Origin of the sequence: Caballeronia udeis (genome assembly GCF_001544555.2) — a bacterium.
GTDB classification, from domain to species: Bacteria; Pseudomonadota; Gammaproteobacteria; order Burkholderiales; family Burkholderiaceae; genus Caballeronia; species Caballeronia udeis.
Window position 1 is genome coordinate 56951 of the sequence record NZ_FCOK02000031.1, and the last position, 41117, is coordinate 98067.

Sequence of the window (41117 nt, forward strand, 5' to 3'; positions counted from 1 at the left end):
CCGCCGCTGCGGGATTTATCGAAGAGCAGGGTGCCCAGCGCGTCTTCCAGCGCCCGCACGCGACGGGCGACGGTCGTGTAGTCGACCCCCAGGCGCTTCGCCGCACCGCTTGCACGCTGGGTTCGCGCGACTTCCAGGAAGTACCGGAGATCGTCCCAGTTCAGGTTGTTGACGCCAGGAACCGTGCTTTTTTGCATATTGGATGGGTATTTGTATCGATACTTCGTGGAGATTTGCATAACTATACTGAACCTTGTGGACTCGCTTTGCACGCGCTTCGTACCTTTGCGTAATGACCGGGCCGACAACAATCAAATATTCCGGAGACGACATTTCCCCATGGCGACCTGTGCGGCATCCGCGCGCGTCCGCGTCTCTCTCATTGCGTTCCGGCCAGGAACGTTCTCGTTTTCAAGGAGCCTCTCTCATGAATACTGCTGCTGACCGTCCGGCGCTCGCCGAACAATCCAACGCCGGTGTGCGCACGGCCAAATTGCTGATCGACGGCAAGTTTGTGGAATCGACGACGCAGGAGTGGCGCGACATCGTCAACCCCGCGACCCAGGAGGTGGTGGGCCGGGTGCCGTTTGCGACAAAACAGGAAGTCGATGCCGCCGTGTCGGCGGCCGCAAAAGCGTTCCAGACGTGGCGTCTGACGCCGCTCGGCACGCGTATGCGCCTGATGCTCCGGTTCCAGGACCTGGTGCGCCAGAACATGAAGCGGATCGCGCAGACGCTGACGGCCGAGCAGGGCAAGACGCTGCCCGACGCCGAAGGCGATATTTTCCGCGGCCTTGAAGTGATCGAACACGCGTGTTCGATCGGCACGCTGCAGCAGGGCGAATTCTCGGAGAACGTCGCGGGCGGCGTGGACACCTACACGCTGCGCCAGCCGATAGGCGTGTGCGCCGGCATCACGCCGTTCAATTTCCCCGCGATGATCCCGCTATGGATGTTCCCCATGGCGATTGTCTGCGGCAATACGTTCGTACTGAAGCCGTCGGAGCAGGATCCGTTGTCCACCATGGAACTGGTCGAACTGGCGCTGGAGGCCGGCATTCCGGCGGGCGTGCTGAACGTGGTGCACGGCGGCAAGGAGGTGGTCGACGCCATCTGTACGCACCCCGACATCAAGGCGATTTCGTTCGTCGGGTCGACGCATGTGGGCACGCACGTGTACAACCTCGGCAGCCAGCACGGCAAACGCGTGCAGGCCATGATGGGCGCGAAGAATCACGCGGTCGTGCTGCCCGATGCAAACCGCGAGCAGACGCTGAATGCGCTCGCCGGAGCGGGTTTTGGCGCGGCGGGGCAACGTTGCATGGCGACTTCAGTGGTGGTGTTCGTGGGGGCGTCGAAGGACTGGTTGCCGGAGCTGGTCGAGCGGGCCCGCGGCTTGTCCGTGAACGGCGGCACGGAAGCGAATACCGACGTTGGCCCGGTTGTTTCGCGGGCAGCCAAGGAACGCATCCTCGGTCTGATCGAAACAGGTGTGAAGGAAGGCGCAACGCTGTCGCTGGATGGTCGCGATGTGAAGGTGACGGGGTATGAGAAGGGCAATTTCATCGGCCCGACGGTATTCTCAGGCGTCACCACCGACATGACCATCTACAGGCAGGAGATCTTCGGTCCGGTGATCTGCGTGCTGGAAGCCGCAACGCTTGACGATGCCATCGCACTGGTCAACCGCAATCCGATGGGCAACGGCGTTGGCCTATTTACGCAAAGCGGCGCGGCGGCGCGCAAGTTCCAGAGCGAGATCGATGTGGGCCAGGTGGGGATCAACATTCCCATCCCCGTGCCGGTGCCGTACTTCAGCTTTACCGGCTCGCGCGGTTCGAAACTGGGCGATCTCGGCCCGTACGGCAAACAGGTCGTGCAGTTCTATACGCAAACCAAAACTGTCACGTCGCGCTGGTTCGACGACGCTACCGTCAACGACGGCGTCAACACGACTATTTCGCTGCGCTAAGCCGGTTGCCGGGTGAAATAGCTCGGCGAAATAAAAAGGGGAAATGCAATGGAAATCGGCTTTATCGGACTGGGCAACATGGGCGGACCCATGGCCGCCAATCTGCTGAAAGCAGGGCATTCGCTGACGGTTTTTGATTTATCGAAGACGGCGTTGCAGGCGGCGGTCGACGCGGGTGCGCGGACCGCCGCTTCGCCGCGTGAGGCGGCGCGAGAGAGCGAGGTGGTGATCACCATGCTGCCTGCCGCCGCGCACGTCAGGGCGGTGTATCTGGAGCCGGATGGCGTACTCGCCGGGGTTCGTGCGGACGTGCCGCTGATCGACAGCAGTACGATCGATCCGGCGACCGCGCGCCTGATCGGTGAAGCCGCGTTGAAGCAGGGCAATCCATTCGCCGATGCCCCCGTCTCCGGTGGCACGGGCGGCGCGCAGGCGGGCACGCTCACGTTCATGGTCGGCGCAGACACCGCATTGTTCGATACGCTCAAACCCGTGCTCGCCGGCATGGGCAAGAACATGGTTCAGTGCGGCGAAACGGGGACCGGTCAGATCGCGAAGATCTGCAACAACCTGCTGCTCGGCATTTCGATGATCGGCGTGGCGGAAGCCATGAAACTCGGCGCGTCGCTCGGAATCGAACCGAACAAGCTCGCGGGGATCATCAATACATCGACGGGACGTTGCTGGAGCGCTGATACGTGTAATCCCTACCCGAACGTTTTACCGAATGCGCCCTCGTCACGCGGGTATACCGGGGGGTTCGGCGCCGATCTCATGTTGAAGGACCTGGGGCTGGCTGTTGATGCAGCGCGTCAAGTCAAGCAACCCATTTTGCTTGGGGCGCTCGCGCAGCAGCTTTACCAGACCATGAGCATGCAGGGCTTGGGCGGGTTGGACTTCTCCGCGATTATCAAGCTGTACGGTAGCGAGGAGGCCTGACTAAAATCCGATAATCCTGAATTGCTGCAATGCGTTTTATGTGGGCTATTAAGCTGCATTGCAGCATGGCGATCGCTCTGCCATGCTAATCAAGGACATGGGGAATACGATGATTCGCTTCTTCTGATTTTGGCCTATTCTCAAAGCACGACGTTCATGTCTTCGTCTGTATTAGTAAGTAAATGATGAAGTCAGCGAAGCCGCTTTGAGGTGCTTAACAGGTTTATCAGGTTAATTAAGGCCAGCGAAATGCTGGCGGCAAATAGCCAGGATCAAGGAGAGCCAGATGCAAACAACTCGTCACTTTCACATGGAATTGCGGCACGCAACGCTGCCGACCTACGTGTTCAGCTACCTGTTCCCGTTGGTGCTGCTGGCGTATGAGTTATGGCGCGTAGGTTCATGGGTGGCTGTGCGTGGTTTCAACTTCTCGGACTTCAGTTCGATGGGGTATGAATTCGCGTTGATGCTGGCTGTGTTCGCGATGCAGATTGTGGTCGAAATCGCATTCATGGCTGCAGCCATGTTGACGAAACACCATGACGTTGCACATCGTGCGGCTAACTTGCTGCTTGGCGTGTTCTGCTCGGTGGTCGTGCTGGGATTCGACCTTGCGCTCCAATATGCAATGTAAGCACGCGCCGTAAGCGGTAGCGTTATTCAGGTTCTCGCAGCAATAAAAAGCCCGTTCCAGCACTTTTGCCAGAGCGGGCTTTTTCTATGGTTGTTCCGGGCGCGGCTAACGGGCTAACAACCTGCGGCGTTGGGTAATTCGGGTGCTGTCTGCGCGCGTGCTTCAAAACATTTCCTGTTCGCTTCCTTCAGCGCCGTGCGCAATCCTTCCTCGATCACGGGGTGATAGAACGGCAGCTTCAGCATGTCTTCCACGGAAAGGTCCAGTTGCAGCGCCCAAGCCATCAGGTGGCCGAGATGTTCAAGGGCCGGCCCGCATCCCTGGGCGCCCAGAAACTTGCCGGTCCTGGCGTGGGCATAGACATGCAGCAAACCCCGGTTTTGCCGTAGCACGCGACTGCGCCCTTGCGTTTCGAACGACACGCTTCCGGTCACTGTCATCTGCTTGTCGAGGTCGTCGTAGGCCGCGCCTACGCTCGTGACTTGCGGCTCGCAGAACACGATGGAAAACGGCACCTTGCGTTTGACGGACTGGACCTCGGGAAAACGCGCGGCGTTGTCGCCGGCAAGCTTGCCTTCGTCGGCGGCATCGGAAAGAAAGGGACGCGTGCCGTCGCAATCGCCCGCGATGAAGATGCTGCTGTCGCCACACTGCATGGAAGATTCGTCGAAGAGGGGAACGCCGTTGTCGTTGAGCGCTATGCCGGTCTTTTCAAGCTGCAGCGACGCCAGTGCCGGTTTCCTGCCGGCCGCAATGAGCACCCGGTCGAAGCGCTCGGTGCGCTCGGTTCCATCCAGCGACCTGAAGCGGATCGTGGGTTCGCCGTCCTGCATTGATTTTTCGAGGATGGCCGCGTCGGGGTCGAGGTAAAACTCCTGCTGCAGCGCTTCAATCAATGCGTCACGCACAGGGGTGTCCGACAACGCGCCAACGTGGTTCTTCCGGCCGAACATGAATACATCGACCCCGAGTCGCGCGAATGCCTGGCCGAGTTCGAGAGCGATCGGGCCGGCGCCGAAAACGGCGCAGCGCCTGGGCAGGGTCTTCAGGTCGAAGACATCGTCGCTTGTCATGAGACGGTCTTCGAATATCTTGAAGTCATCTGGAATGATGGATGCCGAACCCGACGCGATCACTACGCTTGTGGCTTCCACGCGTGCGAAGTCATCGATGAGAAGAACGTTACGCGATTCGAAGCGCGCAAAGCCGCGGATGATCGTGTCCTGCGGAAACGAATCCGTCTCCTTCAGCACGCCTTTGACGAAATGATCGCGCTCGCTGCGGACATAAGCGAGCATATGCTCACTGTTGGCCTCGAGCGCATGCGTGCCTTCAATGCCCCGCGGCGCCTGCGCCTTTGCGTCGTGCAGGCCATTGGCCGCCGCAAGCAGCAGCTTGGACGGCATGCAGCCCACGCGTGCGCAGGTCGTGCCGAACTCGGCGCCTTCTATCAGCACGACCTGCTTGCCCGCGTGCCGTGCCGCACGATACGCGGCCATGCCGGCCGTCCCTGCGCCAATGACGGCGACGTCCACCTTGATCTGCTTCATCGATACCCTTGGGTCAGATGTGATCGAACCTGTTTCCGCGACCACCGCGGATGCGCTCCGTCCAGGCTCCGGTCGGGCTCCGATCAAGCTGGAACGCGGTGCTGATCAGCGCTGCCGGGCCCGTTCGCCGTGGCTAGCCATTGTCCGCAAAGCCCGGATACAGGGTCATGCCGCCGTCGACGAACAAGGTTGTGCCAACCACATAGTCGCTGTCGTCGGAGGCCAGCCAGACCGCCGCCCGGCCAATATCCTCGCTCTCGCCAATCCGGCCGTAGGGCACGAGTTCAAGCAGCGCCTTCAATCCCTCGGGGTTGTCCCACGCGGCCTTGTTGATCGGCGTGCGAATCGCGCCCGGCGCGATTGAATTGACTCGAATCCTGTGGGGTGCGACTTCCTGGGCGAGCGATTTCATCATCATCTGGATACCGCCTTTCGATGACGCATAGTTGACATGCCCCGCCCACGGAATGACTTCATGCACCGAACTCATGCAGATGATCTTGCCGAGCGCCCTGGACACAGGACGCGGGCCGCGCCGGAGAAATTCACGGACGGCGCGCTGCGCGGTGAGGAACTGGCCCGTCAGGTTCACGTTCATCACGGCGTTCCAGTCGGCGAGCGTCATGTCGACGAACTTCGCGTCCTTTTGCAAGCCGGAATTCGCGACAACGATATCCACCGTGCCGAAACGCTTGATCAGCGTGTCGAACAGGGCGTCGATCTCGGTTTCGTCGGAGACGTCGGCCTGGATCGCGATAGCGTGGCCGCCGGCTTTTTCTATCGATGCGGCGAGCGCTTCAGCGGCCTCGCCGTGGGAGTGGTAGTTGATCGCGACACTGGCGCCGGCATTGGCGAGCGCTTGCGCCACGCCGTAGCCAATGCCCGAACTGCCGCCGGTGACGAGCGCGACCTGGCCTTCGAGTGCTGGATTCATAACGTTCCCTGGTTGGATGCGAAGCGCGCCGTACGCGCGGCTTGTCAAAGCGAGCGCAGCGCCTGCCGGGCAGACCTGGGCCGGAACCGTGGGGAACCTGAGCAAGTGCCGGTCCCGTCCGGGAATGATGCAGCAGTCCCGGACGGCCGTCCTACTCGGAATCCACGCCAAGCGCGGGGAAACGTTCCGTCGGGTAGGCGATCTCGTCCTGCGAGGCGACGATCTCAAGCTCATACCGCCCGGCCTGGAACGTGGTCCGGACCACTGCGTTCACTGCGGCCAGCGTGTGCTCCAGCGCGTCACGCACCGAGTCGCCCAGCAGCGTGCGCGCGAGAAATATGGCGCTCGTCAGGTCGCCTACGCCCACTGGTTGCCGCGCGAACGGGTAGAGCGGCCGCTGTGCGAACCACGCTTCGGTCTCGGTCACGGCGAGCATGTTGAAGGTATCGGCACGGCTGTTTCTGTCGATCAGGTGCTTGACGAGCACCACTTTCGGACCGCGGGCGATCACCTCGCGGCAGGCGGCGACTGCTTCGTCCACCGTCTCGATGGTGCGCCCCGTGAGTTTCTGCAATTCGACGTGATTCGGCGTCATGGCGTCGGAGACTTCCGGCATGGTATTCACCAGAAATTCCTGGATGCCGGGTTCGACGATGCAACCGCTCGCGGCGCCCATGACGGGGTCGCAGAAATAGCGCGCTTTCGGGTTGACGGCTTTCACCATCCTGACAATTTCCACGACCGCTGCGCCTTGCTCGGGCGAGCCGAGGTAACCCGACAGGATCGCGTTGCAGCGCGACAGCACGCCGATAGCGCCGATCCCCTCGATCACGCGCGTCAGTTCGTCGGCGTCGACAGCACCGCCGGTCCAGCGGCCATATTGCGTGTGATTCGAGAACTGCACAGTGTTGAGCGGCCAGACGTTGACGCCCATGCGGCGCATGGGGAAGACCGCCGCGCTGTTGCCTGCGTGGCCGAAGACCACGTGCGACTGGATACTGAGGACATTTTGCATGATGGTTTTTAGCGAGGTGCAGGACAGCGGCCAGGGCCGCGCACGAAAACCGCATGCATGTTCGGCATGCCGGACATCATTGTGCCGTGGTTTTCGCCTTTATCGAAAGAACCTGCTCGTGGAACGCCAATGAGCGCGAGATTCGCTTGGCATGAGGATTGCTCAGCTTTATGGCTTTTTGCAATGGCCGCGAATGCGAACCGGCTTCGAAGCAATCCGCAGCGAAATTCCATCGGATTGCAAAGCGATTTTGACGGGACCGCGCGTCAATTTCCGAAAAGCAGGTGCGAACTATTCACCTTTGCAGCAAAATCATCCTGACGCGCTCAATTATTTGCCGTTCAAATCCTCTGGAGAAAAACCACCCAATCCAATTCGAGTCATTCGCCAGCAAGCACCGGTATAACAGCTGAAACCAGCTAGAAACGGGCCAGAGACAGGCCGCAAAACAGGAGGTCGGTATGGAGACGCTGACAGGAAATCGTACGGATCTGCAGAAGAACACGCTGGCAATCGTCCTTGCGGGCGGCCGGGGTACCCGACTCGGACCGCTCACGAATAAACGCGTCAAACCAGCAGTGCATTTTGGCGGCAAGTACCGCATCGTGGACTTCGCGTTGTCGAATTGCCTGAATTCAGGCATCCGGCGCATCGCGGTCGTCACGCAATACAAGGCGCATTCGCTCTTGCGCCACCTGCAGCGCGGCTGGGGGTTCCTGCGCGGCGAGTTCAACGAGTTCATCGATATCTGGCCGGCCCAGCAGCGGGTTGATTCAAGCTGGTACAGGGGCACCGCGGACGCGGTCTTCCAGAATCTCGACATCATCCGGTCGATCGGGCCCGAGTACATCATCGTGCTGGCGGGAGACCACATCTACAAGCAGGACTACACGCGCATGATTCTCGACCACGTCGAGAGCGGCGCGGATTGCACGGTCGGCTGTATTGAAGTGCCACGCATGGAAGCGACCGCGTTCGGCGTGATGCACGTCGACGCGCAGCGCCGCATTACGGACTTCCTGGAAAAGCCGGAAGACCCTCCCTGCATGCCGGGCAAACCCGACGTCGCGCTCGCGAGCATGGGCATTTATGTGTTCAGCGCGAAGTACCTGTACAAGCTGCTTGAAGAAAACATCCTGACGTCGGATACGGATCACGACTTCGGCAAGGACATCCTGCCGCGCGTGGTGACGAGCGGCAAGGCGATCGCGCACCCGTTCGGCATGTCGTGCGTGACCTCCGAAACGGATCCGAACGCGCCGCCTTACTGGCGCGACGTGGGGACCGTGGACGCGTACTGGTCGGCGAACCTGGATCTCGCATCGACCATTCCCGCGCTCGACCTGTACGACCGCAAATGGCCGATCTGGACCAATCAGGAGCAGTTGCCGCCGGGCAAGTTCGTGCGCGACCTGCACGGGCAGCAGGGCGCGATCAACAATCTGCTGGTGTGCGGCGGCTGCGTGATTTCGGGCTCGCAAGTCGCGCGGTCGGTGTTTTCATCGGCGGTGCGGGTGCATTCGTTCTGTCACATCAACGAGGCCGTGCTGTTGCCGCAGGTCACGGTGGGCCCAAGTTGCCGCCTGAAGCGCGTGGTGATCGACCGGGGTTGCACGCTGCCCGAGGGACTGGTCATAGGAGAAGATCCCGATTACGATGCCGAGCGGTTTTTCCGCACTGAAAATGGTGTGGTACTCGTGACACAGGATGCGTTGACACGTCTCGGACAAGCCAAGCAGTCATAATTCGGGCGACCGGAAACAAGCCAATGGGGAACCGATGACCGTATGCGTGCTGCATGTTGCAGCGGAGATGTATCCGCTTTTGAAAACCGGCGGCCTCGCCGATGTCGTGGGCGCATTGCCGCCGGCCCAGACGCAACTGGGCACGAATGCCCGCGTGATCCTGCCGGCGTTTCCTTCGGTGGTCGCGGGCCTGACGCAGATCGAGCCGGTGGCCGACCTTGGCAGGGCGTTTGGCATAGATCATGTGCGGCTCGAACGGGGCCTGCTGGAGCCGCACGGAATCGTGGTCTACGTGGTGCGCGCAGATGCGTTCTACGACCGGCCGGGCAATCCGTATCTCGATGGGTCACACACCCAGTATGCCGACAGCGACCGGCGTTTTGCGCTGCTCGGCTGGGCGGCGGCGCGGCTTGCGGGCGGCGCCGATCCGGCCTGGAAACCCGATGTCCTGCACGCGCACGACTGGCATGCCGGCCTCGCGCCGGCGTATCTGCGGGCGCGCGAGCGTGAGACGGGCGTGGCGCGCGTGCCGTCGGTCATGACGGTCCATAACCTCGCGTACCAGGGCGTGTTTCCCGCCGGGGAATTCAGCGTGCTTCAGCTGCCGGCGGATTTTTTCTCTGTCAACGGCGTCGAGTTCTACGGTCATCTGTCCTTCCTGAAGGCCGGGCTGTTCTACGCGGACCGCATCACGACCGTGAGCCCGACGTATGCGCGCGAGATCCAGACGCATGCGCAGGGCGCAGGGCTCGATGGTTTGCTGCGCACCCGCACGCACGACATCAGCGGCATTCTCAATGGCGTTGATCAGACGGTGTGGAATCCGGCGACCGATACCGCCATCGACACCCGATACTCGATCGAAAAGTTCACCGGCAAGGCGAAGTGCAAAGCCGCGTTGCAGGAACGGGTCGGCCTCGCGCGCGAGCCGGATGCGTTGCTGTTCGGCGTGGTGAGCCGGTTGACCGAGCAGAAAGGCATTGACCTGTTGCTGTCGGTCATTCCGGATATCGTCCAGCGCGGCGGGCAGCTCGTCGTGCTGGGCACCGGGGACCCGGCGCTTGAAAACGGCCTGAAGAAAGCGGCGCTGGCGCATCCGCAAGCGGTTGCCGTGGAGCTTGGATTCGACGAAACGCTCTCTCATTCAATTATTGCGGGCAGCGACATCGTGATGGTCCCGTCGCGCTTCGAGCCGTGCGGCCTGACGCAGTTGTACGCGTTGGCGTATGGGTCGCTGCCGCTGGTTCATTTCGTGGGTGGTCTGGCTGACACGGTGGCGGATGCGTCGCTGGAAAACCTCGCCGATGATCTGGCGACCGGGTTTGTATTCGAGAAATTCGATAGGCAGTCGATTGTGGCCGCCATTCGTCGCGCGTTTGCATTAAAGCAGCGGCGGCTGGAATGGAAGGCTGTGGTGCGCCGCGCGATGGAGCAGAATTTCGGCTGGGAAGCGTCCGCGTTGCGATACATCGATGTGTATCGCGAGTTGATCGGGACGCGTGCGCGCTAGCCGGTGTTAGTCGCGATCAATCACGATCAATCGTTCAGGTCCCGGGAGATTGCGTGGATCGCGATCTGCACGCGGCTGGACAGGTTGAGCTTGCGAAGCACGTTGCGCACGTGGATTTTCACCGTGCTTTCGGCCAGATCGAGTTCACGCGCAATGTCCTTGTTGCTCGCGCCGCGCGACAGGATCCGCACAATATCGTGTTCCCGAGACGTCAACGCAGGCGCGTCGCGTGGTCCGGATGGCGCCGCTGCCGGTGTTGCTTCTGCCATTGCTTCTGCCCGCACCGGCGTTCTCATCTGCGTGATCAGCCGCTGCGTCATGCTCTCCGCAATCACTGATTCGCCCTCGGCGGCGCGGCGGATCATGGTGGCGAGTGCGTCGGCTTCCATGTTTTTCAACAGATAGCCGCACGCGCCTTCACGCAATGCGCAGGTCAGTTCATCCACGTCTTCCGACACGGTCAGCATGATCACCGCGGTGTCCGGCAAATCCTGCTGCAACAACTGCAAGGTTTCGATACCCGATAACCCCGGCATGTTCAGGTCGAGCAGGACCACGTCCGGGCGATGCTGCTTGGCGCGCTTGAACCCTTCAAGGCCGTCGGCGGCGTCGTCCACGACTTCGAAGTCGGGTTGCCGTTGCAATAACGCGCGCACGCCGGAGCGGAACAGCGTGTGGTCGTCGATCAGGAGAATGCGGATAGTCATGCTGCCTGCCGTTCGCTGCCGGGCAGCAGAAGGTGAACGCGCGCGCCGTTACCCGGTTCGCTGTCCAGCCGCAATTGCGCGCCGAGCCTGGCCGCGCGTTCACGCATGATGTGAAAACCTATATGGGCGTCGCCGCGGCTCGCGATATCGACGGGATCATAACCGTCGCCGTCATCTTCTATGGTCAGGTTGAAATCGAGGGCGTTCCTGATCGCGATATGGACCTGCGTAGCGGACGCATGCTTGCGAACGTTCGACAACGCTTCCTGAAGAATGAACAGCACCTGCAGTTGTTGATCGGGCGGCAGGGGCAGCCCGCCCGCTTCGTCGTAGTCGAGCCTGACCAGCGCCTCCGTTTGCCGTTCGAAGCGCGTTACCGTCTCGTCCACGGCGTCGCGAAGATTGCCTGTAGCGAACTTCGTGCGGAAATTGACGAGCAGTTCACGCACGTCCTCATAACTTTCCTCAAGACCTCCGCGTAACAACGGCGCGATTTCGCGCACTTCGTTCATGTCGTCGCGGCTCGCCGCGTCATCGAGTAAATGCAGTTGCAGCTTCAGGAAATTCAGGCTCTGCGCGATGCTGTCATGCAGTCCCTGCGCGACCAGATGACGCTCCTGCGCGACCGCAAGCTGACGGGCGGCCGTGGCAAGACGATGATTCTGCAAGGCCGTGCCCAGATGCTTGCCGAGGGTGTCGAGCAAGCGCGTTTCCGATGGCAGCACCGCGTGGCTGTTGCGAAAGTGCAGAGAGAACGAACCCAGCGTTATGTCATGCGAGACGATGCCGAAGGCCGCGACGGCGTTGAAACCCGCTTTGCCGCAACGGGTCGCAGGACCCGTGTCGAGCGCTTGCGGTGTGCGCAAGTCGCGCACGACCGCGAGGCCGCTGGTGGCGGCCTCGCCGCATACGCAGGTGCTTGCCGGCATGCAGCGCTCCGCGCTCAGCAGCGGTTCGGGCAAACCTTCGGACACGACTACATGCAGGTTGTCCCCGTCTTGGGCGAGGACGCGGACGGTGCCTGCGTCGGCGTTGAACTGACGCATGACGCGTGCAAGAAAACCGCGGCACAGCACTTCGACGTCAAACGCGCCATGCAGGAATGCGGTCATTTCGTAGAGTGCGACCAGCTCGCCGTTGCGTGTGGCAAGTTGTGCGGTTTTGTTGGTCACGCGCAGCGCCAGGTCCCCGTACAAGCTCTGAAGTTCGCTCGCCATCCGGTTGAAGCCGTGTGCGAGATGACCGAACTCGTCGCGCGACTCGACCGGCAAACGCGCGCTGAATTCGCGCTGTTCGATACGGGACAGGCCACGCTCCAAACGTCGTACAGGCATCACGAACCACGCGTACAGCAGGTACACGATCGCGATCGTGCCTACGCACGCCAGCGCCGCAAGGGCCATTTGCCAGCGTCGCAGCCAAGCTGTCTTGCGCGCGTTTTCGCGTTCGATCATGCGGACCAGCGCATCGGCTTCCGCAACGAATGCGGGCAGCCGGGCGAGATAAAGCGAGGGGGTATCGGTTGAGCTTGACGAGTCGTGCGTGATCGCCTGTTTCAACGAGCCGTGCCAGGCTTGCGATACGGCATCCAGTTGAGCGTGGATCGCCGGCGTGGTAGGAAGGAATAATGGGCGAGCGGGGTCACCGCTTTTCAGATGGTCCAGTGTGAGATCGAGCAGGGTGCTTTGCGAACTCACGTCGGCTTTGCGGCCGGCCCGTGCTTCGTTGAGCTGGATGGCGACGTTGCCGGCCCGCATACGCAGGCTGCCGGCGTCGTTGATCGCCGCGCCCGCGCCTTCGAGCTGCCACGAGAGCCAGAGCGTGCCCGCGATCATGGAAAGGACCAATGCCAGCGCAACGCCGGACAACGTCACAATGCGCGTGGATAGCCGATAACGGAACGGTGTAGTGAGCGCGGCCGCGCGCAGGGCACCAGACGAGGCCGGATGAAGCGGGAGATCGGACATGGAACTGCGTGCTTGCGCGGCCGGAATGCAAAGGGCGTTAATTATCCGGCGTGCCGGCGTCCAATAGCGAGAGCCCGACTGTTTTACATATGAACTCACCAATACCGCCAACGTCCGCCAGTGGCAGAAGCGGGATTGCGGGTGCGTCATGAAGACGCGGGGCGTCGTTGGTGGCGATCGCGAGGATTGCCGTATCGATCAGATACAGAGGGTCGCGGCCGGCCTCGGGACGCACGACTTCGAGACGCGGCAGGGCCTCGCGCGTGAAGCCTTCCACCAGCGTCAGGTCTGCCGGCGCAAGCCGCGCAACCAGATCCGCTAACGGCGGCTCGGGCGCGTCATGCAGTTCCCGCACGATGGCGTACCGGTAGGGCGAGGCGATCAGCACCTCGCCCGCGCCGGCCGTGCGGAAGCGTGCGCTGTCCTTGTCCGGCGGCTCGAGCTCGATTGAGTGATGACTGTGTTTCACCACGTTCACGACCAGTCCGCGCGCGCGGAACCAGGGCAGCAGCGCTTCGATCAACGTTGTCTTGCCCTGTCCCGAACGCCCGCAAATGCCGAAGATGCGCAGCTTCGCCGCTGCTTCTGTCATGTCGCTACCCCGTTTTTCCATCCTTGAATATTAGCGCGTGACACGGCTTCCATCACATAACGCCGCTCGGCGAGATCGCGCAGTGCCTGCGACATGGCGACGCGAATACGCAGTTCGACCTGATCGAACGGCAGCACCATGCCCGGCGACTTCTCGTGAACCCGGATGATATGGAAGCCGAACTCCGTTTCCACCAGCACAGGGCAAAGGGTACCCGCGGGCGCGGCAAACACCGCGCTTTCGAATGCCACCGCCGTGTCACCGCGTCCGACCTCGCCAAGCGCGCCGCCATCCACGCCCGAGGGGCAATTCGACAACGTACGCGCAAAGTGGACGAAGCGCAGTTCGAGGTCGTCGCTGTGCAACAGTTCATCGAGTGTTTGTTGAGCCCGTTGGCGCAGCGCCACCAGGTCCACTTTCTCCGTCACCTGGAACAGGATATGACTCACCCTCGCGCGCTCGTTTACCCGCCAGCGCTCCAGGTCCGCCAGATAGTGGCGCTCGCACTCTTCATGCGTGGGCACCGCAGCTTTAGCGAGCTGGTGATCGAGCAACGCTTCGATCATGGCCTCGTCGCCCTGAGTCGCAGCGACGATCTGCAGCCGAGCCGCTTCGTCGAGCAATACGCGGCGCAGTACAGCCGCGGTCAGGGCTGCCGGCTTTGAATCGGGGGTGTCTGCATAAGCCGGCATTTCGCGCTCCAGGTCCGTATCGGCGAGTTCCACGCCGTTGACGATTATTGCCATGATGTTCTCCTCCGAACGGGTCAGCGCGGCCGCACGAGCTGCCATGCGCGGCTCAGGTACGTGACGGAAGCGAAGCCGCTCCAGACGTGCACGAGCCGGGTGAAAGGGAAGATCACGAACAGCGACATGCCCATGAACAGATGCATCCGGAATACGAATGGTGCGGCCGCCACGTACTGCGCTGCGTCGCCGCGGAAGGTGACGACGTGCTGTGCCCAGGTCATGAGCTGGACCATCATATGGCCTTCCATGTGATTGGCTGATTCCCGGATCGTCGACAAACCGAGCAGCAGTGTAACGAGAATCCACAGCAGCAGCACCTTGTCGCCGGTGCGGGTCACGGCGGAAATTCGCGCGTTGCTGATTCGCCGGTGAATCAGGATGACGAGACCGGCGAGACACAGGGAGCCCATCACGCCGCCTGCGATCATCGCAACGGCTTGTTTTGTGCCATGCCCGATTCCGAGCCAGTCCCAGACAGCCACCGGCGTGAGCAGGCCGGCAAGATGCCCGAAGAAGAGCCCGAGAATACCGACGTGGAACAGGATGCTGCCGAGCCGCAGATTGCCGCGATGAAGCAACTGCGAGCTATCGGCTTTCCATGTGTACTGTTCGCGCTCGAAGCGCGCGAGGCTGCCGAACAGAAACACGGCCGCCGCGATGTACGGATAAATGCCGAACAAAAATTGATTGAGCATGAACGTGGTCCCTGGAACTCAGTTGGCCGTAGCAGGCGGTCGCGGATGGAAGTGCATCGGCTGGGCGAGCGGCGTGGGCATGGATGGCGCGAGCAACGGTTCGACCCCGTCGGCGCCAGGGCCGAAACGCTCGAGCGCCTCGTCCATGTCGCGGATCGGCGGCACCTCGGCGGCTTGCGGCACGACATCCGTCATTGACCGCAGCACGGTGAATACGCCCGCGTAGGGACTCGTGTCGCGTGCAAGACGGTCGCCCAGCGCCGCCAGAACATGGATGGCCTCATCAAGCAGCAAACGCGCTTCTGCGGGATCAATGTTCCCCAGCACCTCGAGAAACAGCGGCACATGGTCGGGTAGTTCATTGGTCGCCATCTCCAGACCCAGCCGGCGATATTCATCCAGCAGATCGACCATTGCCTGCCCACGATCGCGGCTTTCGCCGTGAACGTGTTCGAACAGATGCAGCGAGTGCGCAGGATTGCGGTCGAAGGTTGCCACGTAGTTCTCCTGCAACTCGATCAACGGATGCTCCTTAAGCAGGGCGAGCAACGGTTGCAACGCGACTTGTCCGGCCTCAGGGAGGGTCTTGAGTTCTCGCCCGATCTCGTTCATTGCTTCGATCAGTTCGGGTTCCGGATAGTCGAGCAAGGTCGAGAGCAACGTGTAAATGGATGTTTCGCTCACGATGCAGCCTCCGTTCTCTTGCGTGACTTCGGCATGTCCGCGAACACCACGCTACCTTGCGGTTTCTTGCCGAACAACGATCCATCAGATACACCGCCCGAGCAGCCGTTACCGAACGTAAAGCCGCAACTGCTCTTATCGTTGAAGCTGTCTTCGACCTGTTCCTTATGCGATGAGGGCACCACGAACCGATCCTCGTAGTTGGCGATTGCCATCGTCTGGTACATGTCCTCCACTTGCGCGGGCGTGAGGTTCAGGCCCTCCAGCAATGCAGGTTCCGCGCGGCCGTGTACGACCTCGGCGCGTTTGAACGCGCGCATGGCGAGCATGCGTTCCAGTGCGGACGTGACCGGCGCTTCATCGCCGGCGGTCAGCAGGTTCGCCAGGTACTTCACTGGAATACGCAGGCTCTTCACATCCGGAATGATGCCGTCCATGCCGATATGGCCCGCGTCCGCTGCGGACTGGATAGGAGAAAGCGGGGGGATGTACCACACCATCGGCAAAGTCCGATACTCGGGATGCAGCGGAAACGCCACTTTCCATTCCACCGCCATCTTGTATACGGGAGACTTGACCGCGGCATCGAGCCAGCTTTGCGATATACCCTGCGCGAGTGCTTCGGCCTGCACAGCGGGATCATGCGGATCGAGGAACACGTCCAGTTGCGACCGATACAGGTCCTGTTCACGTTCGACCGACGCAGCGTCACCAATCTTGTCCGCGTCGTACAGCAGCACGCCAAGATAGCGAATACGCCCGACGCACGTCTCCGCACACACGGTTGGCTGACCCGCTTCAAGACGCGGATAGCAGAAGATGCACTTCTCAGCCTTGCCGCTCTTCCAGTTGAAATAGATCTTCTTGTACGGGCAACCCGAGATGCACATGCGCCAGCCGTGGCACTTGTCCTGGTCGACGAGCACAATGCCGTCGTCCTCGCGTTTGTACACCGAACCCGACGGGCACGACGCCACGCACGCGGGGTTCAGACAGTGCTCGCACAGGCGCGGCAGATACATCATGAAGGTGTTCTCGAAGCTTGCGTACATGTCCTTCTGCACGTTCTCGAACAACACGTCGCGACTGCGCGAAGCAAACTCTCCGCCCAGGTCATCCTCCCAGTTCGGACCCCATTCGATCTTCTCCATCTTCTTGCCCGTGATCACGGAAACGGGCCTTGCAGTCGGCGGCGTCTCGGACAGGCGCGCCTTTTGCAAATGCTCGTAATCGAACGTGAAAGGCTCGTAGTAGTCGTCTATAGCCGGAAGGTTCGGATTGGCGAACAGGTTCGCGAGGACCTTCAGCTTCCCGCCCTGACGCGGATGAAGCTTGCCGCCGGCATCGCGGGTCCACCCGCCGCGCCACTTCGCCTGGTTCTGCCATTCCTTCGGATATCCAATACCCGGTTTGGTCTCCACGTTGTTGAACCACGCGTACTCCACGCCATCGCGCGAGGTCCACACGTTCTTGCAGGTCACGGAGCAGGTATGGCAACCGATGCATTTGTCCAGGTTCAACACCATTGCAACTTGTGCACGGATCTTCATGATGCGGCTCCTTCGCCTTCATTGAGCGGGCCTTCGAGCCACGCTATCTTCTTCATCTTGCGCACGATCACATATTCGTCGCGATTCGAGCCCACGGTGCCGTAGTAGTTGAATCCATAGGCCTGTTGCGCATAACCGCCAATCATGTGGGTGGGTTTGAGCACAGTGCGTGTGACCGAGTTATGAATGCCGCCGCGCATGCCGCTTGTTTCCGCGCCCGGCACGTTGACGATTTTTTCCTGCGCGTGATACATCAGGCACATGCCGCGCGGCACGCGCTGGCTGACCACCACGCGGGCGGTCAGCGTGCCGTTGATGTTGAACACTTCCACCCAGTCGTTATCGATGAGACCGGCTTCCTTGGCTTCCGCTTCGGATACCCACACATGCGGCCCGCCACGTGAAAGCGTCAGCATGCGCAGGTTGTCCGAATACGTGGAATGGATGCCCCATTTCGGGTGCGGTGTGATCCAGTTGAGCACCAGTTCATGCTCGCCGTTCGGTTTCGCGCCGAGCATTGCGGTAACGGTCTTCGTATCAATAGCCGGGCGATACACGCACGAGCCCTCACCGAAGTCCAGCATCCAGCGATGGTCCTGATAGAACTGCTGGCGGCCCGTCAGCGTGCGCCATGGGATCAGTTCATGCACGTTCGTATAACCGGCGTTGTAGCTGACTTCCTCGGACTCGAGCCCGGACCACGTTGGCGCGGAGATGATCTTGCGCGGCTGCGCCTGGACATCGCGGAAACGGATCTTGTCGTGCTCGCGGCCCGCGGCGAGGTGCGCGTGCTCGCGTCCCGTGATCTTCGACAACGCTTGCCATGCCTTCACCGCCACGTGACCGTTGGTTTCGGGCGCGAACGTGAGGATCATTTCGGCTGCGTCAATCGCGGTGTCCAGACGTGGCCGTCCCTGGCTCACGCCTGCTTCCGTTACCGTGCGCGTGATGTGCGCGAGTTCGTCCACTTCGTGCGCGCTGTTCCAGTTGATGCCCTTGCCGCCGTTGCCTTGCGTGTCGAGCAGGGGACCCACCGACGTGAACTTGCGATACACGTCCTTGTAGTTGCGTTCAACCACCGTCATGGACGGTGCTGTCTTGCCGGGGATGAGGTCGCACTCGCCTGCGCGCCAGTCTTTCGGTTCGAACGGCTGGCCAAGTTCGCCGGGGGTGTCATGCATGAGCGGCGTGCAGACCAGGTCCGTGCGCGTGCCCAAGTGCTCGCCGCCAATCTCGGCGAATTTTTCGGCGATGCCCTTATAGATTTCCCAGTCGCTCTTGCTTTCCCACAACGGTTGCACGGCTTCGGACAACGGATGAATGAACGGATGCATGTCCGATGTATTCAGGTCGTCCTTCTCGTACCACGTGGCGGTGGGCAGCACGATATCGCCGTAGAGGCACGTTGTACTCATGCGGAAGTCGAGCACGGTGAGCAGGTCGAGCTTGCCTTCGGCCGCATTTCGTACGGTGACTTGAGCCGGCATGAGCGCGTCGCTTTCGTCGGAGAAGAGGGCGTTCTGCGTGCCCAGCAGATACTTCAGGAAGTATTCATGACCCTTGCCTGAACTGCCCAGAATGTTCGAACGCCAGACGAACATGTTGCGCGGGAAGTTGACGGGGTTGTCGGGGTCATCGCAGGAGAACTGCAACGTACCCGACTTCAGGCGACCTACAACGTAGTCGATCGGTTTCATACCGGCACGTGCCGCTTCGTCCGTCAGGTCGAGCGGATTCGCGCCCAGTTGCGGCGCGCTCGGCAACCAGCCCATGCGTTCGGACTTGGCGTTCATGTCGAGCATGGCCAGGTTCGCGTACTTCGCTTTGTTCGCGGTAGGCGCGAGGACTTCGTCGAGGGCGAGCTTCTCGTGACGCCACTGGCTCGCATGGTTATAGAAGAACGACGTGCCGTTCATCTGGCGCGGCGGCTTCGACCAGTCGAGCGCGAACGCAAGCGGCGCCCAGCCGAATTGCGGCCGCAGCTTTTCCTGGCCGACGTAATGAGCCCAGCCGCCGCCGCTTTTACCCACGCAACCGCACATCATCAGCAGGTTGATGATGCCGCGATAGATCATGTCGTTGTGGTACCAGTGGTTGAGCGCCGCGCCCACGATCACCATGCTTTTGCCATGCGTCTGATGAGCGTTGGTAGCAAACTCTCGCGCTACCTGGATCACGAGATTGCGCGGAACCGTGGTGTGCTTTTCCTGCCAAGCGGGCGTGTAGGGAACATCGTCGTCGTAGCTTTGCGCGACGTTCGGTCCGCCCAGTCCCTGATCCACACCGTAATTCGCCAGTTGCAAATCGAACACGGTTGCAACGAGGGCGCTTGTGCCGTCCGCGAGCGTCACGCGACGCGCGGGAACGTGACGTTCAAGCAACGCGTTGTGTTCGCTGCCGAAGTAGGGGAAACCGACGGCGACGACTTCATCGTGCGCACCTGCATCGATCAACGAGACACACGGGTCGATCGCTCGTCCGCTGCCGCCATCCTTGAGTTCGAGATTCCAGCGGCCGACCTTCTGGCCGTCGTTGTGCGCGGCTTCGTTCCAGCGAAACCCGATAGTGCCGTTAGGCGCGACGATCTCGCCGCTTTCGGCGTCGATCACCAGCGTCTTCCATTGCGCGTTGTTGGCTTCGTCGAGGTTGTTGGCGAGATGCGAGGCGCGCAGGAAGTGATCGGGAACGAGCAAACCGTCGTTCTCGCGCAGCAGCACGAGCATGGGCATGTCGGTGTATTGCTTGATGTAGTCGCGAAAGTACGCGGACCTGGCATGCGCGTTGGCGGCGTGAAACTCCGTCAACACGACGTGGCCCATCGCCATGGCGAGCGCGGCGTCGGTGCCTTGCCTGGGCGCGAGCCAGATGTCGCCGAACTTCACCATCTCGCCGAAATCCGACGAGACCGCGACGGTCTTCGTGCCCTTGTAGCGCACCTCGGTATAGAAATGGGCATCGGGTGTGCGGGTCTGCGGAATGTTCGACCCCCACACCATCAGATAGGTGGAGTTGTACCAGTCCGCGGATTCCGGCACATCGGTCTGCTCGCCCCAAACCTGCGGCGAAGCGGGCGGCAGGTCGCAGTACCAGTCGTAGAACGACAGGCACACGCCGCCGATCAGGCTCAGGTAACGCGAGCCTGCCGCATACGACACCATCGACATGGCGGGAATGGGCGAGAAACCAATCACGCGATCCGGACCAAACTTGCCGATGGTGAACGCATTGGCCGCAGCGATCATTTCGTTGGCAGTGTCCCAGTCCGCGCGTACAAAGCCGCCGAGGCCGCGTACGCTCTTATAGCGTTTTGATTTGACCGGGTCCTGGCTGATCGACGCCCACGCGGCGACCGGATCGAGCGACTTGCGGGCTTCGCGCCACATCTCCATCAGGCGGCCGCGGATCATTGGATACTTCACCCGCGTCGCCGAATACACGTACCAGCTATACGACGCCCCACGCGGACAGCCGCGCGGTTCGTGATTCGGCAGGTCGGCCCGGGTGCGCGGATAGTCGGTCTGCTGCGTCTCCCAGACAATCAGCCCGCTCTTCACATAGACCTTCCACGAACACGAACCCGTGCAGTTCACGCCATGGGTGGAGCGCACGACCTTATCGTGTTGCCAGCGGTTTCTGTAAACTTCTTCCCACTTGCGGTCTTCGTTGACAACCGCACCGTGCCTGTTCGAAAACGTCGACTGCGTGCGCTTGACGAACTTCAGGCGATCCAGAAAATGACTCATTGTTGTGTCCTGTGTCGAATAGGGTGCGTCAGCAAGGCATGCTCGCGTTGCGGCGTGCGTAGCAGAACCACGTGATGGCGACGCACGTCACGTAGAACGCGATGAATACGTACAGCGCGGGAATGGCGGAACCGGTCATGTCGAGCGCGGTGCCGAAGGTCTTCGGGATGAAGAAGCCGCCGTACGCGCCAATAGCGGCGGAGAAGCCCAGTACTGCCGCCGATTCCTTGCCGGCGTCGTGAAGAGCCTGGCGCTGGGCGGCGGCATCAAGTCCCTTGGCGCGGCGCTGTTGCTCGGTCATAAAAATCACCGGGATCATGCGGAAGGTCGAGCCGTTGCCAATGCCGGTCAGCATGAACAGCACGATGAACATGGCGAGAAAGCCGTCGAAGTTGCCTGATGTGCCTGCTGCGGGCATGAACGAGATCACACCGAACACGGCCGCGATCATGGCAAGGAAGGTCCAGAGCGTCACGCGCGCACCGCCCAGATGGTCGGAGATCCACCCACCCACCGGACGTGCCAGAGCGCCCGCGAGCGAGCCGAGAAACGCATAGGTAGTGGGGTTGATCGATGGGAACTGGCTTTTGGTCAGCAATGCAAAACCTGCGGAGAAGCCGATGAACGAGCCGAATGTGCCGATATAAAGCCAGCACATCAGCCAGTTGTGCTTGCGCGTGAAGATCACGGCCTGTTCGGCGAAGGAGGCTCGGGCGTCGGCAATATCATTCATCCCGAACCACGCCGCCAGCGACGCCGCGACGATAAACGGCACCCAGATAAAGCCCGCGTTCTGCAGCCAGATACCCCGTTCGACCTCGTTCGCGACGAAGGTCTGGCCGTCACCTGCGAGCGAAGCGAAGGCGGCCGTGGCGATCACGAGCGGCGTGACGAACTGCACCAGAGACACACCCAGATTGCCGATGCCGGCGTTCAATCCCGTCGCCAGTCCTTTGCGCGCCTTGGGAAAGAAGAAGCTGATATTCGACATTGAGGAACTGAAGTTCGCGCCACCAAAACCGCACAGCAACGCAAGCACGAGCAGGGTGGTATAACCGGTCGATGGATCGCGCAACGCAAATCCCATGCCGAGCGCGGGAATCAGCAGCGTTGCCGTAGAGACGGCGGTAAAGCGCCGGCCGCCGAAGATGGGCACGAGAAACGAATAGAAGATCCGCAGCGTGGCGCCCGAGAGCGCGGGCAATGCAGTCAGCCAGAACAACTGGTTCTTGGTGAAGTGGAAGCCGCCTTTGTCGAGATTGACGACCACCACGCTCCAGAGCGACCACACGGCGAAGGCAAGCATCAGCGCCGGGATGGAGATCCACAGGTTGCGATTGGCAATGGCCGAGCCGCGTGTTTTCCAGAACGCCGGATCTTCCGGCTCCCATTTTTTGAGGAGATAGTCGGACATGTTCTTATGAGCGAGATTGGAGGGACGCGCGCGGCGGGACTTCGGCGCCATGCGGACGGAAGGAGAAGTGCATCCAGATGAGGCTGACTGCGGTTGCGCCAAAAAGCAGCATGAAACAGGTGCTGCTCACGCCTGTCAGGTCGGCCAGCACCCCGAACAGAATGGGTAGTGCGAACCCCGCAAGACCGCCGGCGAGACCGACTACGCCGGAGACCGCGCCGATGTTGCCGGTGTATTCGTCAGCGACGAACTTGAATACGGAGGCCTTGCCTATCGCCATCGCGATGCCGACGGTGAACATCAGGATGGTGAACACCGTGGGAGAGAGCGCAATATGAAAAGCGAGCGGACCACGGGTCGACTGAACGATGAAGCCCGAGTCCGGATAGCTGAGAAAGAAGAAGCACGTGAGCACGGTCCACATCACGATCCAGGTCGTTTTCTGCGCGCCGAAACGATCGGACAGCCAGCCGCCGATTGCTCGCAGCACGCCGCCCGGCAGCGAGAAACACGCGGCCAGCAGCGCGGCCTGTTCAATATGAAAACCGTAGTGATTGACGTAGTAATGCGGCAGCCATAGCGCGAGCCCGACGTAACCGCCGAACACGACCGAGCAGTACTGCGAGTAACGCCATGCACGGCGGTCTTTCATCACGGCCAGCTGACTGGCGAAACTGGGTGGATTCGCGACGCGATGAGCCGGATTGCTGGCCGAGGTCATCCAGAAGAGGATGGCCGTGACCAGCATGGCGATCGCGTACACCTTCGGCACGATCATCCAGGTACCTGCGGTCACGATCAGGATGGGCGCCACGAACTTGGTCAGCGCCGAACCGGCATTGCCGGCGCCGAAGATCCCCATGGCGAGCCCTTGGCGGTCCTTTGGAAACCAGCGTGCCACATACGGCGTGCCGACCGAAAAGCTGGCGCCGGCGAGGCCCACAAGCAGCCCCAGTGCGATGAATTGCCAGAACTGGGTGGCGTACGTGAGCATCCAGACAGGTATGACGGTTGCGAGCATCGTCAGGAAAAAGACGATGCGTCCGCCGAAGCGGTCGGTGCAGATACCGAGCGGGACGCGGGCGAGCGAGCCGGACAGGACGGGTGTTGCCGCGATCAGGCCAAATTCGGTGTCGGAGAGACCGAGTTGCGTTTTCAGCGGAATGCCCAGAATCGCAAACATCATCCATATCGCGAAGCAGATGGTGAAGGCGAAGGTGCTCGACCACAAAACGCGCCAGGCGCGCGGATCGGCGGTCGATACATCGTGAGTGGCTTGGAACTTGCCTGCGGCAGTCATATTGCGTGCCTGTCGATTAGATTTGCGTTGAGTTGGGAATTCACTGCAAGATTAGGAACTGCGCGACGTGCCGCCCATTCGCCAATGGAAGGACGTGACTCCATGCCACTCCTCCGGCGGGACTACTCCGAAAGGTGTAATTTGGAATGGGATATAGCTGGCCACGCACGCTCCGCGAACCCGGTGCAACGCAACAAACCGCTGGACATGAGGACAGAACATGGCTGAAGACGACTTGAAGATCACCGTTTCACCGCAGCAGTTTTCCATCGACGTCATGCTGGAAAAGTATGCGAAGGGCGAAGAAACGCGCATCGACGATATTTACCTGCGGGTTGCGCGAGGCGTGGCAATGGCCGAACCCGAGGCGCGGCGAAAGCAGGTCGAGACCGAATTCTTCGAGAATTTCCAGCGTGGCGCGCTAGGCGCGGGCCGCATCATGAGCGCGGCCGGCACGGGCATCCAGGCAACGCTCATCAACTGCTTCGTGCAGCCTGTAGGCGACGCCATCCAGGGCGTGGACGAGAACGGCTTGCCGGGCATCTACGTTGCGCTGTTGCAGGCGGCTGAAACCATGCGGCGCGGCGGCGGCGTGGGTTACAACTTTTCCGCGATCCGTCCGAAGGGCGCACGCGTGCATTCCACGGGATCGTCCGCGTCGGGTCCGTGCAGTTATATGGACGTGTTCGACGCGTCCTGCAGGACGGTTGAAAGTGCCGGGTCTCGGCGCGGTGCGCAGATGGGCATTCTGGATTGCTCCCATCCCGACCTGCTTGAATTTATTGCGGCAAAGCATGAGAAGGGGCGCTGGAACAACTTCAACGTATCGGTCGCGGTAACCGACGAGTTCATGCAGGCGGTTACCGACGACGCGCCATGGCAACTCGTGCATCGCGCCGAGCCGTCACCTTCGTTCAAGGCGTCGGCCGATGCACGGCAACGTGATGACGGGTTGTGGGTTTATCGCGAAGTGCGGGCGCGCGAAGTGTGGGACACGATCATGCGTTCGACCTATGACGTCGCGGAGCCGGGCGTGGTGTTCGTATCGCGCATGAACGACGACAACAACCTGCGTGCCGTGGAGACCATTCGCGCGACAAATCCTTGCGGCGAGCAGCCGTTGCCCGCCTATGGCTGCTGCAATCTCGGACCGTTGAACCTGACGCGTTTCGTGCGTGAACCGTTCGCGCAGCGTCATGGAGGAACGCCGGTATTCGACTGGGATGGATTGGCGAAAAGTACCCGCACGCAGGTCCGTTTTCTCGATGACGTGCTCGACGTAACGCTCTGGCCGTTGTCCGAACAAGATCAGGAGGCGCAAGCGAAACGGCGCATAGGCGTGGGTTTTACCGGGCTCGGCGACACGCTTGTCATGCTCGGCGTGCGCTATAACTCGCAGGAAGGGCGCGACTTCGCGGCACGCGTGGCACGGACCATGCGCGACGAAGCGTATCGCGCGTCGGTGGAGCTGGCTCGGGAGCGGGGCGCGTTCCCTCTCTTCGATGCGAAGAAGTACCTTGAAACAGGGACGTTTGCGTCGCGTTTGCCGGATGACATCAAGGCGGAGATTCATCGCGACGGTATCCGCAACAGCCACCTCCTCTCCATCGCGCCTACCGGCACGGTGAGCCTGGCATTCGCTGACAACGCGTCGAACGGTATCGAACCGGCGTTCTCGTGGACCTATCAGCGGACCAAACGCATGGCCGACGGCAGCCGGCAATCGTTCGCGGTGGAAGATCACGCGTATCGCTTGTATCGCGAGCTGGGCGGCGACGTGAAGGCGTTGCCGGAGTACTTCGTCAGCGCGCTCGATATGTCCGCGAACGATCATCTGGAAATGATGGCGGCGGTGCAGCCTTTCGTCGATACCTCCATTTCGAAGACGGTGAATGTGCCGGCCGATTATCCGTTCGATAAGTTCAAGGATCTCTACTTCGATGCTTGGCGCCGGGGGCTGAAGGGTCTTGCCACGTACCGTCCTAACGACACGCTGGGCGCGGTGTTGTCAGTGACGCCCGAGGCACCCGCCGCCGTATCCGATCCCTCGGACGCGGCGGACGCCGAGGTCGAACTGGACCCGTTGCGCATAGCCGTCGATCACCGCCCGCGTGGCGAGTTGCCGGCGATCATCGAGAAGGTGGAGTACCTCACGCAGGCCGGCAAGAAGTCGCTTTATGTGGCGGTGTCGTTCATGGAGATTACCGGCCGGCTGAGCGGTGAAGATGTCACCATCGAGCGGCCTATCGAGTTCTTCATCCCAACCGGGCAGCGCGACGAATCGCAGCAGTGGATCACGGCGACCATGCGGTCATTGTCGCTGGCGGCGCGGGGTGGTTTTGTTGCACGCAATCTGCAGGATATGCGCAAGGTGTCGTGGGATCGCGGGCAAGTGCGTCTTGGTGACGTCGAGCGCCCGGGTGGCCATAAGTCGCCGCGATGGCACGATTCGGAAGTCGCGGCGCTGGCTTATGCGATCCAGCAGATTTTGTATCGGCGGGGCTTCCTCGATACCGAGGGCGGTCAGATCCCCTCGCGCGCGCTTGCGCAGCGCCGGCATGAGAATGCACAGGCTGGGCTTGCATCGGCTCCGCCTGATTCCGCTGACGACGACATCACTACGGTCGTCGAGGACAACGCGGATGCGGCCAATCCGCATGCCTTGCTACCCATTCCCGGGCGCAAATGTCCGACATGCGGTGCCAATGCAATGATCCGCAAGGACGGTTGCGACTTCTGTACAGCGTGTGGCGAAATAGGTGCGTGCGGTTGAAGCACTCCACTTCATTAACACGCTCGCATGCAGCTTGATGACGGTGGTTGGTGCGGACCTGATAGTCCGCACCAACCCAACGCGGAACGGTTTAACCTGCCGCCGAATCCGTCCACTCCGTAGCCTGAGGCTCGCGTGTTGCTTGCGGCCGGTACGGTTGCCACTGCGGTGCGGCCGGAAGCCAGTCATCGAGCGCGGAGAAGTCTTCAAGGGGGACTAATTCATTCATGATGGACTCCTTTATTTATTGAACGTGCGCGTTGCCGCTTTGTGTCACTGAGCCGTTCGCGAATTCCACGATTTCACGATTACGTTGTTCCGCAGCCGCCGCTTCCCGTGCACGTTGTTCGTGCTGCTCGGCAATGGCAATCCCGGCCATGCTGCGTTCAGGGTACGTGTTGCGGTTCAGCGCGGGCAACGTGCCGTTTGCATAAGATGCGGCCAGCTCTGCGCGGACTTGTGCGCGTGTCATGGTGCTTTGGCTGGTCACCGCGGTTTGATAAGTGCCTGCGTGCCCAATGCCGCCGTCCGCGAATGCGGTGGTGGAGACAATCGCCGAGATAGCGGAAAGCGAGAGTGTTGCAATAGCGGTTTTCATGCGTGCTGCTCCTGTCGGTTCATCCGAAAAGCATTCAACGGAGTCGATGCAATCGAACTGATAGCGGGGCAGCGGGCGTCGGGCTAATTAATCATCCTGAACAATGCAGTCTAACCAATGAAAGACAATGACATCGACTAATCGACGAGCCGCGCTGCGACAGGATGAAATGTAGTCAAGCGAGCGCGGCGGATAAATGATCGTTAAGCGAAAAGATTAATCGCACCAGGCGAATAATCGAAAAAGCCCTTATGGAAAGGGCTTTTGCGGCGAAACCAGTATTGGTGAAAGGGACTTAAGCCCTTACCCGCGTGAGGGTCGAATAGGGCTTAAAGGACGCAAGGGGCTGAGAGCGACCCAGCTTGAACCGCGTCCGCGAGCACGACTAGACCACGATCTCAGCGGTGCCGGCAACATCGGGCGTGCCATGCCTGACGATCGACTTGGCCGGCGTAGCCGTCGGCAGGCAGCGTTGCTCGGCGTCTTCCTGCCCGGAAAGCAGCGGACACCGCTCGAACAACTCCGCCGCCCAGTCGACAAAAACCCGCACCTTGGGCGACAAATGCCGGTTATGCGGATAGACCACCGAAATGGGCATGGGCAGCGGTTTCCATTGCGGCAGCACCTCGACCAGTTCGCCGGAGCGCAAATGCGGAAGGGCCATGAATCGCGCTATCTGGACGATTCCCACTCCTTTGACGCCGCACGCTATGTAGGCCTCCGCATCATTCACGGCAATGGGCCCGCGCAGTTTCACCTCGACGGATTTCCCATCGACGACAAAATCTATATCCATCACGCGGCCGGTGCGGCTGGAGAAATAATTCACGGCCGTGTGCTGCTGCAAATCCTCGATGGTATGCGGCACGCCATGCAGCTCGAGATAATCCGGACTCGCCGCGGTCAGGCCCTGGAACACGCCGATCCGCCGTGCCACCAAACTCGAATCCTGCAAGGTTCCCACGCGAATGACACAATCCACGCCTTCCTGAATCAGGTCGACCGGTTTGTCGCCAAAACCGATCATCAACTCGATGTCCGGGTAACGCGCGTGGAATTCGCAAAGCTGGGGCATGACGATCATGCGCCCGATCGACCCCGGCATATCGATCCGCAATTTGCCGCGCGGACCCTTGCTGCTATGGGCGAAGGAACTCTCGGTTTCTTCTATGTCCGCGAGGATCCGCACGCAGCGTTCGTAATACGCGGCGCCGTCCGGCGTGAGGTTCAGGCGTCGTGTCGTGCGTTGCAGGAGACGCACGTTGAGGAACGCTTCGAGGTTCTGAATGATCGTTGTCACCGAGGCGCGCGGCATGTCCAGCGTGTCTGCTGCGCGCGAAAAACTATTGGTGTCGACCACTCTTGTAAACACCTGCATAGCTTGTAGCCGGTCCATTTTTCTCTCACCGTCAATGCTTTGCAGCATCCGGAATAAGGATGCCGCTCAGACAGGAATGGGCAGTTTCGATCGCGATTGTTCGGTACGACCGAATTGTGTTGCCGGATTATAGGCATTTATTTCAAATGTCGTTGCCCCCAGAATTCGTTCCATCGCAACTCGGGTGGGATGGCGCGGACGCGCTGAAAATAACCATGGCATCGACGCTGGATCTGGGCCTCTGCATAGAGGATGTTCGAATCGCGGGACATGCGCAACCCATAACCTTGCGCAGTTATCGCCCCGCCTCGGACGGCAGCGTCCTGCCGGTCGTGCTCTATTTTCATGGCGGCGGTTTCGTGCGCGGCACGCTGGATGACGCCGACATTACCGCCAGCACCATCGCCCGGGATACGGCGGCGTGGGTCATTTCGGTGGGCTACTCCCTGGCGCCGGCTTTCCCGTTTCCTGCGGCGCCGGAGGATGGATATCGGGCGGCGCAATGGGCGGTTGCGAACGCTCGTGCGCAACGAGCGGATGCAAACCGCATCGGGGTGGCCGGGCACGATGCAGGCGGCAACCTGGCCACGTGTCTCGCGGCTATCGCGAGGGATCGCGGCGACATCGTGATCCTGGCGCAAGCGCTGCTGGCGCCGTTGCTGGACCCGAGCATGACGCGCATGGCCGACGAGAACAAGGTGCGCTCGCCGGACATCGGCGTGACGGAGTGCGCGCAGTGTTATCGCGCGTATCTGCCGAACGCTTCACAACGGCTTCATCCGTATGCGGCGCCACTGGAATCGCGGCGTCTCGCCGGTCTGCCGCCTGCGCTGATCGCAAGCGCGCAGCACGACCTGCTGCATATCGAGGCTGAGAAATATGCGGGCGAACTGATCGCCGCCGGCGTGCCGACGGAAGTCACGCGGCACGTCAATGCATCGCATAACGCGCTTGCAGCGGACCCGGCCGCGCTCGCCGATGTCGTCACGTTCTTCAAGAAACGGCTTCGCGCGCGGACGCTTGCGCCGCTCGCGGCACACCAAAAAATTCAAACAATCTCAACGACTTAATCGGAGCTACGCATGTCCATCACTCGCAAACGTCTTACCGTCGCGCTAGGCGCAGCGCTGGTCGTCGCAGGTATCGGAACCTTCACTGCGATGCATGGTTTCGGCCGCGGCGATCTGCCGGTGAACGGTGCTGAAGCGGCCATCAAGCCGTCGGCACCCGCCATGGAAGTGGATGTCGCCACGGTGGTCTCGAAGACCATCACCGACTACCAGAACTATTCGGGCCGCCTGGAAGCGGTCGACAAGGTCGAGATCCGTCCGCTCGTGCCGGGGACCATTGTCGCGGTGCATTTCACCGACGGCGCGCTGGTGAAGAAGGGCGATCCGCTCTTCACGATCGACCCGCGGCCGTACGTGGCGGCGGTCGATCAAGCCGCGGCGCAACTCGCGGCGACTCAGGCGCGCAACGGTTATACATCGACCGATGCAGCACGGGCGGAACGCTTGCTGGCGGATAACGCCATCGCCAAGCGTGACTACGACGAGAAGCAGAACGCTGCGCACGAAGCGGCGGCGAACCTGAAGGCGGCGCAAGCGGCGCTCGAGACGGCGAAGATCAACCTGACGTACACGCAGATCGTGGCGCCGGTGTCGGGCCGGGTGTCGCGTGCGGAAATGACGGTCGGCAACATCGTGTCGACGGGCGCCAGTGCGCCGCTGCTGACCACGCTGGTGTCGGTGTCGCCCATCTATGCATCGTTCGACGTCGACGAACAAACCTATTTGCGTTATCTGAGCCGCGACTCGCGCGCAAGCGTGCCGGTCTCGCTCGGTCTCGCAAATGAAGACGGTTTCTCGCGCGAAGGCAAGGTCGCATCCGTCGATAACCAGCTCAATACGGGGTCCGGCACGATTCGCGTGCGGGCACGTTTCGATAACGCCGACGGTTCGCTGGTGCCGGGTCTCTACGCACGCATCAAGGTCGGTGGCGGCACGCCGCATCCGGCCGTGCTGATCGACGACGCCGCGATCGGGACCGACCAGGACAAGAAGTTCGTGATGGTGGTCGACGCGGACAACCGCGCGCAGTACCGCGAGGTCACCCTCGGCACGCTTAGCGACGGGATGCGCGTCATCGTGAAGGGCTTGCAGCCGGGCGAGCGGATCGTGGTGAACGGCCTGCAGCGCGTGCGTCCGAACGATGTGGTGAAGCCGAATTCCGTAGCAATGGCGAGTGCGTCGCCGGCTAAAGACGCTTCATAAGACGCGCTTTACCAGACGGGTTTTATAAGCGCTTAACAGCGGCTCCTCATGTGCGTGGTATGTGACGGGTGCGTTCCTGACGGGACGGACCGGTCGGCGGCTACGCGCGTGCAGCCTCTCATGCAGATAAAGAAAACGTCATGAACATTTCCAAGTTTTTCATCGACCGCCCGATCTTTGCGGGTGTGCTGTCGGTGCTCATCCTGCTGGCCGGCATCATCGCCATGTTCAAGCTGCCGATCTCCGAATATCCGGAAGTCGTGCCGCCGTCCGTGGTCGTGCATGCGCAGTATCCGGGCGCGAATCCGAAGGTGATCGCCGAGACGGTGGCATCGCCATTGGAAGAGCAGATCAACGGCGTGGAAGACATGCTGTACATGCAGTCGCAGGCCAACAGCGACGGCAACCTGACCATCACGGTGACGTTCAAGCTCGGCACGGACCCGGACAAGGCTCAGGAACTGGTGCAGAACCGCGTGTCGCAAGCGCTGCCGCGCTTGCCGGAAGACGTGACGCGGCTCGGTGTGACGACCATCAAGTCGTCGCCCACGCTCACCATGGTGGTCCACCTGAACTCGCCCAATGACCGCTACGACATGACGTATCTGCGCAACTATGCGCTGATCAACGTGAAGGACCGGCTCGAGCGGATCCAGGGCGTGGGCGAGGTTCAGCTGTGGGGTTCGGGCGATTACTCCATGCGCATCTGGCTCGACCCGCAAAAGGTCGCGCAGCGCGGCATGACGGCGACCGACGTGGTCAACGCCATTCGTGAGCAGAACGTGCAGGTGGCAGCCGGGGTGATCGGGGCATCGCCGACTTCGTCGAACGTGCCGCTGCAACTGAACGTGAATGCGCAAGGCCGCTTGCAGACCGAAGCGGAATTCCGGGATATCGTGCTCAAGACTTCGCCTGACGGCGCTGTCACGTATCTGCGCGACGTAGCGCGTGTCGAGTTGGCTGCATCCGAGTATGGCTTGCGCTCGCTGCTCGACAACAAGTCCGCGGTTGCAATGGCGATCAACCAGCAACCGGGTGCGAACTCGCTGCAGATTTCCGACCAGGTCCGCCAGACCATGAAGGAACTGAAGGCGGACATGCCGGCGGGCGTCGACTATCAAATCGTCTATGACCCGACGCAGTTCGTGCGCTCCAGTATTGAGGCGGTGATCCATACGCTGATTGAAGCGATTGCGTTGGTCGTGCTGGTGGTGATCGTATTCCTGCAAACCTGGCGCGCGTCGATCATCCCGCTGCTGGCGGTGCCGGTGTCGATCATCGGTACGTTCTCGCTGCTGCTCGCGTTCGGCTTCTCGATCAACGCGTTGTCATTGTTCGGCATGGTGCTCGCAATCGGGATCGTGGTGGACGACGCGATCGTGGTGGTGGAAAACGTCGAACGCAATATTGAGGCGGGGTTATCGGCGCGAGAGGCGACCTATCAGGCCATGCGCGAAGTGAGCGGGCCGATTATCGCCATTGCGCTGACGCTGACGGCTGTGTTCGTGCCGCTCGCGTTCATGTCGGGCCTGACGGGTCAGTTCTACAAGCAGTTCGCGATGACCATCGCCATTTCCACGGTGATCTCGGCCTTCAACTCGCTGACCTTGTCGCCGGCGCTGGCGGCATTGCTGCTGAAGGGCCATGACGAACCGAAGGACTGGCTGACGCGTGGCATGGACCGTGTGTTCGGCGGCTTCTTCCGCCAGTTCAACAAGGTTTTCAAGCGCGGTTCGGAGAACTACGGCAAGGGTGTGACGGGCGTCATCAACCGCAAGGCGCTGATGATGGGCGTGTATGTGGTGCTGTTGTGCGGCGCTGTCATGATGAGCAAGGTCGTACCTGGCGGTTTCGTGCCGGCGCAGGACAAGGAGTACCTGATCAGCTTTGCGCAGTTGCCCAACGGCGCATCGCTCGATCGTACCGAGGCGGTGATTCGCCAGATGACGGACATCGCGAGGAAAACACCGGGTGTACAAAGCGCGGTGGAATTCCCGGGCTTGTCGGTGAACGGCTTCACGAATTCGTCGAGCGCGGGCATTGTGTTCGTGACGCTCAAGCCGTTTAGCGAGCGCAAGGGTGCAGCGCTCTCGGCGGGAGCGATTGCAGGCTCGCTGAACCAGAAATACGCGGCCATCAAGGGTTCGTTCATTGCCGTGTTCCCGCCGCCGCCGGTGTTGGGGCTGGGGACGCTGGGCGGCTTCAAGCTGCAACTGGAAGACCGTGGCGCATTGGGTTACTCCGCGCTGAGCGACGCTACGCAGGCGTTCATCAAGCGTGCATCGCAAGCGCCTGAACTAGGCCCGACCTTCTCCAGCTACCAGATCAACGTGCCGCAACTGAACGTGGATCTGGACCGGGTGAAAGCGAAGCAACTGGGTGTGTCGGTCACCGATGTATTCAGCACCATGCAGGTCTACCTTGGCTCGCTGTATGTGAACGACTTCAACCGCTTCGGCCGGGTGTACCAGGTCCGGGTGCAGGCAGATGCGCCGTTCCGCTCGAGCTCGGATGACATCGGCCTGCTCAAGACGCGTAACGCGAATGGCGAGATGGTGCCGCTGTCGTCGCTCGTCAAGGTGACGCCGACGTTCGGTCCGGAGATGGTGGTGCGTTACAACGGCTATACCGCTGCCGACATCAACGGCGGTCCGGCTCCGGGTTATTCGTCGGGCCAGGCGCAGGCCGCGGTGGAACGCATTGCGGCTGAAACGCTGCCGCGCGGCATCAAGTTCGAATGGACCGACCTGACGTATCAGCAGATTCTTGCCGGCAATGCGGCCATGTGGGTGTTCCCGATCAGCGTGCTGCTCGTGTTCCTCGTGTTGGCAGCTCTGTATGAAAGCCTGACGCTGCCCCTCGCCGTGATCCTGATCGTGCCCATGAGCATTTTCTCGGCACTGGTCGGTGTCTGGCTCACGAAGGGTGACAACAACATCTTCACGCAGATCGGCTTGATGGTGCTGGTGGGCTTGTCGGCGAAGAACGCCATCCTGATCGTGGAGTTCGCGCGGGAGCTGGAAATGCAGGGGCGCTCGATCGTGGAGGCGGCTATTGAAGCCAGCCGCCTGCGTCTGCGGCCGATCCTGATGACCTCCATTGCTTTCATCATGGGTGTGGTGCCGCTCGTGCTGTCGTCGGGCGCGGGTTCGGAAATGCGCCATGCAATGGGCGTGGCGGTGTTCTTCGGCATGCTCGGTGTGACGCTGTTCGGCCTGATGCTTACGCCGGTCTTTTATGTGTTGTTGAGAAAGCTGGCTGGCGGCGAACATCTCGTCGACAAGCATGGCCACAATCCGCACATGCGCGGTGTCAATGCTTCGCTTGAAGTATGAGAGAGGTTGAAATGAAAACGTTGAATATCAAGCGATGGCTGGGATTGTCGGCGCTACTCGGGTCCATGCTGGTTGTCGCGGGCTGTTCGCTCGCGCCGACCTACACGAGGCCCGACGTGAGCGCGCCGGCGGCCTTCAAGGAAACACCGCAGGAAACGGCGTTGGCGCCTTCAGAGCAGGGCACGTGGAAGACCGCGCAACCGTCGGAACAGGCGTTGCGCGGCGAATGGTGGACGGTTTTCAACGACCCGACGCTCAACGACCTGGAACATCAGGCGCTGGAGGCGAATCAGAACCTGAAGGCAGCGGCGGCGCGGGTGAAGGAATCGCGCGCGATCAACCAGACCGCGCGGGCGGCCTTGTTCCCGACGCTGGATGCAGGCTTCGGCCCGACGCGCGAGAAGGTCTCGCCGGCCTCGCAGTTTCTCCCCGCCAACGCCAATGTACCGTCGCAGACCCTGTGGCGCGCAGAGGCGAGTGCTTCGTACGAAGTGGACCTGTTCGGCCGCGTGTCGGACTCGGTGAAGGCCGCAAACGCCGACACCGAGCAAAGCGAAGCGCTGTTCCGGTCCGTGCAGCTCGCGTTGCAGGCGGACGTGGCGCAGAACTACTTCAACCTGCGTGAGCTCGATTCGGAAACTGACGTCTTTACGCGTACCGTCACGCTGCGCGAGCAGGCGCTGAAGCTCGTGCAAAACCGCTTCAATGAAGGTGAGATCAGCGAGCTGGACGTGGCGCAGGCCAGGTCCGAACTTGCTACCGCCAAGTCCGACGCCATGACGGTGCGGCGCTTGCGCGCCGCGTCCGAGCACAGCCTCGCGGTGCTGCTCGGCAAGTCAGCGTCGCAGTTCTCGATGGCGGCCAATCCGCTGACGCCTGTCGACATCAGGATTCCGCCGGGCCTGCCTTCTTCGTTACTCGAACGCCGGCCGGATATCGCGGCGGCAGAACGTGCAATGGCGGCGGCGAACTCGCGCATTGGCGTGGCGAAGTCGGCGTTTTTCCCCTCGCTCAACATAACGGGCTCGGGCGGATTCGAATCGGCGACGCTTGGCGATCTCTTCAACTGGTCGAGCCGCACGTTCCTGCTCGGACCATTTGCGGGCACGGCGCTCAATTTGCCGATCTTCGACGGCGGGCGTCGCAAGGGCAATCTTGCGAACGCACGCGCGATCTATGAAGAGGATGTCGCGAACTATCGGCAGCAGGTGCTGGTGGCGTTCCAGGAAGTGGAGGACAACCTCTCCGACCTGCGTATCCTCCAGGACCAGACGCGCACCCAGGCCGAAGCGGTGAGCGCGTCGAACCGGGCAGCGCAGCTTTCCCGTTCGCAGTACACCGAGGGCGCGGTCAATTATCTCGACGTGATTGATGCCGAGCGTACCGTGCTGCAGTCGCAGCGCGCAGCGGTTCAACTGGCGGGCGTGCAGGCTACGTCGACCGTGAACCTGATCCGCGCACTCGGCGGCGGTTGGGGGGATATGCCGGCTGTATCTGCAACACCTGCAACATCGGCAACACCTGCTGCACCTGCGGCAGATGCGAGTGTTGCGTCGCGCTGAGCATTAAACGCAGCACTGGAAGCGCGATTGTTCAAAACGCGCGACAAGTGTCTTCGATTACAGCGGGTTTATCCGGGGGCTCCCGGTCCGTAGAATAAAGCTATGGATACGGGAGCCGTCATGAGAGCCTTAATCGAACGACAACTCTACCGACCCGCCGTCGTACTACCGCTGTTGGTCTTGATGCGCCTGATGGTGACGCTCGATTTCAACCTGATGCAAGTGACGTTCGTCGTGGTCATGAAGGGTTCGCAATACATGTTTCAAGCGGTATTCAGGCAACGTCACGATCAAGCCGATCGTAGCGGTGCCCTTACACCGCAGGTCCATGCCATGCATGACAAGACCTGCCACTGCTAGTCCATCAGCAATCAATACACTTCCGGCACGATGATGCTTTCGGGCACGGGCTGCCGCAAATAATCGTCGTTATAAACACGGTCGGGCAATTCGATCGTGGGGTGCTCGATCTCGTGATATGGCACCTGGCTCAGCAGATGGTGAATGCAGTTTAGCCGCGCGCGTTTCTTGTCCACGGCCTGCACGACCCACCACGGCGCTTCGGGAATATGCGAGCGCGCCAGCATCACTTCCTTCGCATGCGTATAGGCTTCCCAGCGACGGCGGCTTTCCAGATCCATCGGGCTCAGCTTCCACTGCTTCAACGGATCTTGAATGCGCGCCTGGAAGCGAACTTCCTGCTCGTCGTCGGTGATCGAGAACCAGTACTTCAGGATCTGCACGCCGCTGCGCACCAGCATCTTTTCGAATTCCGGCACTGATCGAAAGAACTCTTCGTATTCGGCGTCGGTACAGAAATTCATCACACGTTCAACGCCCGCCCGGTTGTACCAGCTGCGGTCGAACAGCACGATCTCGCCGCCTGCCGGCAGATGCGACACGTAGCGCTGGAAATACCACTGGGTGCGTTCGCGATTGTTCGGTGCGGGCAATGCGGCGACCCGGCACACGCGCGGATTCAGCCGCTGCGTGATGCGCTTGATCGCGCCGCCCTTGCCGGCGGCGTCGCGCCCTTCGAAGATCACCACCAGCCGGTGACCGCTGGCGACAACCCAGTCTTGCAGCTTGACGAGTTCGCCTTGCAGGCGGAACAGCTCGCGAAAGTAGATCTTGCGTTGCTCGCGCGCTTCGGCGGAAAACGCACTGTCGCCGTCGAGGATGCGGTCGTCGACTTCCATCTCGAGTTCTTCGTCGTAACTGTCGATCAGGTCTTCTTCGAAGCGGCGCTGTTTATCCTGCGAAATCATGGGAAGCTCCGTCTGGTTGGGCGTGTTGACCGTGTTAACCGCGTTGATCGTCCCGGCAGGCAATACAAAACCTTGCAATCCTGCAAATTATCGATTATCCGGTCCGATAATTTCAGGAATGTTACGGCAGGCGGGCCCGGAGCGGGGCAAGTAAGCAATGATCCGCCCTTTCGCGGATGCTGAGCGTGGAACGGTTTTCGCGTCATACGGCAGGGTTGGGCACTTTGCCCGTGAGCCGGAGATCGCATGCACGACGCATCCAGTGGCCCACGACGCCCATCGGCGGTCGAACGCTGGGCGCCGTGCGTCTATTTCGTGATCGGGCAGCTCGGCTGGTTTGCCTGCGTACTGAGCGCTGCACATGACGTGCCATGGATCGGCGTGGCAACAGCCATTGTGCTCGTCGCGGTGCATCTTGCGTGGGTCGACCGGCCGTTGCCGGAGTTCAAGCTGCTGGTCAGCGTGGTTGTGATGGGCGCGATCTGGGAGAGCATGCCGGTCGCCACCGGATGGCTCGAGTATCCCAACGGCACCGTGTTGTCCGCCGCCGCACCTTACTGGATCCTTGCGTTGTGGGCGCTTTTCGCGGCCCAGTTCAACACCGCGTTCGGCTGGCTCAAGCAACGCATGCTGCTTGCATCGATGCTTGGCGCCATAGTTGGGCCGATGTCGTTTCGCGCTGGCGCAGCGCTCGGCGCGGTGCGCTTCGTGCAACCGCTGCCGGCGACACTCGCGCTGGCGATCGGCTGGGCCATCCTGATGCCGGCGCTGATCCTGTTCTCGCGGCGGTGGGACGGTGTGCACTGATTACCGGCTGGGGGTTAGTCGGGCCAGAGCGTAATTGTTTGCCTTTAGAATGCCCCATCGCCGTTGCCAACGGCATCCCCTTGCGACCCCCATGACCGATACCGCTTCGCTTTCGCCGTCGTTGCCTCACTTCGACCACGCGGATACCGCGCGCTTGCTGCCCTTCGACCGCCTCGTCGATACCTTGAAGCGCACCATGCTCGACTATGCGAGCGGCCTCATCACGAGTCCCGAGCGCATGGTGGTGCCGCTTCGCGACGGCGCCGTGATGCTCTCGATGCCGGCCGCCGCCGCCGACCTCGCCATGCACAAGCTCGTCAATGTATGCCCGAAGAACGGCGCGCTCGGGCTGCCGACCATTCACGGCCAGGTCACCGCATTCGATGCCGCGACCGGCGTGCCGCTCTTCATGCTGGACGGGCCCACGGTAACCGGCCGCCGCACCGCCGCGGTCACGATGATCGGCATCCAGGCGCTGCTTGGGCGCGAGCCCAAGGAGGTGTTGGTCATCGGCACGGGCAAGCAGGCAGCACATCATGTCGAGGCGCTGAGTGCGCTTTATCCGGACGCTAAGATTATCGTGCAGGGCTCGCGGGTCGAACGCGCTGAGGCATTTTGTGTGGACCATGTGGCGTTATCGGAGAGATTGAGCGCGTTGAAAGACGTCGACATACCCGCGTCGATCGACGTAGTTATCGCGACCACCACGAGTAAAACGCCGGTCTATACGCTGCCGCCCATCGAGGGCCGGCTCGTGATCGGCGTGGGCGCGTTCACGCCTGATGCCGCTGAGATTGCGGCATCGACGGTGCTGGCGAGCGATGTGTTCGTGGACGACCTGGCCGGTGCGCGGCATGAGGCCGGGGACCTGATACAGGCAGGTATTAGCTGGGACGAGGTGCGGCCGCTTGCGAGTGCGTTGGGTGCTCAAGCCGCTGAATCAGGGATCAAGCGGCCGGTCATGTTCAAGAGCGTCGGATGCGCTGCGTGGGATCTGGCCGCATGCAGAGTTGTCCGGGCGATGCTCGGGGCGGGTTAAGGAAAGTGCTTGCATAACAAGCTGGAATAGTCCTTGCTATTTAATCATTGTTGATCCGAGGATTATTTCAGGGCTTGATTGATGACTAGTCGAAACGAATTTGAACTGAGAGAAGCGGAAAAAGCGGATTGGCGCGCCCAATCCGATATAGCGACCATTGCAAAACAGGCGTGGTCAGATGCAATTCCCGCTGCCACGCCAACGGCGCCTTCCCGCGTCACGCCACCGGCGACGTACTTCATATCGGTGCTCGAACTGGCGACCGGTGAGAAGCTGGGCAACGACGAACGGCTTCGCGCCATCGCGATTCTTGAAGCGCATTTCGCAGCGGGACGTCCCCGCACGCTGAAAGAAGCGATCAGGATCTGCGCGGGCGCGATCGATTCTTCGACGCTCCAGCGCATGGCGCGCGGCGCGAAAGCCTGAACCTCGCACGAACCCGCACGCTCGCAGCGCTGCTCATTTTTTCAGTCGCTGGTAAAAACGACGCCTTTTTGTCATAGGGAAGACCTGTGTCGAAGACGCCATGCGTCGCCTGATCGAGTCAGCGTGATTGCCGAAAGCGGCTCCAGGTCCATGCAATAGACTGCTGTAAGGGGTGCATCCAGCACGGTCGCCAGCGCGGTCTTGACCACGATTGCATGCGTCACGACCAGCGTGACTCCAGTCCCTCGCCAGCTCTCCAGCGCACCGCGAACCCTTGTTTGCAGGGCTCCCAGACTCTCACCGCCATGCGCCGCGCTTTCCGGTTCGGAAAGCCACGCACCCAATCCGGCCGCGTCTTCATCGTGAATATCGCGGATGGGACGGCCTTGCCAACGACCGTAATCCAAGTCGCCCCATGACGTGTCAATGCTCGCCGCGGTTTCGAAGGCGCGCCCGGTTTGAATAGCGGCGTGTGCCGGGCTTGTGATGATCCGATCCGGTTGAAAGGCCGAAGGGAGCCGTGTGAGGCGAGACAATTCAGGCCCGTCAATAGCGTCACCGCTACTCGGAAACGAGCCGCTTTTCATTGAAGCCGTGGTCGCGTGGCACAGCAGGATAAGTTCGGTTTTCATGGGGCTCGATTAAGTGAGTGCTTTACATTCGGCCGACTCATTCTAGAATGGCGACTTGCATTGCGAGGAAACCGGTGAAAGTCCGGCACGGTCGCGCCACTGTGAGCGGATGTCAAACAAGGCTATTGAAGGGCTGCCAGTGCTTCAGCCTTCTGCATCTGCAAGTCAGACCCTCGCTGCAACCTTTCTTTTTTCTTACGGGACGCGTAATCCCCTGGAGTCGTTCATGAGCCATCCTGCCGCATCCGCCAGTTTGACCGGCAATAATCCCGCATTTGATGCACCCATACCCATTCCGGTGCGTGAAGTGTTGCCCTGGGCAGTCTTTATCGGCCTGCTTTTGCTGATCGCGATTTATTTTGTCGGCGCCGAACAGGGCGCGACCTCGATCTTCCAGGGTATGGTTATCCACGAGTTTGTCCACGACGGTCGCCATCTGCTCGGCTTTCCCTGCCACTGAGACCGACCATGATCCGAAACCTTTTGATACGCGGCATGATCGCGGGACTCGTCGCGGGCCTGCTCGGCTTTTGTGTTGCCAAAACCTTGGGTGAGCCTTCGGTTGATCGCGCGATTGCCTTTGAAGCGCAGCAGGAAAAGCTGCACGAACAAGCGGAAGCCGCATCCGGGCATCAGCACGATCCTGCCGATGACGTCGAGCTCGTCAGTCGCGGCACGCAAGCGGGGCTCGGTTTGCTGACGGGTGTCTGCGTGTTCGGGACAGCGTTGGGCGGCCTGTTCTCCCTCGTGTTCGCGTTTTCGTATGCGCGGCTTGGCGCTTTGCGCGCACGGGGAACGTCGGCGTTGCTCGGCCTGTTCGGCTTCGTGACCATTGCGGTCGTGCCGTTCCTCAAGTACCCGCCGAATCCGCCTTCCGTGGGCAATCCTGACACGATCGGCGCACGGACCGCGCTGTTTTTCGGCATGGTCGCGATCTCGCTGATTGTCGCCGTGTTTGCTGTGCGGCTGCAGCGGCGTTTGCAGGCGCGCCACGGCAACTGGAACGCAGCGCTGATTTCGGTCGCCGTGTATATCGTGCTGATGGCGCTGGCGCATTTTGCGCTGCCGCCGGTCGACGAAGTGCCGAAGCTGTTTTCAGCGACGCTGCTGTGGAATTTCCGCGTGGCGGCAATCGGCATCCAGGCGGTGATCTGGACCACGCTCGGTTTGCTGTTCGGCGTGCTTGCGCAACGTGAAATGGAAGCGGTGCCGGCCCGGCGGATTGCTTCGGCCTGAGCGTTTCGTTAGTCCGAACTTTGACTCGATCACAAACATAAGCCATTGATTTCACGCTGTTATGCGTGCGAGCGCAGGATAGCTACTGGG

36 protein-coding genes (1 of these 36 cut by a window edge) are annotated in these 41117 nt (G+C 61.2%); 17 read left to right on the forward strand and 19 right to left on the reverse strand.

Annotated features, from left to right (window positions below; translation table 11 throughout):
* Positions 1-197, reverse strand: the start of a protein-coding gene (locus tag AWB69_RS21765) for a LysR family transcriptional regulator (RefSeq protein WP_062088586.1). It extends 766 nt beyond the left edge of the window; only the first 197 of its 963 coding nucleotides appear in the window; it begins with the start codon at positions 195-197; its stop codon lies beyond the left edge, outside the window.
* 230 nt (positions 198-427) lie between these two features.
* On the opposite strand from AWB69_RS21765, the gene AWB69_RS21770 reads away from it, so the two are divergent.
* The 3 genes from AWB69_RS21770 to AWB69_RS21780 all read left to right on the forward strand — a co-directional run bounded on the left by AWB69_RS21770 (position 428) and on the right by AWB69_RS21780 (position 3545).
* The gene (locus tag AWB69_RS21770; protein WP_062088589.1) at positions 428-1972 is read left to right on the forward strand and encodes a CoA-acylating methylmalonate-semialdehyde dehydrogenase; all 1545 of its coding nucleotides are present in this window, start codon (positions 428-430) and stop codon (positions 1970-1972) included.
* Between the two features lie 48 nt (positions 1973-2020).
* Entirely contained in the window at positions 2021-2911 is an 891-nt protein-coding gene (gene mmsB, locus AWB69_RS21775) for a 3-hydroxyisobutyrate dehydrogenase (protein ID WP_062088592.1), read from the forward strand.
* A gap of 286 nt (positions 2912-3197) precedes the next feature.
* Positions 3198-3545, forward strand: coding sequence for a hypothetical protein (locus tag AWB69_RS21780; protein ID WP_062088595.1), 348 nt, complete (start codon positions 3198-3200; stop codon positions 3543-3545).
* A 113-nt stretch (positions 3546-3658) separates the two neighbouring features.
* Here AWB69_RS21780 and AWB69_RS21785 read toward each other — a convergent pair whose 3' ends face one another.
* From AWB69_RS21785 to pdxY, 3 genes are all read right to left on the reverse strand, one after another.
* On the reverse strand, positions 3659-5095 hold the full coding sequence (locus tag AWB69_RS21785; RefSeq protein WP_062088598.1) for a dihydrolipoyl dehydrogenase: 1437 nt from the start codon (positions 5093-5095) through the stop codon (positions 3659-3661).
* Positions 5096-5228: 133 nt separating this feature from the next.
* Positions 5229-6029, reverse strand: coding sequence for an SDR family oxidoreductase (locus AWB69_RS21790; protein WP_062088600.1), 801 nt, complete (start codon positions 6027-6029; stop codon positions 5229-5231).
* Positions 6030-6180: 151 nt separating this feature from the next.
* A complete protein-coding gene (gene pdxY, locus AWB69_RS21795) occupies positions 6181-7044 on the reverse strand; it encodes a pyridoxal kinase PdxY (RefSeq protein WP_062088604.1) in 864 nt (287 codons plus the stop codon).
* Between the two features lie 151 nt (positions 7045-7195).
* Between pdxY and AWB69_RS21800 the strand changes: the two genes are divergently transcribed.
* From AWB69_RS21800 to glgA, 3 genes are read left to right on the forward strand one after another with little or no spacing between them, the layout of a single operon-like run.
* Positions 7196-7450, forward strand: coding sequence for a hypothetical protein (locus tag AWB69_RS21800; RefSeq protein WP_062088607.1), 255 nt, complete (start codon positions 7196-7198; stop codon positions 7448-7450).
* Between the two features lie 55 nt (positions 7451-7505).
* Positions 7506-8789, forward strand: a complete 1284-nt coding sequence (glgC, locus tag AWB69_RS21805) for a glucose-1-phosphate adenylyltransferase (protein ID WP_062088611.1) — start codon at positions 7506-7508, stop codon at positions 8787-8789.
* A 34-nt stretch (positions 8790-8823) separates the two neighbouring features.
* Positions 8824-10299 (forward strand): glycogen synthase GlgA, encoded by a 1476-nt coding sequence (glgA, locus tag AWB69_RS21810; protein WP_062088614.1) that lies wholly within the window; start codon positions 8824-8826, stop codon positions 10297-10299.
* 26 nt (positions 10300-10325) lie between these two features.
* Here glgA and AWB69_RS21815 read toward each other — a convergent pair whose 3' ends face one another.
* From AWB69_RS21815 to AWB69_RS21860, 10 genes are read right to left on the reverse strand one after another with little or no spacing between them, the layout of a single operon-like run.
* Positions 10326-11006, reverse strand: a complete 681-nt coding sequence (locus tag AWB69_RS21815) for a response regulator (protein ID WP_062088615.1) — start codon at positions 11004-11006, stop codon at positions 10326-10328.
* Entirely contained in the window at positions 11003-12973 is a 1971-nt protein-coding gene (locus tag AWB69_RS21820; RefSeq protein ID WP_062088616.1) for a type IV pili methyl-accepting chemotaxis transducer N-terminal domain-containing protein, read from the reverse strand. Before AWB69_RS21820 ends, AWB69_RS21815 begins: the two co-directional genes overlap by 4 nt.
* Positions 12974-13010: 37 nt before the next feature.
* Complete coding sequence (gene mobB, locus AWB69_RS21825; protein ID WP_062088617.1) at positions 13011-13565, reverse strand: molybdopterin-guanine dinucleotide biosynthesis protein B; 555 nt, start codon at positions 13563-13565, stop codon at positions 13011-13013.
* Positions 13562-14311 (reverse strand): peptidylprolyl isomerase, encoded by a 750-nt coding sequence (locus tag AWB69_RS21830; RefSeq protein WP_062088673.1) that lies wholly within the window; start codon positions 14309-14311, stop codon positions 13562-13564. The genes mobB and AWB69_RS21830 overlap by 4 nt, the downstream gene beginning before the upstream one ends.
* Positions 14312-14331: 20 nt before the next feature.
* Complete coding sequence (gene narI / locus AWB69_RS21835; RefSeq protein WP_062088618.1) at positions 14332-15009, reverse strand: respiratory nitrate reductase subunit gamma; 678 nt, start codon at positions 15007-15009, stop codon at positions 14332-14334.
* Between the two features lie 18 nt (positions 15010-15027).
* Positions 15028-15696, reverse strand: coding sequence for a nitrate reductase molybdenum cofactor assembly chaperone (gene narJ / locus AWB69_RS21840; protein ID WP_197500292.1), 669 nt, complete (start codon positions 15694-15696; stop codon positions 15028-15030).
* Positions 15690-17243, reverse strand: a complete 1554-nt coding sequence (gene narH, locus AWB69_RS21845; protein WP_062088620.1) for a nitrate reductase subunit beta — start codon at positions 17241-17243, stop codon at positions 15690-15692. The genes narJ and narH overlap by 7 nt, the downstream gene beginning before the upstream one ends.
* Positions 17240-20986 carry a nitrate reductase subunit alpha gene (locus AWB69_RS21850; RefSeq protein WP_062088622.1) on the reverse strand — a complete coding sequence of 1249 codons (3747 nt, stop codon included), beginning with the start codon at positions 20984-20986 and terminating at the stop codon, positions 17240-17242. Before AWB69_RS21850 ends, narH begins: the two co-directional genes overlap by 4 nt.
* Positions 20987-21014: 28 nt before the next feature.
* The gene (locus AWB69_RS21855; protein ID WP_062088676.1) at positions 21015-22400 is read right to left on the reverse strand and encodes a NarK family nitrate/nitrite MFS transporter; all 1386 of its coding nucleotides are present in this window, start codon (positions 22398-22400) and stop codon (positions 21015-21017) included.
* Between the two features lie 4 nt (positions 22401-22404).
* Positions 22405-23700: an MFS transporter gene (locus AWB69_RS21860; protein ID WP_062088625.1), complete on the reverse strand. Its 1296-nt coding sequence runs from the start codon at positions 23698-23700 to the stop codon at positions 22405-22407.
* A gap of 220 nt (positions 23701-23920) precedes the next feature.
* On the opposite strand from AWB69_RS21860, the gene AWB69_RS21865 reads away from it, so the two are divergent.
* Positions 23921-26473 carry an adenosylcobalamin-dependent ribonucleoside-diphosphate reductase gene (locus tag AWB69_RS21865; RefSeq protein ID WP_062088628.1) on the forward strand — a complete coding sequence of 851 codons (2553 nt, stop codon included), beginning with the start codon at positions 23921-23923 and terminating at the stop codon, positions 26471-26473.
* Between the two features lie 91 nt (positions 26474-26564).
* Here AWB69_RS21865 and AWB69_RS47870 read toward each other — a convergent pair whose 3' ends face one another.
* The 3 genes from AWB69_RS47870 to AWB69_RS21875 form a co-directional block, all read right to left on the reverse strand.
* Positions 26565-26702 carry a hypothetical protein gene (locus AWB69_RS47870; RefSeq protein WP_156528927.1) on the reverse strand — a complete coding sequence of 46 codons (138 nt, stop codon included), beginning with the start codon at positions 26700-26702 and terminating at the stop codon, positions 26565-26567.
* A 15-nt stretch (positions 26703-26717) separates the two neighbouring features.
* Entirely contained in the window at positions 26718-27071 is a 354-nt protein-coding gene (locus AWB69_RS21870; protein ID WP_062088630.1) for a DUF4148 domain-containing protein, read from the reverse strand.
* Between the two features lie 385 nt (positions 27072-27456).
* The gene (locus AWB69_RS21875) at positions 27457-28467 is read right to left on the reverse strand and encodes a LysR family transcriptional regulator (protein WP_062088679.1); all 1011 of its coding nucleotides are present in this window, start codon (positions 28465-28467) and stop codon (positions 27457-27459) included.
* A gap of 197 nt (positions 28468-28664) precedes the next feature.
* Between AWB69_RS21875 and AWB69_RS21880 the strand changes: the two genes are divergently transcribed.
* From AWB69_RS21880 to AWB69_RS21900, 5 genes are all read left to right on the forward strand, one after another.
* Complete coding sequence (locus tag AWB69_RS21880; RefSeq protein ID WP_082913513.1) at positions 28665-29519, forward strand: alpha/beta hydrolase fold domain-containing protein; 855 nt, start codon at positions 28665-28667, stop codon at positions 29517-29519.
* A gap of 12 nt (positions 29520-29531) precedes the next feature.
* A complete protein-coding gene (locus AWB69_RS21885) occupies positions 29532-30722 on the forward strand; it encodes an efflux RND transporter periplasmic adaptor subunit (RefSeq protein WP_062088633.1) in 1191 nt (396 codons plus the stop codon).
* Positions 30723-30862: 140 nt separating this feature from the next.
* Positions 30863-34057, forward strand: coding sequence for an efflux RND transporter permease subunit (locus tag AWB69_RS21890; protein WP_062088636.1), 3195 nt, complete (start codon positions 30863-30865; stop codon positions 34055-34057).
* Between the two features lie 11 nt (positions 34058-34068).
* The gene (locus AWB69_RS21895; RefSeq protein WP_062088639.1) at positions 34069-35619 is read left to right on the forward strand and encodes an efflux transporter outer membrane subunit; all 1551 of its coding nucleotides are present in this window, start codon (positions 34069-34071) and stop codon (positions 35617-35619) included.
* Positions 35620-35739: 120 nt separating this feature from the next.
* Positions 35740-35979 (forward strand): hypothetical protein, encoded by a 240-nt coding sequence (locus AWB69_RS21900; RefSeq protein WP_075643965.1) that lies wholly within the window; start codon positions 35740-35742, stop codon positions 35977-35979.
* 11 nt (positions 35980-35990) lie between these two features.
* Here the strand turns inward: AWB69_RS21900 and ppk2 are convergent, their stop codons facing one another.
* Positions 35991-36887, reverse strand: coding sequence for a polyphosphate kinase 2 (gene ppk2, locus AWB69_RS21905; RefSeq protein WP_047846735.1), 897 nt, complete (start codon positions 36885-36887; stop codon positions 35991-35993).
* A 246-nt stretch (positions 36888-37133) separates the two neighbouring features.
* Here ppk2 and AWB69_RS21910 point away from each other — a divergent pair, with 246 nt between their 5' ends.
* The 3 genes from AWB69_RS21910 (at position 37134) to AWB69_RS49525 (ending at position 39159) form a co-directional block, all read left to right on the forward strand.
* Positions 37134-37694 (forward strand): DUF2878 domain-containing protein, encoded by a 561-nt coding sequence (locus AWB69_RS21910; RefSeq protein WP_062088646.1) that lies wholly within the window; start codon positions 37134-37136, stop codon positions 37692-37694.
* Between the two features lie 91 nt (positions 37695-37785).
* Complete coding sequence (gene lhpI / locus AWB69_RS21915; RefSeq protein WP_062088649.1) at positions 37786-38733, forward strand: bifunctional Delta(1)-pyrroline-2-carboxylate/Delta(1)-piperideine-2-carboxylate reductase; 948 nt, start codon at positions 37786-37788, stop codon at positions 38731-38733.
* A gap of 81 nt (positions 38734-38814) precedes the next feature.
* Positions 38815-39159: a hypothetical protein gene (locus tag AWB69_RS49525; protein ID WP_231937191.1), complete on the forward strand. Its 345-nt coding sequence runs from the start codon at positions 38815-38817 to the stop codon at positions 39157-39159.
* 71 nt (positions 39160-39230) lie between these two features.
* On the opposite strand, the gene AWB69_RS21925 is transcribed toward AWB69_RS49525, so the two are convergent.
* A complete protein-coding gene (locus AWB69_RS21925; protein WP_062088651.1) occupies positions 39231-39791 on the reverse strand; it encodes a histidine phosphatase family protein in 561 nt (186 codons plus the stop codon).
* Positions 39792-40017: 226 nt separating this feature from the next.
* Between AWB69_RS21925 and AWB69_RS21930 the strand changes: the two genes are divergently transcribed.
* On the forward strand, positions 40018-40251 hold the full coding sequence (locus AWB69_RS21930; protein WP_062088654.1) for a CbtB domain-containing protein: 234 nt from the start codon (positions 40018-40020) through the stop codon (positions 40249-40251).
* An 8-nt stretch (positions 40252-40259) separates the two neighbouring features.
* Positions 40260-41027, forward strand: coding sequence for a CbtA family protein (locus tag AWB69_RS21935; RefSeq protein WP_062088658.1), 768 nt, complete (start codon positions 40260-40262; stop codon positions 41025-41027).
* Positions 41028-41117 lie beyond the last annotated feature (90 nt).

Bases quoted from the DNA above. Each gene is read 5' to 3' on its own strand.
- AWB69_RS21770 (WP_062088589.1), top strand. From the start codon at position 428: ATGAATACTGCTGCTGACCGTCCGGCGCTCGCCGAACAATCCAACGCC.
- mmsB (WP_062088592.1), top strand. From the start codon at position 2,021: ATGGAAATCGGCTTTATCGGACTGGGCAACATGGGCGGACCCATGGCC.
- AWB69_RS21780 (WP_062088595.1), top strand. From the start codon at position 3,198: ATGCAAACAACTCGTCACTTTCACATGGAATTGCGGCACGCAACGCTG.
- AWB69_RS21785 (WP_062088598.1), bottom strand. From the start codon at position 5,095: ATGAAGCAGATCAAGGTGGACGTCGCCGTCATTGGCGCAGGGACGGCC.
- AWB69_RS21790 (WP_062088600.1), bottom strand. From the start codon at position 6,029: ATGAATCCAGCACTCGAAGGCCAGGTCGCGCTCGTCACCGGCGGCAGT.
- pdxY (WP_062088604.1), bottom strand. From the start codon at position 7,044: ATGCAAAATGTCCTCAGTATCCAGTCGCACGTGGTCTTCGGCCACGCA.
- AWB69_RS21800 (WP_062088607.1), top strand. From the start codon at position 7,196: ATGAGGATTGCTCAGCTTTATGGCTTTTTGCAATGGCCGCGAATGCGA.
- glgC (WP_062088611.1), top strand. From the start codon at position 7,506: ATGGAGACGCTGACAGGAAATCGTACGGATCTGCAGAAGAACACGCTG.
- glgA (WP_062088614.1), top strand. From the start codon at position 8,824: ATGACCGTATGCGTGCTGCATGTTGCAGCGGAGATGTATCCGCTTTTG.
- AWB69_RS21815 (WP_062088615.1), bottom strand. From the start codon at position 11,006: ATGACTATCCGCATTCTCCTGATCGACGACCACACGCTGTTCCGCTCC.
- AWB69_RS21820 (WP_062088616.1), bottom strand. From the start codon at position 12,973: ATGTCCGATCTCCCGCTTCATCCGGCCTCGTCTGGTGCCCTGCGCGCG.
- mobB (WP_062088617.1), bottom strand. From the start codon at position 13,565: ATGACAGAAGCAGCGGCGAAGCTGCGCATCTTCGGCATTTGCGGGCGT.
- AWB69_RS21830 (WP_062088673.1), bottom strand. From the start codon at position 14,311: ATGGCAATAATCGTCAACGGCGTGGAACTCGCCGATACGGACCTGGAG.
- narI (WP_062088618.1), bottom strand. From the start codon at position 15,009: ATGCTCAATCAATTTTTGTTCGGCATTTATCCGTACATCGCGGCGGCC.
- narH (WP_062088620.1), bottom strand. From the start codon at position 17,243: ATGAAGATCCGTGCACAAGTTGCAATGGTGTTGAACCTGGACAAATGC.
- AWB69_RS21850 (WP_062088622.1), bottom strand. From the start codon at position 20,986: ATGAGTCATTTTCTGGATCGCCTGAAGTTCGTCAAGCGCACGCAGTCG.
- AWB69_RS21855 (WP_062088676.1), bottom strand. From the start codon at position 22,400: ATGTCCGACTATCTCCTCAAAAAATGGGAGCCGGAAGATCCGGCGTTC.
- AWB69_RS21860 (WP_062088625.1), bottom strand. From the start codon at position 23,700: ATGACTGCCGCAGGCAAGTTCCAAGCCACTCACGATGTATCGACCGCC.
- AWB69_RS21865 (WP_062088628.1), top strand. From the start codon at position 23,921: ATGGCTGAAGACGACTTGAAGATCACCGTTTCACCGCAGCAGTTTTCC.
- AWB69_RS47870 (WP_156528927.1), bottom strand. From the start codon at position 26,702: ATGAATGAATTAGTCCCCCTTGAAGACTTCTCCGCGCTCGATGACTGG.
- AWB69_RS21870 (WP_062088630.1), bottom strand. From the start codon at position 27,071: ATGAAAACCGCTATTGCAACACTCTCGCTTTCCGCTATCTCGGCGATT.
- AWB69_RS21875 (WP_062088679.1), bottom strand. From the start codon at position 28,467: ATGGACCGGCTACAAGCTATGCAGGTGTTTACAAGAGTGGTCGACACC.
- AWB69_RS21880 (WP_082913513.1), top strand. From the start codon at position 28,665: ATGGCATCGACGCTGGATCTGGGCCTCTGCATAGAGGATGTTCGAATC.
- AWB69_RS21885 (WP_062088633.1), top strand. From the start codon at position 29,532: ATGTCCATCACTCGCAAACGTCTTACCGTCGCGCTAGGCGCAGCGCTG.
- AWB69_RS21890 (WP_062088636.1), top strand. From the start codon at position 30,863: ATGAACATTTCCAAGTTTTTCATCGACCGCCCGATCTTTGCGGGTGTG.
- AWB69_RS21895 (WP_062088639.1), top strand. From the start codon at position 34,069: ATGAAAACGTTGAATATCAAGCGATGGCTGGGATTGTCGGCGCTACTC.
- AWB69_RS21900 (WP_075643965.1), top strand. From the start codon at position 35,740: ATGAGAGCCTTAATCGAACGACAACTCTACCGACCCGCCGTCGTACTA.
- ppk2 (WP_047846735.1), bottom strand. From the start codon at position 36,887: ATGATTTCGCAGGATAAACAGCGCCGCTTCGAAGAAGACCTGATCGAC.
- AWB69_RS21910 (WP_062088646.1), top strand. From the start codon at position 37,134: ATGCACGACGCATCCAGTGGCCCACGACGCCCATCGGCGGTCGAACGC.
- lhpI (WP_062088649.1), top strand. From the start codon at position 37,786: ATGACCGATACCGCTTCGCTTTCGCCGTCGTTGCCTCACTTCGACCAC.
- AWB69_RS49525 (WP_231937191.1), top strand. From the start codon at position 38,815: ATGACTAGTCGAAACGAATTTGAACTGAGAGAAGCGGAAAAAGCGGAT.
- AWB69_RS21925 (WP_062088651.1), bottom strand. From the start codon at position 39,791: ATGAAAACCGAACTTATCCTGCTGTGCCACGCGACCACGGCTTCAATG.
- AWB69_RS21930 (WP_062088654.1), top strand. From the start codon at position 40,018: ATGAGCCATCCTGCCGCATCCGCCAGTTTGACCGGCAATAATCCCGCA.
- AWB69_RS21935 (WP_062088658.1), top strand. From the start codon at position 40,260: ATGATCCGAAACCTTTTGATACGCGGCATGATCGCGGGACTCGTCGCG.